39 protein-coding genes, 2 other RNA genes and 2 pseudogenes (1 of these 43 only partly in view) are annotated in these 56,392 nt (G+C 67.2%); 14 read left to right on the forward strand and 29 right to left on the reverse strand.

Going from position 1 to position 56,392, the window contains the following annotated elements; all coding sequences use genetic code 11:
• Window positions 1-3,520, reverse strand: partial view of an exodeoxyribonuclease V subunit beta gene (recB, locus tag ACCQ01_RS22495; RefSeq protein ID WP_228434130.1) — the 5' portion only. It extends 467 nt beyond the left edge of the window; 3,520 of the gene's 3,987 nt are visible here — the first part of the coding sequence; its start codon is at window positions 3,518-3,520; its stop codon lies beyond the left edge, outside the window.
• The gene (gene recC, locus ACCQ01_RS22500; RefSeq protein ID WP_228434131.1) at window positions 3,517-6,915 is read right to left on the reverse strand and encodes an exodeoxyribonuclease V subunit gamma; all 3,399 of its coding nucleotides are present in this window, start codon (window positions 6,913-6,915) and stop codon (window positions 3,517-3,519) included. Before recC ends, recB begins: the two co-directional genes overlap by 4 nt.
• Window positions 6,916-7,108: 193 nt before the next feature.
• On the opposite strand from recC, the gene ACCQ01_RS22505 reads away from it, so the two are divergent.
• The 6 genes from ACCQ01_RS22505 (at window position 7,109) to ACCQ01_RS22530 (ending at window position 11,315) form a co-directional block, all read left to right on the forward strand.
• A complete protein-coding gene (locus tag ACCQ01_RS22505) occupies window positions 7,109-7,903 on the forward strand; it encodes an ABC transporter ATP-binding protein (protein WP_042595386.1) in 795 nt (264 codons plus the stop codon).
• The gene (locus ACCQ01_RS22510) at window positions 7,903-8,652 is read left to right on the forward strand and encodes an MlaE family lipid ABC transporter permease subunit (RefSeq protein WP_012439718.1); all 750 of its coding nucleotides are present in this window, start codon (window positions 7,903-7,905) and stop codon (window positions 8,650-8,652) included. Before ACCQ01_RS22505 ends, ACCQ01_RS22510 begins: the two co-directional genes overlap by 1 nt.
• Window positions 8,653-8,760: 108 nt before the next feature.
• A complete protein-coding gene (mlaD, locus tag ACCQ01_RS22515) occupies window positions 8,761-9,303 on the forward strand; it encodes an outer membrane lipid asymmetry maintenance protein MlaD (RefSeq protein WP_011039270.1) in 543 nt (180 codons plus the stop codon).
• The gene (locus ACCQ01_RS22520; protein ID WP_228434132.1) at window positions 9,300-9,965 is read left to right on the forward strand and encodes an MlaC/ttg2D family ABC transporter substrate-binding protein; all 666 of its coding nucleotides are present in this window, start codon (window positions 9,300-9,302) and stop codon (window positions 9,963-9,965) included. Before mlaD ends, ACCQ01_RS22520 begins: the two co-directional genes overlap by 4 nt.
• Window positions 9,955-10,248, forward strand: a complete 294-nt coding sequence (locus ACCQ01_RS22525; RefSeq protein ID WP_012439719.1) for an STAS domain-containing protein — start codon at window positions 9,955-9,957, stop codon at window positions 10,246-10,248. The genes ACCQ01_RS22520 and ACCQ01_RS22525 overlap by 11 nt, the downstream gene beginning before the upstream one ends.
• Window positions 10,249-10,259: 11 nt before the next feature.
• On the forward strand, window positions 10,260-11,315 hold the full coding sequence (locus tag ACCQ01_RS22530; protein ID WP_228434133.1) for an MlaA family lipoprotein: 1,056 nt from the start codon (window positions 10,260-10,262) through the stop codon (window positions 11,313-11,315).
• A 152-nt stretch (window positions 11,316-11,467) separates the two neighbouring features.
• On the opposite strand, the gene ACCQ01_RS22535 is transcribed toward ACCQ01_RS22530, so the two are convergent.
• The 6 genes from ACCQ01_RS22535 to ACCQ01_RS22560 all read right to left on the reverse strand — a co-directional run bounded on the left by ACCQ01_RS22535 (window position 11,468) and on the right by ACCQ01_RS22560 (window position 16,940).
• On the reverse strand, window positions 11,468-11,821 hold the full coding sequence (locus ACCQ01_RS22535; RefSeq protein ID WP_323370344.1) for a lysozyme inhibitor LprI family protein: 354 nt from the start codon (window positions 11,819-11,821) through the stop codon (window positions 11,468-11,470).
• Between the two features lie 234 nt (window positions 11,822-12,055).
• Window positions 12,056-12,601, reverse strand: a complete 546-nt coding sequence (locus ACCQ01_RS22540) for a glutathione peroxidase (RefSeq protein WP_115529556.1) — start codon at window positions 12,599-12,601, stop codon at window positions 12,056-12,058.
• 83 nt (window positions 12,602-12,684) lie between these two features.
• On the reverse strand, window positions 12,685-13,062 hold the full coding sequence (locus tag ACCQ01_RS22545; RefSeq protein WP_228434135.1) for a hypothetical protein: 378 nt from the start codon (window positions 13,060-13,062) through the stop codon (window positions 12,685-12,687).
• A 655-nt stretch (window positions 13,063-13,717) separates the two neighbouring features.
• Window positions 13,718-15,250, reverse strand: coding sequence for a DNA recombination protein RmuC (locus ACCQ01_RS22550; protein WP_176748167.1), 1,533 nt, complete (start codon window positions 15,248-15,250; stop codon window positions 13,718-13,720).
• Window positions 15,251-15,334: 84 nt separating this feature from the next.
• Window positions 15,335-15,544: a hypothetical protein gene (locus ACCQ01_RS22555; RefSeq protein ID WP_228434136.1), complete on the reverse strand. Its 210-nt coding sequence runs from the start codon at window positions 15,542-15,544 to the stop codon at window positions 15,335-15,337.
• A 388-nt stretch (window positions 15,545-15,932) separates the two neighbouring features.
• Window positions 15,933-16,940: a zinc-binding alcohol dehydrogenase family protein gene (locus tag ACCQ01_RS22560; protein ID WP_228434137.1), complete on the reverse strand. Its 1,008-nt coding sequence runs from the start codon at window positions 16,938-16,940 to the stop codon at window positions 15,933-15,935.
• 95 nt (window positions 16,941-17,035) lie between these two features.
• Here ACCQ01_RS22560 and ACCQ01_RS22565 point away from each other — a divergent pair, with 95 nt between their 5' ends.
• The 4 genes from ACCQ01_RS22565 (at window position 17,036) to ACCQ01_RS22580 (ending at window position 20,830) form a co-directional block, all read left to right on the forward strand.
• On the forward strand, window positions 17,036-17,956 hold the full coding sequence (locus tag ACCQ01_RS22565) for a LysR family transcriptional regulator (protein WP_040942163.1): 921 nt from the start codon (window positions 17,036-17,038) through the stop codon (window positions 17,954-17,956).
• 103 nt (window positions 17,957-18,059) lie between these two features.
• Window positions 18,060-18,290 (forward strand): hypothetical protein, encoded by a 231-nt coding sequence (locus ACCQ01_RS22570; protein ID WP_223648064.1) that lies wholly within the window; start codon window positions 18,060-18,062, stop codon window positions 18,288-18,290.
• Window positions 18,291-18,681: 391 nt separating this feature from the next.
• Window positions 18,682-19,062: a hypothetical protein gene (locus ACCQ01_RS22575; protein ID WP_011039280.1), complete on the forward strand. Its 381-nt coding sequence runs from the start codon at window positions 18,682-18,684 to the stop codon at window positions 19,060-19,062.
• Between the two features lie 352 nt (window positions 19,063-19,414).
• Window positions 19,415-20,830, forward strand: a complete 1,416-nt coding sequence (locus tag ACCQ01_RS22580; RefSeq protein WP_012439724.1) for an amino acid permease — start codon at window positions 19,415-19,417, stop codon at window positions 20,828-20,830.
• Between the two features lie 473 nt (window positions 20,831-21,303).
• On the opposite strand, the gene ACCQ01_RS22585 is transcribed toward ACCQ01_RS22580, so the two are convergent.
• The 9 genes and pseudogenes from ACCQ01_RS22585 to ACCQ01_RS22625 all read right to left on the reverse strand — a co-directional run bounded on the left by ACCQ01_RS22585 (window position 21,304) and on the right by ACCQ01_RS22625 (window position 37,075).
• Window positions 21,304-23,781, reverse strand: a complete 2,478-nt coding sequence (locus ACCQ01_RS22585) for a GH92 family glycosyl hydrolase (RefSeq protein WP_228434138.1) — start codon at window positions 23,779-23,781, stop codon at window positions 21,304-21,306.
• 403 nt (window positions 23,782-24,184) lie between these two features.
• On the reverse strand, window positions 24,185-25,705 hold the full coding sequence (gene xopAH / locus ACCQ01_RS22590; RefSeq protein WP_228434139.1) for a XopAH/AvrB family type III secretion system effector: 1,521 nt from the start codon (window positions 25,703-25,705) through the stop codon (window positions 24,185-24,187).
• Window positions 25,706-26,005: 300 nt separating this feature from the next.
• A pseudogene (locus ACCQ01_RS22595) lies at window positions 26,006-28,631 on the reverse strand (TonB-dependent receptor plug domain-containing protein).
• A 540-nt stretch (window positions 28,632-29,171) separates the two neighbouring features.
• Window positions 29,172-29,561 carry a DUF2628 domain-containing protein gene (locus ACCQ01_RS22600; protein WP_011039284.1) on the reverse strand — a complete coding sequence of 130 codons (390 nt, stop codon included), beginning with the start codon at window positions 29,559-29,561 and terminating at the stop codon, window positions 29,172-29,174.
• Between the two features lie 105 nt (window positions 29,562-29,666).
• The gene (locus ACCQ01_RS22605) at window positions 29,667-31,415 is read right to left on the reverse strand and encodes a sensor domain-containing diguanylate cyclase (protein ID WP_228434140.1); all 1,749 of its coding nucleotides are present in this window, start codon (window positions 31,413-31,415) and stop codon (window positions 29,667-29,669) included.
• A gap of 247 nt (window positions 31,416-31,662) precedes the next feature.
• Window positions 31,663-32,841 (reverse strand): sugar diacid recognition domain-containing protein, encoded by a 1,179-nt coding sequence (locus ACCQ01_RS22610; RefSeq protein WP_228434141.1) that lies wholly within the window; start codon window positions 32,839-32,841, stop codon window positions 31,663-31,665.
• Between the two features lie 50 nt (window positions 32,842-32,891).
• Window positions 32,892-34,067, reverse strand: a complete 1,176-nt coding sequence (locus tag ACCQ01_RS22615) for a glycerate kinase (protein WP_228434142.1) — start codon at window positions 34,065-34,067, stop codon at window positions 32,892-32,894.
• Window positions 34,068-34,101: 34 nt separating this feature from the next.
• Entirely contained in the window at window positions 34,102-35,412 is a 1,311-nt protein-coding gene (locus tag ACCQ01_RS22620) for an MFS transporter (RefSeq protein ID WP_228434143.1), read from the reverse strand.
• 412 nt (window positions 35,413-35,824) lie between these two features.
• Window positions 35,825-37,075: a dipeptidase gene (locus tag ACCQ01_RS22625; protein ID WP_228434144.1), complete on the reverse strand. Its 1,251-nt coding sequence runs from the start codon at window positions 37,073-37,075 to the stop codon at window positions 35,825-35,827.
• 309 nt (window positions 37,076-37,384) lie between these two features.
• Here ACCQ01_RS22625 and ACCQ01_RS22630 point away from each other — a divergent pair, with 309 nt between their 5' ends.
• Window positions 37,385-39,256: an Svx/AvrXca family virulence/avirulence protein gene (locus ACCQ01_RS22630; protein WP_228434145.1), complete on the forward strand. Its 1,872-nt coding sequence runs from the start codon at window positions 37,385-37,387 to the stop codon at window positions 39,254-39,256.
• A 120-nt stretch (window positions 39,257-39,376) separates the two neighbouring features.
• On the opposite strand, the gene ACCQ01_RS22635 is transcribed toward ACCQ01_RS22630, so the two are convergent.
• From ACCQ01_RS22635 to ACCQ01_RS22645, 3 genes are all read right to left on the reverse strand, one after another.
• Window positions 39,377-39,451: non-coding RNA, sX9 sRNA (locus tag ACCQ01_RS22635), on the reverse strand.
• A 172-nt stretch (window positions 39,452-39,623) separates the two neighbouring features.
• On the reverse strand, window positions 39,624-39,941 hold the full coding sequence (locus ACCQ01_RS22640; RefSeq protein ID WP_116891478.1) for a hypothetical protein: 318 nt from the start codon (window positions 39,939-39,941) through the stop codon (window positions 39,624-39,626).
• A gap of 209 nt (window positions 39,942-40,150) precedes the next feature.
• Entirely contained in the window at window positions 40,151-41,320 is a 1,170-nt protein-coding gene (locus tag ACCQ01_RS22645; protein WP_011039292.1) for a class I SAM-dependent rRNA methyltransferase, read from the reverse strand.
• Window positions 41,321-41,580: 260 nt separating this feature from the next.
• On the opposite strand from ACCQ01_RS22645, the gene ACCQ01_RS22650 reads away from it, so the two are divergent.
• Both ACCQ01_RS22650 and ACCQ01_RS22655 read left to right on the forward strand, forming a co-directional pair.
• A complete protein-coding gene (locus ACCQ01_RS22650; RefSeq protein WP_228434146.1) occupies window positions 41,581-42,537 on the forward strand; it encodes a TerC family protein in 957 nt (318 codons plus the stop codon).
• A 641-nt stretch (window positions 42,538-43,178) separates the two neighbouring features.
• Window positions 43,179-43,967, forward strand: coding sequence for a rhomboid family intramembrane serine protease (locus ACCQ01_RS22655; RefSeq protein ID WP_228434147.1), 789 nt, complete (start codon window positions 43,179-43,181; stop codon window positions 43,965-43,967).
• Window positions 43,968-44,343: 376 nt separating this feature from the next.
• Here ACCQ01_RS22655 and ACCQ01_RS22660 read toward each other — a convergent pair.
• From ACCQ01_RS22660 to ACCQ01_RS22675, 4 genes and pseudogenes are all read right to left on the reverse strand, one after another.
• Window positions 44,344-44,451: pseudogene (locus ACCQ01_RS22660) on the reverse strand (glycerophosphodiester phosphodiesterase); the annotation flags it as partial.
• A 91-nt stretch (window positions 44,452-44,542) separates the two neighbouring features.
• Window positions 44,543-45,694, reverse strand: coding sequence for a glycerophosphodiester phosphodiesterase (locus tag ACCQ01_RS22665; RefSeq protein ID WP_372358842.1), 1,152 nt, complete (start codon window positions 45,692-45,694; stop codon window positions 44,543-44,545).
• Window positions 45,695-45,839: 145 nt separating this feature from the next.
• Window positions 45,840-45,914: non-coding RNA, sX9 sRNA (locus ACCQ01_RS22670), on the reverse strand.
• 173 nt (window positions 45,915-46,087) lie between these two features.
• A complete protein-coding gene (locus tag ACCQ01_RS22675; protein WP_228433613.1) occupies window positions 46,088-48,403 on the reverse strand; it encodes a TonB-dependent receptor in 2,316 nt (771 codons plus the stop codon).
• Window positions 48,404-48,597: 194 nt separating this feature from the next.
• Between ACCQ01_RS22675 and ACCQ01_RS22680 the strand changes: the two genes are divergently transcribed.
• Entirely contained in the window at window positions 48,598-49,440 is an 843-nt protein-coding gene (locus ACCQ01_RS22680) for an acid phosphatase (RefSeq protein WP_228433612.1), read from the forward strand.
• A gap of 193 nt (window positions 49,441-49,633) precedes the next feature.
• Here ACCQ01_RS22680 and mnmE read toward each other — a convergent pair whose 3' ends face one another.
• From mnmE to rpmH, 5 genes are all read right to left on the reverse strand, one after another.
• Window positions 49,634-50,974, reverse strand: coding sequence for a tRNA uridine-5-carboxymethylaminomethyl(34) synthesis GTPase MnmE (mnmE, locus tag ACCQ01_RS22685; protein ID WP_228433611.1), 1,341 nt, complete (start codon window positions 50,972-50,974; stop codon window positions 49,634-49,636).
• 22 nt (window positions 50,975-50,996) lie between these two features.
• Window positions 50,997-53,699 (reverse strand): polysaccharide deacetylase family protein, encoded by a 2,703-nt coding sequence (locus ACCQ01_RS22690; RefSeq protein WP_228433610.1) that lies wholly within the window; start codon window positions 53,697-53,699, stop codon window positions 50,997-50,999.
• 88 nt (window positions 53,700-53,787) lie between these two features.
• Window positions 53,788-55,509 (reverse strand): membrane protein insertase YidC, encoded by a 1,722-nt coding sequence (yidC, locus tag ACCQ01_RS22695; RefSeq protein WP_228433609.1) that lies wholly within the window; start codon window positions 55,507-55,509, stop codon window positions 53,788-53,790.
• Window positions 55,510-55,524: 15 nt separating this feature from the next.
• Window positions 55,525-55,971 (reverse strand): ribonuclease P protein component, encoded by a 447-nt coding sequence (gene rnpA, locus ACCQ01_RS22700; RefSeq protein WP_228433622.1) that lies wholly within the window; start codon window positions 55,969-55,971, stop codon window positions 55,525-55,527.
• Window positions 55,972-56,009: 38 nt separating this feature from the next.
• Complete coding sequence (gene rpmH / locus ACCQ01_RS22705) at window positions 56,010-56,150, reverse strand: 50S ribosomal protein L34 (RefSeq protein WP_002805908.1); 141 nt, start codon at window positions 56,148-56,150, stop codon at window positions 56,010-56,012.
• Window positions 56,151-56,392: the final 242 nt, after the last annotated feature.

Raw genomic sequence — 56,392 nt, forward strand, 5'->3', positions numbered from 1 at the left:
CGAAGGCCTGGCGCTCGGTGACCACGCCAAAGCGGTGCAGCAACGCCAGCAGGGAGTCCACGCGGGTGGGCCGCATGGCGAAGTGGAATTCCATCTCGTTGCGGCGCTGCGGCTCGGGCACCGCGGCCAGGCAGGTGCCCTCGGGCAGGGTCACGGTGAGGGTGTGGCCGACCAGGCGGGTGAGCATGGCCAGGCCGTCGTCCAGTTCGTCCTGGCCGTAGCCGCCGCGTTGCAGCGCTTCGAGAATGGCCGCGGCCTGGCCCTCGGGCGCGGGCTGGCCGGGGCGCCAGTTGCGCCAGGCGGCGAAGTCGCAGCGTTCGAACACATCGTGCATGGCCACGCCGAAGCGGTTGCCGGCAAAGCGGGGGTCGAACGCCTCCACTTCGGCGGGCGCGCTCACCGGCTCGCTGGCCGGCGGTTCGTCGCTGCCGCCGCTGCTGGCGAGCGTGGCGCTGGCCATCGGGTCGCTACCGGCGTCGGCATTGGCCAGCTGGGTGAAGCTGTAGACCCACCAGTCCGGCACCACGTGGCGCTGCGCCACGCGCGCGGCGGGCACCTGCACCGCGTCGTCGGCGGGCAGGCGCGGCAGCGTGGCCGGCGGCGCGGTGTCGTCGAGGGCGATCACCCCTGCACCGGCGCTGGCCTGCAGTGCGGCCGGGTCGCGCAGCATCGGCGCCAGCGCGGTGCGCTCGTGCTGGTGGAAGGCACCGGTGGCGATCCACAGCGCGTGCTCGGCGCGGGTCAGGCCGACGTAGAGCAGGCGTGCGTCTTCGGCACGCTGTTCCTGCTTCCACGCCGTCTCGGCGGTGCTCCAGCTGGCGGTGTCGTCGGCGCTCCATTTGGAGGTGTTCCAGTGCAGCTGGCGGCCATGCGGCGGCGCGTGCACCACGCAATGGCGGCCCGGGCTTTTATCGGCACGGCCGATACCGATGTACGGCAGGAACACCAAGGGGTATTCCAGGCCCTTGCTCTTGTGCAGGGTGACGATCTGCACGCGGCGCGCGTCCGATTCCAGCCGCAGCTGCTGGGTTTCGTCGTTGTCGTCGGCATTGGCGATGCGGCGTGCCAGCCAGTCGACCAGGCCGTGCGGGCCGAGCGCGCGGGTGTCGGCTTCCTGCAGCAGCTCGGCCAGTTGCAGGTAGTTGGTGAGGCGGCGTTCGCCATCGACCAGGGCCAGCAGGCGTTGCCCATGCGTGGCCCCCAGATCGCCGACCAGGGCCAACGGGCCGCCGCGCTGCCAGCGTTCGCGCCAGTCCAGCGCCTGCTGCTGCCAGCGGCGATGACGCTCGCCGTCGTGTTCGAGGGCGGCAATGGCGGCGGCGTCTTCGCCGATCAGCACGGTGGCGAGCGCGGCGCGCAGGCGGCTGTCGTCGCCCGGGTCGAGCAGGGCCTGCAGCAAGGCGAGCAGTTCCAGTGCTTCGTCGGTGGCGAACAGGCTCTGCTTGCCGGCGGCCACCGCAGGAATGCCCACAGCGCCCAGCGCTTGCTGGATGCGCGTGGCCTCGCCGTGGCTGCGCACCAGCACCGCGATGTCGCCGGCCTGCACCGGGCGGCCGTTGACGCTGGCGCTGCCGTCGCGGCCACCGGCCAGCCAGCCGCGGATGGCGGCCACGCAGGCGGCGGTGCACAGCTCGCGCGCGCGGCCGGCGCTCCAGGGTTTGGGTTTGCCTTTTGCCGGCGGCGGCGGCGCAGGTGCGCGCCACAGCGTGAGCGCCGGGGCGGCGGTGCCATCGCGCTGCAGATCGGCATCGCTGCGTTTGGTGCCCGGCTGCACTGGATGAAACGCGATGCCCTCGGTGAGGAAGGCCTCGGCATAGCCGGCCTGCGCGTACAGCGCGTCGATGGCCGCCAGCACGCCGGGGCGCGAGCGGAAGTTGTGCTCCAGCGGCGGCGCGCGTTGTGCGGTGGTGGCCGCGGCCAGATAGGTCTGCACGTCGCCACCGCGGAAGCCGTAGATGGCCTGCTTGGGGTCGCCGATCAAGGCGAGCAGGCGCGGCGGCGGGGTGCCGGCAGCGTTGTCGAAATCCGCATCATCGTCCGGCGCGAATGCCTCGCCCGCTGCGGCCTGCTCAGGCCCGAACACGCGCGAGAAGATCTGCAACTGGCGGTCGTCGGTGTCCTGGAATTCGTCCACCAGCGCAATGGCGTATTGCGCGCGCAGCCGCTGCACCAGCGCCTCGGCCTGCGGGCCCTGCAATGCGCGAGCGACGCCATCGACCAGGTCGTCGTAGGTCTGCACGCGGCGCTGGCGCTTGCGCTGCGCCAGCTGCAGCACGGCATCGTCGCGCAGCGCATGCAGCAGGCGGATGCGGCGCTGCCCTTCCCACTGGCGCACCAGTGCATCGGCCTGTTGCCACACGGCGAGCGCGTCGAACAGCGGCGAGCACGGCACGCGGTCGTGCGCGCCGTCCTTGCAGAATTCGCGCAGCCGCTGCGGCAGCAACTTGTCCAGATGGCCGCCGTCGTCCAGCACCCAATGTGCCTCGGCACTGCCCTGCCACAGTTGCTCGAAGGCCTTGTCGAAACTGGGGCGGCGCGCGCGGCGGCCATCGAAGATCTTGTGCTCGAACGCGGCGGCCACTGCGTCGTAGGCGGCATCGCCATGCGCACGCAATGCGGCCACCACGGCCTGTGCGGCGGCCTGGCGCGCGGGCTGCGGGTCCGGCGTTGGCGCGGCGGCAGCGGGCAGCAGTTCGGGCTGCTGCACCAGCGCGCGCAGGTCGCTGGCCAGGGCGGTGGGGCCGGCCGGCCACAGCGCCACCAGATCGTCGGCCATGGCGGCATCGGCAGCGCGCTGCCGCCACAGGTCGGCGGCCACCTCGCCGAGCAGCTCGCGGTCGTTGGCCAGCAGTTGCGGCGCGGCGAAGGCCTGGCCGCTTTCCAGCGCGTGTTCGCGCAGCACGCGCGCGCAGAAGCCGTGGATGGTGAAGATGGCCGCCAGGTCGATTTCTTCCGCCGCCTGCTGCAGGCGGCGGCGTAGCGCGGTGGGAGTTTCGGTGCCGGTGGCCAGGTGTGCGGCGAGGAGGGCGCGGGTGAGGACGGCGTCGGGTGCGTCTTGTGCGTGTGGCTGCGGGGGTGTCTGCGCTGGCGGGTGCGATGGGTGGTCGGCAGGCGCGGGGGCGGTCGCGGGCGGGGCCATGTTGATCGCAGGCGATGGCGCATCGCTCGCCTGGGTCTGGGAAGGTTCGGTCGCGGCCAAGGCCGCTCCTACACCAGCTGATGAGGCGTCGGGCAGCAGCGTTGTCTGCGGTTCGGTTGCGGCCGCGCCTGCGCGGGCGTCGGGGACCAGGGTGGCGGCCAGGGCCAGGCGCTCGCGGATACGGCGGCGCAGCTCCTGGGTGGCGGCTTCAGTAAAGGTCACCGCCAGGATCTGGCCGATGCGCAGCTGCCGCTCCACCACCAGCCGCGTAAACAGCGTGGCCAGAGTGAAGGTCTTGCCGGTGCCGGCGCTGGCCTCGATCAGGCGCACGCCGTGCAGCGGCAGGTGCAGGTACGGGTCGGTCACGGGGCTGTTGCTCATTCGGCGTCGTCCTGCGCGCCACGCCACTGGCGCCAACTCTCGATCACGCGCGCGGGATCCAGCGGTTCCGGCGCGCTGCCGTGTTCGAGCAGCGCGAACAGCTGATGGCTGGTGCGGGCGAAGTCAACGAACTGCTGCGCATCACCGAACGGGTCGCGGCCACGGGTGACCAGGCGCAGCTCCGGGCTGTGCGATTCGCTCCAGCCGAAACTCGATTGCCACTGGCCGTGCGCGTCCTTGATGGCCTTGTCCCATTCGTCGTTGCGGGCGGCCTGGTGGTATTTCCAGCTGCTGTACGGCGCGAACGCCAGCGGCGTCTGCAGGCCGTGCCGGTACAGCTGCAGCAACTCGCCCAGGGCCGCGCGTGCCTGCGTCTGCGATAGCGGCTCGGGGTCGATGGGATGCGGGCCCAGGCTGTCGTCGTGCTCGAAGAAGCGCACGAACGGCACGCGCTCGCCGGCCGCGCGCAGCAGCAGCCATTCCAGGCCGTCGCGAATCGCGCTGCGGCCGCTGAGCGCGCCCACCTGCACGCGCCCTACCCCGTTCGCATACCACCCGGGCACGCGGCCGTGCACGTTGGTACCGTCGATCTCCACCTGCAGCCGCTGCGACTGCGCCGGTGCCTCGCCACGCCATTGCCGAAACACATCGGCATACGGGCGCAGCTGACGCAGGCGCTCATCGAGCTGGCGGCGCCCGAGCGGGCCCGATGGCAGCAGTGCGCGCGCACGCAGGCGCTCGTACAGGCCGTCGGCATCGCCAGCCAAGGCGGCTTCGAACACCTGCTGCTGCAGGCCGTACTGCTCCAGCCCGCGGGTGGGTGCCAGCAGCGGCTCCAGGTCGCTGTCTTCGCCGGCCGGGTCCGGCAGCCGCATGCCCAGGCGATGGCGCAGGAACTGCCCGGCCGGGTCGGCGAACAGGCGGCGCAGGTCGTCGATCGACACACTGGCCGGCAACGTGCTGGCATCGGCCGGCAACGCACCGGCCACCCACGGCGCCAGCGGCTGGCGTTGCCCGGCCAGGCTGTCCACCGCTGGCCGCCATTGCCGCCGGTAGCTGAAACGGCGCGGGTCGGCCCCGTCTTCGCCCACCGCACCAAACGCGGCGGCAGCGAACGGCTGCAACGGGTGGCGCACCACCAGCGCATCGATCGCGCCTGGATCGGCGTGGTACTGCGCGGCGCTGCCCAACAGCTCGCTCACCAGCACCGAGGGTTCGCGCACCGTCCCGTCGCGCGCATCGGCACCGAGATAGCTGAGATAGAACACCTCCTGCGCGGAGGCGAACAACTGCAGGAACAAAAAGCGGTCGTCCTCGCGCGTTGAACGATCGCCATGGCGGCGGCGCTCGGTGCCCAGCTCGGCGGTGAGGCGATTGAGCCCGGCAGCCGGGTCGCGGCGCGGGAAGTCGCCATCGTTCATGCCCAGCAGGCAGATGGCGCGGAACGGCAGCAGGCGCATCGGCACCATGCGACCGAAGCTGATGCCGCCGGTGAGCAGCGGCGCGCGCGTGTCCGACTCGCCCAGCACGGCGGCAAAGTGCGCACGCACCACCTCGGCTGGTACTTTGCCGGCGTACTCGGCACGCACCGCGTCGCGGGCGAACTGGTCGATCAAGGTGCGCAACCGCTCCAGCGCGCGCTGCGCCCGCGGTGCCGAGGGCGCTTTTGGAATCAGCGCCTCCAGCAGGCCGAGCAGGCATTCGCGCCACTGCACCGGCGTCATCGCCTCGGCCAGCGCGGCCTGGTGGCGATCGAGCACGCGCAGCAGCCGCAACAAGGTGTCCAGCGCGGCCAGCGCGCTGCCTTCCAGCTGCGGCCAGGGCGCCACGCCGTCGATGTCGTCCTCGGCACCGCTGGCGTGGCCGAGCAGCAGGCGGTCCAGCGCAAAGCGCCAGGTGTAGGCATCGTCGCCAGGCGCCTGGTGCTGGCGCCGATGCACCGCATCCAGCCCCCAGCGCGCGCCGGCGCCATGCAACCAGCCGCGCAGGCGCTCCAGCCCGGCTTCGTCCAAGCCGGCGGCCTCGGCGATCGGCGCACTGGCCAGCAGGTCCAGGATCTCGTGCAGGCCAAAGCGCGAAATCGGCAGGCCCAGCAAGGTGAGGAACACATCGGCCAACGGCTCGCTGGCCAGCGGGCTGGCGTCGGCCAGTGCGTACGGCAGGCCGTCGTCGCTGCCGTGGCCACCGAACACCGCGTCCAGATACGGCACGTACGGGTCGATGTCCGGCGACAGCACCGCGATCTCGCGCGGCTGCAGCGGCGGGTCGAAGCGCGCATCGTCCAGCAAGGCGCGCAGTTGGTCGTGCAGCACCTGCAGCTCGCGCAATCGCGTGTGGCAGGCGTGCACCTGCAGGCTGGGGTCGTGCAGGTTCACCGCCGGCAACACGGGCGGCATGGCCGGGGCGTGGCGATGGAACAGGTCGCTCTGCATGCGCCGCAGCAGGCTGTCGCCCAGGCCACCCTCGGCCAGCGTGCGGCGGCCGGCGTCCAGCGGGTCGGCGTAGGCGGCGATCTCGGCCAGCGGGTGCACCACTTCGTAATCGCCGACCAATGCCATGAAGTCGCGCCCGGCCGCGCCCCAGGCCTGCAGCAACGGGTTTTCCTGCACCTGCTCGGCGAACAGCGCCACCGCCCCGCCCTCGCGGCGGCGCTGCCACAGCGTCTGCAGATCGCCCCAATAGCCTTGCGTGGGCGTGGGCAGATAGAAATGCAGCGTGCCCACCCGCGCCTGCGTGGCCAGCACGCGCAGCACGTCCGGGGACACATTGAGGATGGCGAAGGCGAACAGCCGCTTCGGCAAGCCCTGCGGCAGCGGGCCGTCCGGGCGCGCGTAACGGTCCAGATACTGGCCGATGCGGCGCGCACGGTATTGCCGCCCGCCAGCGATGCTGCGCCACAGCCGCGCCTGCGGGTCGTCCGCGTCGGCGCCGCTTTCCCAGCGCAGCAACCAGTCGCGCCGCCAGGCCTGGTATTTCTCGAACACGCTGCCCAGCTCGCCGGCCAGCGCCCACGGCTTGAGCGCATCGCCATCGGCCAGATACCCGGCCAGCGGCGCCAATGCCGCGTCGCTGCCCAGCTCGCCTTGCAGGGTCTGGTACAGGCGCCACTGCGTGGTGGCCATATCCAGGTCGTCGTCGGCCGGGCCGAGATTGCGTTCCAGCGCGCGCGCGACGAATTCGCCCGGCGTGAGGAATTCCAGATTCGCCGCCACCCCGTGCTCGGCCGCCAGCGTGGACTGCAACCAGCGCCGCATCGCCACCTGCGGAATCAGCACCACCTCCGGCTGCAACACCGGTTGTTCCGGCACCGGCCGGCGCAGTTCTTCGGCGAGCAAGGCGGCCAGGGTATCCAGCGCATTGGACGGGTACAGACGGAAATCGGGCGCGGACATCATCCCCTCATGATGCCGTAGCGATGCAGCAACGAGCGAGCGCCGGTTGCACTGCGGCATGCAGTGTTGCGCGCACGGCGTGATCTGCTGGGGCGGCGGACAGCTTCGCAATGCGACAATACTGCACGCACCGGTTCGGTTATGTTCAGCCGTGTGACGGTTACTCTATCGCGTTGGAATTCTGTTAAAGGCTGCAATGACGGCGTCCGAATCCCCTGTCGTGCAATTGTCCGGTGTCCGCATCGATCGCGGCGGACGCGCGATCCTGCGCGATGTGTCGCTGGATGTCCCACGCGGCAGCATCACGGCCGTGCTCGGTCCCTCCGGCAGCGGCAAGTCCACCTTGCTGGCGGCACTGACTGGCGAATTGCGCCCGGTAGCCGGCCGCGTGACCTTGTTCGGCCAGGAGATTCCGCGCGGTAGCCGGGCGCTGCTGGAAATGCGCCGCAATGTTGGCGTGCTGCTGCAGGGCAATGGCCTGTTGACCGACCTGAGCGTGGCCGACAACGTCGCGCTGCCGCTGCGCACGCATACCCGCCTGCCGGCGCCGGTGCTGCAGCGCCTGGTGCAGATGAAGCTGCATGCGGTGGGCCTGCTGGCCGCCGCCGATGCCTGGCCGCGCGAATTGTCCGGCGGCATGGCGCGGCGTGTGGCACTGGCGCGCGCGCTGGCGCTGGACCCGCCGCTGATGATTTACGACGAGCCGCTAACCGGGCTAGACCCGATCGCCTCGGGCGTGATCATGAGCCTGATCCAGCGCCTCAACGACAGCCTGGGCCTGACCAGCATCATCGTCAGCCACCACGTGCACGAGACGCTGCCGATCTGCGACCAAGCCGTGGTGATCGCCAATGGCGGCATCGTGTTCGCCGGCACCCCCGAGCAGCTGCAGGACAGCACCGACCCGCTGGTGCAGCAGTTCCTGCATGGCCAACCGGACGGCCCGATCCCGTTCGATGCGGCGCCGCGCCGCGACCGGAGTGCTGCCTGATGGCCATTGCCGAATCGATCCGTGCTTTCGGCCGCGCCGGGCTGTTCTCGCTGACCGTGCTGCGCGGCTCGCTGCCCACGCGCGATTTCATTGCCGAGCTGGTGCGCGAGATCTACAAGGTCGGCGCGCGCTCGCTGCCGATCATCGCCGTGGGTGGCGCCTTCGTCGGCCTGGTGCTGACGCTGCAGGGCTACCGCACGCTCACCACCTATGGCGCCTCCGATGCGCTGTCCACCTTGCTTGGCCTGTCGCTGTACCGCGAGCTGGCGCCGGTGCTCACCGCGTTGTTGTTCATCGGCCGCGCCGGCAGTTCGATCGCCGCCGAGCTCGGCCTGATGCGCGCCACCGACCAGATCAAGGCGCTGGAGCTGATGGCCATCGACCCGGTGGCCAAGGCGGTGGCGCCGCGCTTCTGGGCGGCGGTGCTCACCGTGCCGCTACTGACCGGCGTGTTCTGCTCGCTGGCCATCACCGGCGGCTATTTCGAAGCCGTCCACGTGCTGGGCATCGACAACGGCACCTTCTGGTCGGGGCTGAGCAACAGCGTGGATTTCTGGGACGACTTCGGCGTGGCGATGCTCAAGTCGGCGATCTTCGGCGGTACTGCTGCGCTGGTGGCCGCCTACGTGGGCTTCCATGCCGAGCCCACCATCGAAGGCACCTCGATCGCCACTACGCGCGCGGTGGTCAACGCCTCGCTGCTGGTGCTGATGTTCAATTTCGTGCTGTCGGCCATGTTGTTCCGATGATCTGTCCCTTTTCTCGCACCCGCCCGCAGCCTGCGGTGTGTGGACCCACCGAACCATCCGCTCCGATCCGCATCGGGGCACCTGCACCACCAGGAGTGAGATAACCCCATGGCCATGCGTGGACCACGACTCGAATTTGCCGTCGGCGCGTTTCTGCTGCTGACCCTGGCCTCGCTGCTGGTACTGGCGGTGGCCTCGACCAACCAGCGCTGGGGCTTTGGCTCCAGCCAGTACACCCTGATTGCGCGCTTCAGCCAGATCGGCCAGCTGCGCCCGCAGGCGCCGGTGAAGATCGGCGGCGTCACCATTGGCAAGGTCTCCGACATCAGCCTGGATCCGACCAAGTTCGATTCGGTGGTGACCCTGTCGCTGGACACCAAATACAAGGATCTGCCCGCCGACACCTCGGCCGGCATCTTCACCAGCGGCCTGCTGGGCGAAAGCTATATCGGGCTGCAGCCGGGCGGCGACCCGGAGACGCTCAAGCCGGGCGAAGAAATCGGCTTCACCCAACCGGCGGTGGATCTGCTGCAGCTGGTCGGCAAATACATGTTCAGTGGTGGCGGCGGCAGCAGTAATGCCCCCGCTGCCAACGGCCAGGCGCCCGCGCCTGCGCAGCCCGCCTCCCCCTCTACGGAACCAACCCCATGAAGACCACCCTGCTCTCCGCTGCCCTGGCCTCGACCCTGCTGGTGTGCGCACCGGCCACGGTGCTGGCACAGCCGGCCACCGCCAGCGCGCCTGCTGCCCAGGGCGCGGCCACCAAGACCGTCATCGACAGCAGCACCCGCATCCTGTCCACGCTGGACCAGCGCCGCGCCGAATTCCGTGGCAACCCGGCTGCCCTGCGCCAGTACATCAATGGCGAATTGAACAAGGCCTTCGATCGCGATTACTCGGCCCGCCTGGTGCTGGGCGTGCACGGCCGCGGCGCCTCCGATGCGGACGTCAAGCTGTTTGCCGATGCGCTGGCCGAGAACCTGATGCAGCGCTACGGCACCGCGCTGCTGAACTTCGAAGGCAAGCCGACCTTCCGCGCCAAGTCTGAAAGCGCACTGCCGGGCAACCGCGGCGTCAAGGTTTCCACCGACCTGCTGCGCGCCGGCAACGACCCGACCCCGGTCGACTACCTGATGCGCAACAGCGGCGGCCAGTGGAAGATCTTCGACGTGATGATCGAAGGCATCTCCTACGTGCAGACCTTCAAGACCCAGTTCGACGGCCCGCTGCGCGAAAAGGGCATCGCCAAGGTCGCGGCCGACCTGCGCAGCGGCAACCTGCAGGTGGGTGCGGCACCGGCCAATGGCCAGTAACGACCAACTGCAGCGCAACGGCGACACGCTGGCGGTAAGCGGCGTGCTCGACCGGGCCGCGGTCACGGATCTGTGGCCGCGCGCGCTCGCGCAACTCGCTGGCGCCCGCACGCTGGATCTTTCCGGTGTACAACGCCTGGACAGCGCCGGCGTGGCGATGCTGGCCGAACTGGCCGCGCGCCTGCGCAGCAACGGCAATGGCACGGTGGTGGGCAAGGCGTCCGGTCTGGACGAATTGTGCGCCGCCTACCGTTTGTCGCCCTCTCTCGATTTTCAGGCCTGAGTGCCACCCCCATGAATCAGTTCCGCTCCCTTTCCCTGTTGGCCTGCCTGCTGCTGGGCGCCTGCGCGAGCCAGACGCCCAAGTCTGCCCCGCCCGCCGCCGATGCTGCTGCCAGCGCCTCCGACACCGCGGTGCGCGACGATGCCGGGGTGACCGCGCAGCCGGCCGCGGCCGGTTTCGCCGCACCCGACGCCCTGCCCGCCACTGCGGCGACTGCGCCGGCCGAGCCGGCCAGCAGCGCTGCCGACAGCGGCACGCCCGGCGCGCCGACCGCGGCCGAAGATGATTTCGACGCCTTGTACGGCTCCACCACGCCGCAAGCCGGCGGCGCAGCCGCAGGCCCGGCCCTGCCTGGCGGGGCCCCGGCCTACGACCCGTGGGAGCGCTACAACCGCGGCATGCACCGCTTCAACCTGGCGGTAGATCGCGGCGTGGCCCGGCCGCTGGCGACCGGCTACACCAAGGTGGTGCCGCGCCCGGCGCGCCTGGGCGTGACCAACTTCTTCGACAACCTGGGTTCGCCGCTGACCATGGTCAACCAGCTGCTGCAGGGCCACCCGGTCTACGCGGTGCAGACCCTGGGCCGCTTCGTGATGAACTCCACGCTGGGCGTGGCCGGCCTGTTCGACCCGGCCAGCGCCGCCGGCATCCCGCGCCGCAGCGAAGACTTTGGCCAGACGCTGGGCGTGTGGGGCTGGCGCAACTCGCGCTACTTCGAGCTGCCGCTGTTCGGCCCACGCACGGTGCGCGACACCTTCGGCCTGGGCGGCGACATTCCGCTCTCGCCGCTGCGCCAGCTCGACGACAGCGGCGCACGCTTCGCCCTGCAGGGCCTGCAGCTGGTGGACACCCGCGCGCAGCTGATGTCGCTGGATTCGCTACGCGACCAGGCCCCGGACGAATACGCCCTGACCCGCGATGCCTGGATGCAGCGCCGCAGCTACCAGATCACCCGCGACCTGCGCAGCCAGCGCAAGGAAGACGGCGAGCTGCCGGAATACCTGCGCGAAGACAAGGACAGCACGGTCCCGGTGGACGCCATGCCGATCCCGCAGTGGATTCGCTGATGGGTGGGTGAGTGGTTTGCTGCACAACAAAAAGCCCGGGAGCGATCCCGGGCTTTTTTATTGCGGCGCATGCCGCCCTGCTCCGCGTGATACGTGCAGCGTGTTGGTACCGATGCCTTCTGCGTTAGGCAGGCGTTCGTCCGATGGCACTGTTATTTACCGGACCGCAGCGCCGGTTCGGGCATGACGGAAGGAGTGCGATCAGCGTAGGCGAGGTAGCTCTCCCATAGATCATGGGTGCGCTGATCGTTGAGATCGACGCGACAGCTCGCCGCTTTCGCCAGCGCGACCGATGCGGTGCCCCACAACACACGCACATTGCCGCATTGCCTTTCGCTGTAAGTACGCCAGGCAGCTTGCGCTGCATCGAACGCATCGGCTGACAGACCGAAATCTGTCAGCGCCCTTGTGCGTGCCGCCTGCAGATAGTCGTCGAGGTGTGCCTGCGACTGCGCAACCTCTTTGGTCCAGCAAGCATTGCTCTGCGCAGTTGTCGCCAGGCCCACACATAGATCAGATGCATGTGCTGAAACGCACCAAAGAAGGCTCAGGAGTGGAAGTAGGTGCCTCACGGTGTCTCTTTGGCTTTCGCGCATTGCTCTTCTCTACGTCTGCACGGTCAGTCAACGTGGACTGCAGATGCTGAGACCGCCCGCGTGGCAGCGCCCTGTTCGACCGAAATCGAACAGGTGGCTGACTGGATGACGAGTCGCAATATGTCTTTGTCCAAGCAACGCCGGTTAGTGCGCCAACGCCGCATCCACGGCCTGACGCAGGCGGGCGTCATCGGCGGCGACGTCGGGTGCGAAGCGTTCGATGACCTGGCCATCGCGGCCGATCAGGAATTTTTCGAAGTTCCACAGCACGCCCGGTGCCGGGTTGGCGGCGATGCCGTAGCCGGCCAGCTTTTCGCGCATCGGGCCATCGCCGGTGGCCTGCGGTTGTGCGCTGGTCAGCGCCTGGTACAACGGATGGATCTCGGCGCCGGTGACGGCGATCTTGGAGAACAGCGGGAAGGTGACGTCATAGGTGAGCTGGCAGAACTGGGCGATCTCCGCCTCGCTGCCGGGCTCCTGCCCATTGAAGTCGTTGGCCGGGAAACCCAGCACTTCCAGGCCCTGGGCCTGCTTGTCGCGGTACAGCGCTTCCAGGCCTTCGTACTGGGGAGTCAGCCCGCACTTGGAGGCGACGTTGACCACCAGCAGCACCTTGCCGCGATGCGCGGCCAGGCTGGTGGCGCCACCGTTGATGTCGGTCACGGGAATGTCGTGGATGCTCTGGCTCATCGGTGCGTCCTGTTGGAGGAAGCTCCAGAGCATAACCGCCGGGCGAGCGCGAGCGCTGCACCCGGTGCGCCGAGGTCAGCGGATCAATCGATGCACAGCGCTGCCTGACCCATGCCGCCGACCACTTCCTGGCGGCAGCCGAAGCGATCGCTGTCGCGCTGGCAGGTGCCGCGGGTGGCGGTGCCGGTGGGCACGATGCTGGTGGCCAGGCAGTCACCGCTGCAATCCGAATTGTCGGTGCAGGTCTTGCCGGCATCGGCGTAGGGCACCACACACCGCGGCGTCTGCATGCGGCCTACCGGACGCATCTGCCCGCCTTTGGCGGTGCAGGCGGCAGCGTCTGTGGATGTTGATGGTGCAGGCGTCACACCAGCCGCCTGGGACGGTTGCGTGGTGGGCGTATTGCTGCAGGCGGCCAGCAGCAGTGCGGACAGTGTCGTGTACATCCATCGGCTCGACATGCGGGCTTCTTCTTGAACAAGGTGAGGCAAGCATCGCGGCTGGTGTGTCTGCGTGGCGTGCTCGGGGTGGGCGGTGTCTGCGGCTGCGGCGTTGGGGCGTAGCTGGGCGTGAGGGGGTGTTATCGGGAAAGCTTCATCGCGCCCGAGGGCGCTCCTACGGGAGATCGGTTGCGAGGTGAGAGCTTGCCGATCACAGGCCTGTGCGTCGATTTATAGCGGGGTGGATCACGACTAAACCCGCGACGGCTGTGAGATGGCGTTGGCCGTTTAGGAGCGCCCTTGGGCGCGATGCGGCGTTATCGGGAAGGCCTCATCGCGCCCGAGGGCGCTCCTACGTGAGATCGGTTGCGAGGTGAGAGCTTGTCGATCACGTGGCGTGTGCGTCGATTTGCAGCGGGGTGGATCACTACCAAATGCACGGCGGCTACCAGATGGCTTCGGCCGTGTAGGAGCGCCCTTGGGCGCGATGGGGCGTTACCGGGAAGGCCTCGTCGCGCCCGAGGGCGCTCCTACAGAAGGCGGTTCGATGCGCCGGGTGCGGCTGTGCGGTGAGTGGCTTGCCCGCGCTGGTTACGGTGTGGCCGGCTCACCGTTGGTCGCGCGAACGAACCATCTGCACTGGCCCTCTTCCGCACTGGCACGCTGCACGCCACACTCATTCCTGCTCGTCACCGGCCTCGTCGTCACTGCTGCTGGTGTCGTCGTTGCCGGCGTCGTCGAGCAGCGCCTGCGATTGCTCGCCGGCCAGGGTTTCCACGCCACGCAGGCGGCGCTCGATGGTGCGGGTCTTGCGGCTGGCTTCGCCCAGGCTCTTGCCGACCGTGGTGATCTGCCGCTCGGCCTTTTCGAGAATGCCGGCGAACTTGCCGAACTCGCTCTTCACCGCGCCCAGCACCTGCCAGACCTCGCTGGAGCGCTTTTCGATCGCCAGGGTCCGGAAGCCCATCTGCAGGCTGTTGAGCAGGGCGGTAAAGGTGGTCGGCCCGGCCAGCACCACGCGATGTTCGCGCTGCAGCAGGTCGACCAGCCCGGCACGGCGGATCACTTCGGCGTACAGGCCTTCGGTGGGCAGGAACATCACTGCGAAGTCGGTGGTGTGCGGCGGGCAGACGTACTTGTCGCTGATGGATTTGGCCTGGATGCGGATGGCGCGTTCCAGCTGCGCGGTCGAGCTCTTGATTGCGTCGAGGTCGCCTTTTTCCTGCGCGTCGATCAGGCGTTCGTAGTCCTCGCGCGGGAACTTGGCATCGACCGGCAGCCACACCACCGTGTCGTCGCCGCGCCCTGGTAGGCGGATCGCGAAATCTACTGCTTCTGCGCTGTCGGGCTTGACCCGTACGCTACGCGCGTATTGCTCCATCGTCAGCGTCTGCTCCAGTATGTTCTCCAGCTGCACTTCGCCCCAGCCGCCGCGGTCCTTGACGTTGGTGAGCACGCGCTTGAGGTCGCCCACGCCGGTGGCCAGCTGCTGCATTTCGCCCAGGCCGCGCTGCACCTGCTCCAGCCGCTCGGACACTAGCTTGAAGGAGGCGTCCAGGCGCGTGTTGAGGGTGGTCTGCAGTTTCTCGTCGACGGTGGCGCGCATCAGTTCCAGCTTGCTGGCGTTGTCGCTCTGCAGGCTGGCCAGCTGTTGCTCGAGCGTGGCGCGCATCTCGCCGATGCGCAGTTCGTTGCGCTGGGTCAGCTCGGTCAGGCGTTGGCCCAGCGCTTCGGTGAAGCGCTGCTGCGACTCGCCCGCTTCGGCGCGGCCCTTGCGCGCGTCCTCGGCGAGCGCTTCACGCAGCGCGGCCATGTGGGTGTCGGTGCGTGCGATCAGCTCGGTGAGTTGCTGCCCGAACACGTGGATGCGGGCTTCTTGCTGCTGGCCGAAGCCATCGAGCTGGGTGCGCAATTCAGTCAGGCGCCCGGTGAGCAGCTCGCCGGTGCGCAGCTGCGCCTGGGTACTTTCTTCGCGTGCCTTGCGGGCATCTTCGCCGAGCGCGTCGCGCAGCAGGTCCAGGCGCTGGTCGGTGCGGGTGGAGAGCTCGGTGAGATTGCGCGCAAAGGTCTCCAGGCGGCCATCCTGCTGCCGCGCCAGGCCTTCGAGTTGTTCGCGTAGTTCGCCGCGGCCGTCGCGTTGTTCGGCGCGCAGCGCCTGCTCCAGCCCGGTGGTGGAAGAGCGCCGCAGCAGCATGGCCAGCTGCAGCACGAAGACTGCGCACAGCAGCCCGATGAGGATGAGGGATTCGGATGACATGCGCGCAGTGTAGCGGTGCCGGTCGCAGCAGCTGCGTCAGTGGGTGGCCAGCTGCAGGGTCGGCACGGTGGCTGCCTGATGGTCGGGAGGGCGCACGTGCTGGTTCGGGGTGAATTGCGTGGCGCGCGGCTGGCGGTGCACTGCGACCTGCGCCGCACTGCAACGACCGACTGCGCGGCCGTCGGCCAGGCGCAGTCGCTCCTTAGCGGGATTGATCGCAACACCGCGCACAGACCGATGCGCCATCCAACATCGCGTGCCATTACTCGCGATCCAGGCCTCGTCACCGCAGCGCCGCCGCCGCCGCCGAGCTGGTGCCCGCCCTGCATCCCGCGCGAACGCGAGACGCGCTGTAGCGCCACATCCCGCAGCGGCCACCGCCATCACCACTAACGCTCGCTCAAAATCCCCTCAGAACCGGCTTGCCGCGGTGCGGTGGGATTCCAGCGCGGCGTGCGCAGCGCAGGTTGTCCACGGTGATGCGGCCGTCGTGCTCGCCCAGCGTCGTGCGCAGCACGCCGGACTCCACCAGCCCAGCGACACGGTTGAGCACGTGATACGGGGCGATCGTGTTATCGGTGGCGAACAGCGAGCCGGTGAAACATCAACGCCCCGTGCAGCCACCACCACTCGCTCAGAATCCTTCCAGTACCAGCTTGCCGCGGGTGCGATGCGATTCCAGCGCGGCGTGCGCGCGGCGCAGGTTGTCCACGGTGATGCGGCCGTAGTGCTCGCCCAGCGTGGTGCGCAGTACGCCGGACTCCACCAGCGCGGCGACGCGGTTGAGCAGGTGGTGCTGGGCGATCATGTCATCGGTGGCGAACAGCGAGCGGGTGAACATCAGCTCCCAGTGCAGCGACAGGCTCTTGCGCTTGAGCGGCAGCGCATCGAGCGTGGCGGGGTCGTCGATCAGCGCCAGCTGGCCTTGCGGGGCGAGCACCTCGACCAACTGCGCGAAGTGCTGGTCGGTATGGGTGAGGCTGGCCACATGTTGCACCTGGGCGATGCCGATGCGCTGCAGGCCGGCCGCCAGCGGCTCGGTGTGGTCGATCACATGGTGGGCGCCGAGCGCGTAGACCCAGTCCTGCGTCTGCGGGCGCGAGGCGGTGCCCACCACGGTAAGCTGGGTCAGCGCGCGCGCCAGTTGCACCAGGATCGAGCCGACCCCGCCGGCCGCGCCGACCACCAGCAGGGTCTGGCCTGCGCCGCCGCCTTCGGCAATGCCGAGCCGGTCGAATAGCAGTTCCCAGGCAGTAATGGCAGTCAGCGGTAACGCGGCGGCGGACGCGTCGTCGAGCGTGGTGGGCTTGCGGCCGACCAGGCGCTCGTCCACCAGGTGGTATTCGGCATTGGTGCCGGGGCGGGTCAACGCGCCGGCGTAGTACACCGCATCGCCCGGCTGGAACAGGGTCACCTCGTCACCGACCGCGTCCACCACGCCGCTGGCGTCCCAGCCCAGCACGCGCGGCGCCTCTACCGGCGCCGTGGCGCGCACCTTGGTGTCGACCGGGTTGACCGAAATGGCGTGGATGCGCACGCGCAGATCGCGCGGGCCGGGCGTGGGCAGTGGCAGGTCGAGCGCAACCAGCGCGCGCGGGTCGTCGATGGGCAGGCCGTGCTGCGGGTAGGCGATGGCTTTCATGGCGGTGGCTGTGGGGCAAGGAGCTGCAGCGTGCGCCATCGCCATTTCCGGAAAAACCGGCAAACTGCGCAAGCAGTTTCACTGTTGGAGAGAAGATGGTCCGGTTCGATGATCTGGCGCTGTTCGTGCGCACCGCGGCGCTGGGCAGTTTTTCCAGTGCCGCGCGCGAGGCCGACCTGTTGCCGGGCCAGGCCAGTGCTGCTGTGGCCCGGCTGGAACGGGCGCTGGACCTGCGCCTGTTTGCACGCTCCACCCGCAGCCTGCGGCTCACCGCCGAGGGCGAGCAGTACCTGCCGTACGCGCGCCAGGTGCTGGAGTTGCTGCGCGATGGCCGCGAGCAGGTGCGCGGCGGCGACCAGGCGCTGCACGGGCTGCTGCAGGTGACCGCGCCGTCGGACCTGGGCCGCAACGTGCTGCTGCCATGGCTGACCGCGTTCCGCGCCGCGCATCCACGGCTGACGCTGCGCCTGCACTTGTCCGACCAGGTGGCCGACCTGTACCGCGCGCCGGTGGATGTGGCGTTCCGGCTGGGGCGCATCGACGACGCCGACCACGTGGCACTGCCGCTGGCGCCGGACAACCGCCGCGTGCTGGTGGCCGCACCGGATTATCTGCACCGGCATGGGCGGCCAAGCACGCTGGAGGCACTGCGCGAGCACGCCTGTCTGCTGTACGTGCTGGCCGGGCGCCCGTACGACCGCTGGCAGTTCGAAGGTGATGGCCGCCGCCAGACCGTGCCGGTGCGTGGGGCGATGCTGTGCGACGACGCCGACGTCGTGCGGCGCTGGGCGGTGGCGGGCGAAGGCATCGCCTACAAGTCGTGGCTGGATGTTTGCGCCGATGTGCAGGCCGGGCGCCTGGAAGTGCTGCTGCCGGCCTACGGCGACCGGCTGCCATTGCAGCTGGTGTGCCCGCATCGCAAGCAGTTCTCGCCCGCCATCCGTCAGCTGCATGCAGACTTCGCGCAGCGCTGCCAGGTATTGACCGCGCTGTTGCCAGGTCTGCCGGCGAGCTGAGCCACCACCGCGCGCACAGCGGCGCACGCGGCCGCGTCCGTTGAAGGCATCCTCACCGTGGTCGCCCTAGCCTGTGTGCATGGTCACGCGCCGTACTCCCTCGCTGCAGCGCTACGGCAACCGCGATGGCGACTCCGGCGTGGTGGCCTATGCGATCACCACCGGCGCGATCGCGGTGCAATTTCGCAGTGGCGAAACGTACGTGTACACCGAGGCCAGCGCCGGCCCCGAGGCGATCGCCACCATGCAACGCCTGGCCGCGGACGGACGCGGACTGAGTACCTACATCAGCCAGCATGTGCGCGAGCATTACGCCGGCAAACTCGAGCCGTAACGCGGTTCGACGCGTGTCATGCACATTGCCATCTCGCATCGTTACGCACGTGGCAACATCGCGCGGCAACGCGACAGCAGTGTCACATCGCAACACGTACGACACCGCCGCCATCGCGATGTTTGCGGGTCCATCGCATCGGCAGTACACAACAACCTGCATCCCATTGGGATTGGCCAACGATTTCAATGACGCATCAACCGGCCACCAGCGCGATGGTGCTTGATGACGCAACCGCCTGTTTTTTGGGCACATGCAGCGCCGACTGCATCGCAGTTACACAAGCGGCCCGAAGCAATGCTGCGAAGGCGCAACATGCAGGCGCACGCGCATTGACCTCAACGTGACCTGGGCGCCGGTAGGCTGACGTTCTCACCTGCGAGGCTGCCTGATGACCACCGTCAAGACCCAAACCCGTTTGCTTGCCCTGGGCCTATTCGCCTTTTTGGGGCTGTTTGGGGCGATCATCTGGTACCTGATGCGGCCGTACGGCACGGCGTATTTCTTCCCGGTGCATTTCCTGATCGGTGCGGCGCTGCCGTTCCTGATCTATGCCATCGGCGCGACGCGGCTGTGGTTCTGGCTGGGCATGATCGTCACTGCGATCGTGCTGCTGTGGTTCAACTTCTGGGGCCACGATGCCAATGGCGCGGCGCCACGCGTGCTCGACTGGAGCCACTTTGCCGCCGGCGCGATCGGCCTGGCCAGTGCGTGGGCGGTGCAGTTGCTGTATCGGCGCGCACGTCCGCCGCATCGTCCGTCGATCGATTGAGGGCGACCGACCCTCGCCACTGTTGGCCGGTGTCTTGCAGCGCGCGCATCACCAACCAATCCGGTCGTCACTGTTGATGGCGATCACCCGCGTCGGCAGAGCATGCCGTGGGAACGGCCGCCGCCATCCGTCGCCAGATAGCTCGCACCACCGATGACGCGCCAGCGCTGGTCACGCCGCAACGCCTCACGCGCATCTGCATCGCCACCAGCGGCTGCGTTTCCAGCGCGTCGATCTACCTAACTCCGCGCTGCCACAGCCTGCGCCGGGCGTCGCGTGACCTTGGACCGATAGCTTTGCTGCGCCGCGTTGGGCGACACTCGGGAATTCTTTTGGTTCCTGCGAGGTCCCCATGTCGTCTTGGCTCAGGCGCAAATCCATCGATCAGGTCACCGTGCACGAGGCCGGGCGGCAGCTGGTGCGCAGCCTGAGCTGGCCGCACCTGATCGCACTGGGCATCGGCGCGATCGTCGGCACCGGCATCTACACGCTGATCGGCGTGGGCGCCGACAAGGCCGGCCCGGCGGTGCTGCTCTCGTTTGTGGCCGCCGGCATCGTGTGCGCCTGCGCGGCGCTGGCGTATGCGGAAATGGCCACGATGATGCCGGCCGCCGGCAGTGCCTACACCTACAGCTACACCGCACTGGGCGAGAGCATCGCCTGGGTGGTGGGCTGGAGCCTGGTGCTGGAATATTCGCTGGTGGTGAGCACCGTGGCGGTGGGCTGGTCGGGCTATTTCGTCGGGTTCCTGCAGTGGTTGGGAGTCAATCTGCCGCATGCACTGATTGCCGGGCCGCACGCCGGCGGCATCGTGAACCTGCCGGCGGTGGTGATCACCTTCCTGGTGGCCGGCATGCTGATGGCCGGCACCAAGGAAAGCGCCACGCTCAACGCGGTGCTGGTGGTGCTGAAGATCATTGCGCTGGGCGTGTTCGTGGCGATCGCACTGCCGGCGTTCAACAGCGCCAACCTGCAGCCGTTCATGCCATATGGCTTCTCCAAGGCGATGGGCCCGGATGGCGTGGAGCGCGGCGTGATGGCGGCGGCGGCGATCATCTTCTTCGCGTTCTACGGGTTCGATGCGATCTCCACTGCGGCAGAAGAGACCAAGAACCCGGGGCGCGATCTGTCGATCGGCATCGTCGGTTCGATGATCGGTTGCACGTTGATCTATGTGCTGGTGGCGTTGTCGGCGGTGGGTGCGATGAGCTTCACCGTGTTCGGCAAGAGCCCGGAGCCGTTGGCGTTGATCCTGCGCGAACTGGGCCATGGCAAGGCGGCGCTGGTGATCGGCGCGGTGGCGATCATCGCGCTGCCGACGGTGCTGCTGGCGTTCCTGTACGGGCAGAGCAGGATCTTCTTTGTGATGTCGCGCGACGGGCTGTTGCCGCGCGGCTTGTCCAAGGTCAACGCACGCACCGGCACGCCGGTGGCGATCACCTTGTTCACCGCGGTGCTGGTGGCCGCGTTGGCGGGTGTGGCGCGGCTGGACGAAATTGCCGCGTTGGCCAATGCCGGTACGTTGGCGGCGTTTACGGCGGTGGCGGCGTGTCTGCTGGTGTTGCGCGTGCGCGAACCCACGCGTGCGCGGGCGTTCCGCACGCCGCTGGCCTGGGTCGTGGGGCCAGTGGCGATCCTGGGCTGCCTGTATCTGTTCTGGAGCCTGCCGAGCACCACGCAGGGCTGGTTCCTGGTGTGGAACGCGCTGGGCGTGGTGGTCTACCTGGCCTACGGGCGGCGGAATAGTCGCTTGGGGAAGGTGGGGTAGTTAGAGCGGCTAACAAAACATAGCGAGCAGTCGTTTTGATAGCTGCTCTTACTTCTCCCGCCGGGAGAAGGTCTCCGTAGGGCGGATGAGGGGCGCCTCAGATATCTTTCAGTGCCAACGATGACGAACGCGTCGCCACGCGCCTTCAAGAGTGAATCATCGATGGGAAGGTCTTGGCGGTAGCAGTGCTGTGCTGCGCGGCTGCTATGAGTACTCCGCCGCCAAATGCAGGTGAGCTGTGCCCTTCTCCCACCGGGAGAAGGTGCCCGTAGGGCGGATGAGGGTGCGCCGCAGGTATCCACCGGCGACCAGCGATGAGGAACGCGTCGCCACGCGCCTTCAACCCTGCATCCTCGATGGCGAAGGTTTAGCGGTGGAAGTCTGCTGCGCGCGTGAGTCAGTGGCTTTGCCCCGTACCCTCACCCCTCTCCCGCAGGGAGAGGGGCTTTCATCCGTCAGCCTGATGCTTGCGGTCACTGCGCGGCGGCAGGCGTGGCGCAGAACGAGGTGGGCAATGCGTCCGCTTGGGTGCCCCAGCCCTGAGTGGGCGGCTGCTTGGTCAGCGCAAACGACAGCGTGCCGCCTTGCTGCAGTTGAGCCCAATCCAGGAATACCTGCGGCTGCGGCTTGCCGTTGACGCGGACGCCATCGACGTACTGCAGCGTGCGGCCATCGGCGCCGGGGGCGTCGATGCGCAGGCGCTTGCCGTTACCCAGGTCCAGCGTGACCCGCTTGAAGCGCGGCGCATGCAACAGGAATTCGCCGCTGCCCGGCACCGCCGGATACAGGCCGAAGGCACTGAACAGGTACCACGCCGACATCGTGCCGAGGTCGTCGTTGCCGGTGACGCCGTTGGGTGCGTTGGTGAACAACTGTTGCGCGGCGCGCACCACGGTGGCGGTCTTCCATGGTTGGCCAATCAGCGTGTACATCCACGGGGCGTGCAGGTCCGGTTCGTTGTTGGGGTTGTAGCGGTACTGGTTGTAATAGCTGTACGGGCCGACCACCCAGTGCGTGCGGGCGGCGTTGAGCGGGTCTTTCAGCAAGTCGTCGTAGGCGAAGAAGGCGTCCAGGCGTTTGCCGGCCTGCTCGCTGCCGTGCATGGCCTGCAGCATGCCGGGGATGTCCTGCTGCAACAGCCACTGGTATTGCCAGGCGGTGCCTTCGTGGAAGCCGTGTTGCGAGCGCGGGCTGTAGCGATCGTCCGAGGGTGCGTACCAGCTTCCGTCTTCCAGGCGGGGACGCGGAAACCCGCTGAAGCCGGTGTCGGCATCGCGCACCCCGGCGTCCCAGACGGTGTGCCAGTTGCCGCCGCGTTTGCGTAGTTGCGCGCTGTCCGCACTGTGGCCAAGCGCTTGCGCCATCTGCGCCAGCGCGCAATCGGCCAGTGCGTATTCCAGCGTGGCCGAGCCGCCGTGGTGCGGGTCCACGTCCATGCCCTTGGAGGGGAAGGCGCGGTCGTATTGCACGAAGCCGTTGGCCAGATAGCTGGCGTTGCCGGAGCGGCCGGCGTGGCGCGAGTTGATGGGCGGTTGCTCGAAGGCGTTCTGGCGCAGCGCCGCATAGGCCTCGGTCTCGTTGCCTTGCAACGCGCCGAAGCGCCACAGGTCGACCAGGAACGGGGTGACCGGGTCGCCGGTCATGATGTTGGTGTCGAAGTTGGCGTAGCCCCAGCGCGGTAACCAGCCGCCCTGCTGATGGATGGCCAGCAGCGAGCGGCCGATGTCGCGCGCGCGCTCGGGTTGCAGCAACGCGAGTAACTGGTTTTGCGAGCGGTAGGTATCCCACAGCGAGAAATACTCGTAGTAGGTCCAGCCGTCGGCGCGATGGATGGCATTGTCATAGCCGCGGTAACGGCCATCGGCGTCGCTGCCGGTCAGCGGCTGCAGCAGGGCGTGATACAGCGCGGTGTAGGCCACGGTGCGGTCGTCGACGCTGGCGCCGTCCAGCTGCAGGCTGACCAGTTGCTTGCGCCAGGCCTGTTGCGCGCGTTGGCGCATCTGCTCCAGGCCCAGCAGCTTGCCGCCCTGCCTGCCGTCGGCGCGCAGGTTGTTGCGTGCACCTTCGGCGTCCACGTGCGAGATGGCGCTGACCACGGTCACCGCACGTGCGTCCTTGCCCTTGCCCAGCGGGAAGCTGAGCCAGGCGCCGTTGGGTTTGAGTTCGCCGCCCATGCTGTGGCGCGCATCGGGCACGCCGCCGTCTTCGCCCCAGACCCCGTGGGCGGTAAACGGGCGGTCGAATTCCAGCCGGAACCAGGTGGTGTATTCGTGGCCGCCGCAGAAGCTTTGCGTGGTCAGTTTGCCTTCGACCACGCGGTCACCCACCACCTGCAGCTGACTGCCGATCACCACGTGGCGGTCGTTGGCCTGGCCCAGGTTGACCAGCACATGGCCGGTGTCGGCGCCGGGGGCGAAGCTGTAGCGCTCGGCGGCGGCGCGGGTGAGCGCGGTGGCTTCGGCGTCGATGCCGCCGTAGTCGGTCAGGCGCACCTTGTAGTAGCCGGCCTGGCCGATCTCGCGATCATGCGTGTAGCGGGCGGCGTAGCGGGTCTGGTCGAAGGCCTTTGCATCGCCGGTATCGAAGTCGCCACCGGGGCCGATGCGGCCGGTGACCGGCAGCACCGAGACCTGGCCGCCCTGCTCCCAGCAACCGGCCCCGGACAGAAACGAATGGCCGAAGCCGCGGATGCTGGGGTCGTCGTAGCGCCAGCCGGCGTAGTGCGCGCCGATCGGGCTGACCTGGACCAGGCCAAACGGGGCCGAGGCGCCCGGGTAGGTGTTGCCGTCGTCCTTGCTGCCGATGAAGGTGTTGACCTGCGCCGGGTCCTGCGCGGCCAGCGGGGCGGACAGCGCCATGCCGAGCAGGCACAGGCCGGCGGCGGCGCGGCGCCAGCGCGGCGTTGCTGGGGAACGCAACGAAGAGCGATACGACGCAACGGCAAAGAGCATGCAGACACCTCGGGGGGAGCGCGCGGCCGAGGCCGCAGGTGGGATCGCGCGTACCGGTCGCCGCAAGACGCGGCGATCAGCGCAGTACGAGCGTGCGCGAAGACCGACTCATGCCACAACCCCGGATGGCGTCAGGCGCAGCAATTGCCTTGTCTGGACGCACCGCTCTACGCCGCACTCACTCGGTACAGAACACGCGCCGGGAATGATGATCAGCCCGGTCACGCGCCGATGGCGACGCGGCGGAGGATTGCCACGTCCTAATTGCCCTCGAATTCAGCCAAACAGACGAGGAGTAGCCCAGGCGGCGCGGCGGTATGGCACGAATTGGGCAAGGCATACGATATGACGCCCTGCCCTTCTCTTGGACCGACTTCCACTCCGGCCGACTCCTGGCGGCGCGTCAGTCGCGCGTGGATGCAGGCGTTTGTTGATCCGGCGGTTCGAACAAATTTGCGTAACGCGCATTGAAGCTTTCGCGATCGGTAACGAAGGCTTCCAGGTCTGGCACATTTCCCTGCGCGAATGGGGGCAGTTCGACCCCATGCGCGTTTGCCAAGGCGCGGATGGCCAGTTCGGTCTTTGCGGCGCTTCCTCGCCGGTCAGGCATCGCATGTGCCATCCACCAATGCAGGTTACCGAGCGCCGGCATCAGCTCGGCCGGATCGTGGCGTCGCGCAATCAGCTCGCCGAACAAGTTTTCGACATGATTCATGATCGGCTGCACCAGTTCGAAAGGGGTGTGCTGGATGCAAAACGGAAAAGCGCCGGCTTCAACCGATCCTTGATGTCCTGCCTGCCCCTGTTGGGCGAGCGGATGGTGAAAGTCGTCTGGATTCACAGCCAGCCGTAGCTGGGTGAGCGGAATCTTCTCCCCATTTAATTCGCCCACCATTTCGAAGACGTCATGCGCCATGAACCCGTCGGGCATCGTCTGCCCAGCGTCCGCAGCAAGGCCATTGGCTTGCCGAACCAGCGGAAGCTGGCGCGCTCGTTGTCGCAGATACGTATAGTGCGCTGTGAGGGGTGTGGCGACGTTCGTCTGCCGTGGGTAACCAGCCGCAAATGGCTGAGCATCCCCTTCTTTTGGTTTGCCGGGACCACCTGGCTGAGCTGTTTGCTGGGTGGCCCAGCTATGACGCGCTGCGCCCGAGAAATCCCACAGTTGCCGGAAGGTCTGGATCTGCCCGCTTGCGATGCGTGCGCCGCCTTCCCGGGCCGTGGAACAAAAGCGGCGACCATACTGTTGATTTTCTGGTGTCGACTCTTGGTTGACGCGTGGGTCTGGCCACCGTGCCACGCCGGTCAACGCGATCTGTGTAGGCGAAAGTTTGCTCTCCGCGACAGGTCCTGGCAGTGCATTGCGGATTGGTGGCGATACGCAGGTGAACATGTGGTCCAGGCCCTGCGTACTCGGCGCCAGCGCCGCCGATGCCGCCGCCTTTAGCAACGGTTTGGAGCCGTGCGTGGTGACGGATTGAGTTCCCGGCTCATGGAAGAGACTGCTCTCGATGTGCAGCCTGCGTGCGCCTTGCTCTTCGGCGTAGAGCAGACGCACCTGTACATCCGAACTGATCCGTTGCTCTGGGGTCAGCGCGTGTGAGGGACGGTGGCGCTGCAGGTCCACGGTCACTGTTTCGCCCGGTCTGGACAGTGCCGTTTCGATACCTGCCAAGGTCGCATTTGCCGGCTGCATTGTCACTGCCTGATGACTCGCAGCTTCGGAACCGTTCGTGGTTTCTTTCGCGCCGGAACAAAGCATGCCGGGAAGCGCCTTTCTCACCTTCCTTTTTAGGCCGCTCAGGGGGCCGCCGGCGCCGGCGCCGGCGGTCGGCGGCGCCGGCGGCGCATCTCCGCGTGCCGGCGACTGCGGTGTATCGCACGAGGCAATGCCGCTGTGCGATGGCGCTTTGTTGATCTTCATAAGACCCGGTAGTGCAGGACGACGGTAGCTGTCGTTCTGAACATAGCGCACAACCACTGGCATTCAACCGAGGGCTGGGAAAGTGATGCGCATCAAGCGAAGCTTTCCGCGTGTCCTAGCCAGAAGTGCAGCCGTTCCGGCGCTGTCCCCCGGACCCGAAGCACGGGGATGCGTTTGCGCGCAACTGCGCTGCTCAAAGCGGAACTGCTCTCGCGGCTGTGACGATGACGGCCGAAGGTGTCCATTCCGATCCGAGGTGTCGAGCCGCATTCTGACCACATGCGGCGGGTGATGGTCGGCTCAGAAATCGAATACGTACTCTGCCGCGATCTCGCGGCCGACCGGGCTGAACAGGCGGCTGTTGTAGAACTCGTAATCGAGCTTGTAGGGGTCCTTGTGGTTGTAGCCGGTGCTGTTGAAGACGTTGTTGACGTAGAGATTGAGCTTCATCGCCGGGGTGATGCGGTAGCCCAGATTGACGTTCCAGGTGATAGCCGGGCCGATGCGGCCGTAATACTTGCGGGTGCTCTGGCCGAAGGTGGGGGCTGGCGGGATCGGTGTCGGTGCAGCCGGCGCGGTCGTCGGGCACCCCGCCATCGGCGAACGGCACGCAGCCGCCGGGGTTGTCGAGCCGGTCCTGGCCCCAGTGCGAGCGCACGCCGGGCACCGCGCCGACGCGGTCGCCGTAGACGGTGGCATTCCAGTTGCCGGACAGCCAGCTCACGCTGCCGCGCAACTTGCTGCGGATGTCACGGTCGCGGCGCTCCGGGTTGGGGTCGGTGCGGTAGGTTTGCTCGCGCATCGAGCGCAGGTTGGTGTAATCGAGCCCCATCTGGAAATCGCCGATGGCGGTCTTGAGCTGGTAGCGCGCCCACAGGTCCAGCCCGCTGCCATCGCGCTGCACGCGGGCCAGGATCGAGGCGCAGTAATCGGCGCCGCCGGGGTTGGACCAGGCCTGGCCGGGGGTGATGGTCAGCCCGGTGCGGCAGCCGGCTTCGTCGCGCAGGATGGTGGTCTCGTCGATATCGCCGATCTCATCTTCCAGATGGATGCGCCAGAAGTCGGCGGTGAACGAGACGTTCTCGAACGCATCCCAGACAAACCCCACCGTCCACGAATTGCCCAGCTCCGCATCCAGATCCGGGGTGCCGCGGCGGTTGATGGCGAAGGGATAGGTCACCGCGGTGTTGTCGCCGGTGCAGTTGTTGATCTGGTAGGCGCCGCTGGCGATGCAGCGGTACTGGTCGAGCGTGCGTACCTGCGCCGAGCTGGGTTGGCCAAGCAGATAATGCATGTCCGGGGCGCGGAAGCTGGTGGCGTAGCTGCCGCGCAGCAGCAGGCTGTCGATCTGCACTTCGTAATCGACATTGGCGCGCGGGTCGGGGTTGAGCCGGTAGCCCTGCTGCGCGGCTTCGACCACGGCGGCGAATTCGATCGACCCGGCCCAGCCCTGCGCCAGGGTGCCGCTTAGGCTGAGCGCACCCTGGTTGACCCAGGAGGCGGCGCGGTTGACCGAGTACGCGCCAATCTGCGCGTACTGCCCCGGCGTCAGCGGAGTCCACCAGCGCGCACGGTCCAGCGCATACGCCCGCAGGCCGTCGACGCTGCCCTGTTGCGGGCCCAGGAACAGGAAATAGTCGTTGGCGCGCTGCCAGTTCACCGTGGAGATGCGCTCCTGCACCCGGTAATACGAGCGGCCCAGCGAGGCGTCCCAATCGAAACGGCCGTTGGCCAGGGTGCCGCGCAGGCCGGCACTGATGTCCCAGGAGCGCTCGCGGTTGCGGTTGCGCAGCCCGGTCTGGCTGCCGACTTCGGCGGCGGTGAACTGGCGCACGCCGATCAGTTGCTGGCCGCTGGTGACATCGTAGAACGCGGGGAAATCGAGTCCGGCCGGCAGTTGCACCGCGGGCGGCGAGGTGCCCCATTACACCTCCGAATCGAACACCGCCAGGTTGGTCCAGGCCTGCACACCGTTGCCGAATTCCCAGGTGCCGTAGAGATACCCGGACAGGTCCTTGCTGCCGCTGCGCAGCAGCCAGTTGCCGTAGTCGGCGGTGAGCCCGCACAGCTGGCCGGTATTGCTGGTCACCCCGGTATTGCGGTTGTAGAGCAGGCGGTCGGCCAGGTAGTACTCGCCGCCGAACTGCTCGCAGGCGCCGGGCGGCGGGGCCTGGCGGGTGCGGGTGCCGGTGGCGTTGTCGATCAGGGCGATGCCGCTGCTGGGGCGAAAGCCCACCCGGCGCTGCTCGGCGGTCCAGGCGCTGTAGGACGCATCGCTGGCGTCGTCCATCTGCGGGCGGTCGCGGCCGAACAGCGGGTCGCGGCTGGTGTGCTGCAGCGCGTAGGTCATGCTCCAGTTGGCGCCGGTGCGCCCGCCGGCCCAGGACACATCGGCAGTATCGCGGCCACCTTCGGTGGCGGTGCCGCCGCGCATGCGGAACTGGTCGCCGCTGTAGTTCTGCTTGAGGATCACGTTGACCACGCCGGCGATCGCGTCCGAGCCGTAGATGGCCGAAGCACCACCGGTGAGCACTTCCACCCGGTCCACCGCCGCAGCGGGGATGTTGCTGTAGTTGGAGACGTTGCTCTGCCCGTTGTACGGCAGCGGGTAATCGGCCACGCGGCGGCCGTTGACCAGCAGCAGGCTGCGGTTGGGGCCGAGGTTGCGCAGGTTGAGCGGGCTGGCGTTGGGCGTGTGCGAGCCCCAGCTGACATCCGCTTCCACCGTGCCGATCGCCTGGTTCAACGTGCCGAGCATGTCGTAGACGGTGGTGAAGCCCTGGGCGCGGATCTCCTCCGAGCCGATGATCTGCACCGGCGCCGGCCCTTCGGCCTGGACACGCTTGATGCGCGAGCCGGTCACGGTGACGGCATCGAGTTGTTGCGGATCGGCCTGCTGCGCCAGCGCCGGCAGCGGTGACAGCATGGCGAGCAAGAGGGCCTGGGAGAGCACACGCGGGCGGTGACAACGGGAATCGGTCATTCAGGCGTCTCGTCGGGGGGTGGTGGTACGACGGAAAGACTTCGTCTTTTCAAACACTTGCGGGGAACAGTGTGCTTTGGATCGATCCAAATCTGGCGCGACGTGTGTCACGGTGTGGCAAAGATTAAGCAAGGCTAAACCGTGGCGCCATACTGCGGCGCAGCAGACCGTACGGACTCAAGCGGAAGGCTGCGCCCGGATCTGTAGGGAATTCAGGCAGTTGCCGTGGGCTCAGTACGGGAGTTGACGGCGTGCAAGCGCCGCTAACGGTTTTGCCCGCTTGTAGCCCCACTAAAAGCGGTCAAATGGCTTGATCGTCCGTCATTAGCGGTTTAAAGCCTGCTTATTCTGCGTACGAGCGAGTGTCGGCTCATGGACTCGCTGCGCAGGCTCAGCCAGCCACAGGCATAAAAAAGCCCGGTCGAGACCGGGCTTGGCAACGCTGCGCAGCGGCGGGAGGGGCCGGCGCAGCCATGCCGTGACTTACCAGCGCATGCCTTCGAACGGGTTGAAGCTGGTGCTGCCCTTCACCTTGTCCAGGTAGTAGGCGTAGTTGGCGCTCATGCCGGCCAGCAGGGCCAGCGGGATGCTCAGGGCGTTGCCCAGCGACCCGGGCAGGAACGAGGCAATGATGCCAACTACCAGCCCGATGCCGATCAGGCCCAGCGCCTTGCGCCACAGGCCCAGGATGAAGAAGTAGATGAAGCCGAAGAACAGCGCGTAGAAGTTCATGCCGACCTTGAGCTTCTCGCCGAACGGCAGCGTCTTCAGCGTTTCCTTGTAGGCAGGATCCTTCGGGCCGCCATGACGGTCGAAGAAATCGAAGCGGAACTGCCACTTGGGGCTGAGCTGGGTGCGATCGAAGGTGTCCATTCCGTACCAATATGATTGAAAACGTTTACATGATAGGCGATCGCGTATTCATGAGCACGCTTTTTCGGCAGGCGGACATCACCAGGAACGAGGGGCGCTGCGCAGTCAGCGCTGGTCGGTAGGGCTACTGCCGCGGCGGGAGCGCCGCAGCGCATACAACGACTTGTCGGCACGGTCGACCACCGCCGCCAGCGCCTCGCTGTCCTGGCGCAGCGCGCTGCCCAGGGTGAAGCGGATCGGCGCATCGTCCGCCGCGTCCAGATAGTCACGCGCCAGCGCGCTCAGCTGCGCAGGTGTGGGCTGATGCAGCAGCACCAAAAACTCGTCACCGCCCAGCCGTACCAGGCGGTCCTGGGTGCGCAGCGGCTGGTTGAGGAACCAGGCCATCTGCACCAGCACTTCGTCGCCGCGCTGGTGGCCGTGGGTGTCGTTGACCAGCTTGAACTTATCCAGGTCCACCACGATGCAGCCCCAGCGCACGCTGGGGTCGCGCTTGTCCAGCTCGTCCAGATAGCGGCGGTTGAAGCAGTTGGTCAACGGGTCGGTGAAGGACCATTCCAGCAGCTGCTTTTCCTGCTTGTACTGGTTGGTCACGTCCTGCGCGTGCGCCAGCACCACGGTGCCATCGGCTTCCACGTCGAGCACGTTGTGGTACTGCCAGTGGCGCAGGCTGCCATCGCCGGCGACCAGCTCGATCACGCCCGAATCCTGGCCATCGAGCACCATCCGTGACAGATATCCGTGCAAGGCGGCGTGCCGTTCTGGGCGCACCAATTCCACCAGCGCGCGGCCTTCCATGTCCTCGACGCTACGCCCGAGCGAGCGCGCGGCGGCCGGGTTCACGCTGATCAGGCGGCCGTCCATGTCGTGGGTGCAGATCAGCCCCAGGCTGTACTGGAACATCTTGCGGAACTTGCGCTCGCTGGCGGCCAGGGCGTCCACCGCGCGGTGGCGGTCGGTCACGTCCTGGATGGCACCGATCAGGCGCAGGCGCCCGGCAGTGGTGTCCATTGCGCCAGTGCTCTGCACCCATAAGTGGCGGCCGGTGCTGCTGATCAGCGGCAGCTCCAGGTCCCATGGCGTGCCGTCGCGCACGCAGGCTTCCACCGCTTCGGTGATCACCGCGCGCGCATCCAGCGGATAGAACGCGATCGCCTCGCCCAGGCTGGGCCGGTAGCCTGGCGGCAGGTCGTGCAGGCGGCAGGTCTGGTCGGACCAGATCAAGGTGCCGCTGGCCACATCCACCTCCCAGCCGCCGACGCCGGCCACCTGCCCGGTGCGCTCCAGGAATGCTTCGCTCTCGCGCAGGCGCTGCTGCAGCTGGGCGTTGGCATCGGCGCGCTCCAGCATCAGGCGGCGCTGTTCCAGGCCTTCGGCCGCCACCTGCGCCAGGTGCCGCAGGGCCTCCAGCTGGGCCGGTTGCAGCTGCCGCGGGCGCTGGTCGATCACGCACACCGTGCCCATGCGCAGGCCATCGGAGAGCACGATCGGGGCACCGGCGTAGTAGCGGATACCGGGTGCGTCGGTGACCAGTTCGTTGCCGCTGAAGCGCGGGTCGTCCGACGCATTGGGCACTTCCATCACCGCGTCATCGAGGATGGCGTGCGCGCAGAACGCCAGCTCGCGCGGGGTCTGCGACACGCCCGGCAGGCCGACGTTGGCCTTCCACCATTGGCGGTGCTCGTCCACCAGCGACACCAGCGCGATCGGCGTGCCGGCAATGGCCTGCGCGGCGGCGGCCAGGGCGTCGAAGAACGGTTCGGCGTCGCTATCGACCACCTGCAGCAACGCCAGCCGCGCCAGGCGGTCGGTCTCGTTGGCCGCAAGCGGCGCTGCTACGTGGCGCTGTTTCAACGTGGTCGCTCGCCCGATGTCATCCGCGCAGTCTAGCGGAGCAGGCAAGCAAGACCGCGTGGCGGTTCCGTGCGCTGCCACGCAGATGTGCCGCTGGTCGAGGACGCAACAGGCATGTGCGGCTGCATCCGGCAGCAGTTCGCCGCGAACGATGCAGCCGCCACCGCTGCAGCAGTGCCGCATGCGCGCGGAACCTGCACGGCGTCGCCCCGCGTCGTGGCACACACAGTGACTGGCCTGCGCAGACCTACTGCGCGCCCTCGGGCTCGGCCGCAGCGCTGTCCTGGCGCATCTGCAGCGCCAGATACAGGCGCATGCAATCGTCGGTGGTACCGAGGTCCACCGCGCACAGGTCCTGGATGCGCTGCATGCGGTAGTCCAGCGTATTGCGATGAATGCCCAGCGCCTTGGCGGTGGGCACCATGCGCATGCCGTTGGCGAACCAGCACGACAAGGTCTGCAGCAACTGGCTGCGGCGGTCCTGCGTCAGCAGCGCCTGCAGCGGCTTACGCAGTTCCTCGGCCTGCCAGGCCTGGCGCAGGTCGTCCACTAGCACCGGCAGGCGGTAGTCGTCGAAGAAGAAGGCATCGGCGCCCGGCGTGCGCGCCTTGCCGATGCGCATGGTGGTGCGCGCGATCTGGTGCGACAGCGCCAGCCCGTTGGGCTGCGGAAAATACTGGCCCAGTGCCAGCCGGATGCGCAGCGGGCTGCTGGCACGCATGCGCTCGAGCAAGGTGTGCGCACGCCGGCGTTGTTCGTCCACATTCCACTGCCCGCGCCGGTCCAGCGCCGGTTTCAGCACCACCAGCTCGTTGAGCGCGGTGGCGGCGATCAGGTTGCCGCGCTCGGGCGTGGACAGCAGCGTATGCAGGCGCTGCAGCTCCACCAGCATGGCCTCCAGATCCAGGGTGCCGCTTTCCACTTCGATGACCGCAGCCACGCGCGGCAGATCCAGCGCGATGCCCAGCCGCTCGGCCCAGCCGGCCAGCGCCGGGGTTGGCCCGTCGGTGCGGATCAGCCCCAGCGTGACCTCCTCGCGCAGGCGCGCGTCGCGGGCCAGCAGGCGCAGCAGCCCGGCCTGTTCGAGCATGGCCTCGGCGGCCATGCGCACCAGTTCGGCCTGTTGCCCGATGCGCTGCGGGTCGCCGGTCAGGCCCACGCAGCCGAGCACGCGGCCATCGACGATCAGCGGCAGGTTGACGCCGGGGCGTACTGCGTCGAGCTGCTGCGCCAGCGCCGCGTCGATCTCCACCCGCCCCTGCCGCGACAGCACCAGCAGCGCGCCTTCATGCAGCTGGCCGATGCGCGCCGGGTCGCCGCTGGCAACGATCACGCCGGTGTGGTCCATCACGTTGACGTTGCCGTCGATGATGGTCATCGAACGGTCGACGATGGACTGCGCCAGAGTGCGGTCGAGCGTAAGCATCGCCCTATGCTAGGGGAAACCCGGCGCCGGCCGGCGTGCGCGGCACACCATCAAGACGCGCGCGCCGGGACCGGCAACCGCGGTTGCGCCAGCGTCATGCCCACCTGCAACGCAGCGGCCACGTTCCGCGCGGCGATGCGCACATTGCTGGCCGCCTCGGCCAGGGCCTGCTCCACCGTGCAGGCGCGGTGCACCACCGCAAACATCGCTGCGATGCCGTGCGCATGCAGCAGGCCGGCGCCATTGCCCAGGCACCCGGCAATGGCAATCACCGGCTTGCCGTGGTGCTGCGCCACCCGCGCCACCCCCACCGGGGTCTTGCCATGCAGGCTCTGGCTGTCGATGCGGCCTTCGCCGGTGAGGACCAGATCCGCCTGCGCAATGGTGGCGTCCAGGCCCAGCGCCTGCGCCACGATCTCCACGCCGGGCCGCAGCTGCGCGCCCAGGAACGCCACCAGCGCAGCGCCCAGCCCGCCGGCCGCGCCGCCACCGGGCAGGCCGTGCAGGCGCAGGCCGAGGTCGCGCTCGAGCAGGTTGGCGTAGTGCTGCAGGTTGGCATCGAGCTGCCGCACCATGGCCGGCGTTGCGCCCTTTTGCGGGCCGAACACCGCCGAGGCACCGGTCGGGCCGATCAGCGGGTTGTCCACATCGCAGGCCACTTCGATGTGGCATTCCTGCAGCCGCACGTCCAGGCCGTCGGTCTCGATGCGGGCCAGCGCCGCCAGCGCACCGCCACCCGCGCCGATCGGCTCATTACGCGCATCCAGCAGACGCGCGCCCAGCGCTTGGGCCATGCCGGCGCCGCCGTCGTTGGTGGCGCTGCCGCCAATCCCGATGATGAAGCGCCGCGCGCCGGCATCCAGCGCGGCCAGGATCAGCTCGCCCACCCCGGCCGTGCTGGCCTGCAGCGGCGCGCGCTGCGCCGGGGGCACCAGCGCCAGGCCGCTGGCGGCCGCCATCTCGATCACCGCGGTGCGGCCATCGCCAGTCAACCCGAAGAACGCCTGCACCGGCGTGCCCAGCGGGCCGCTGACCGTGCAGTCGATCACCCGCCCGCCGGTCGCGGCGACCAGCGCCTCCACCGTGCCCTCGCCGCCGTCGGCCACCGGCACCTTGGTGTAGCTCCAGTCGGGGAACACCTCGCGGAAGCCGGCCTCGATCTGGGTGGCCACCTCTAGCGCGGACAGGCTTTCCTTGTACGAATCGGGCGCGATGACGATCTTCATGACGGAATGGGCTCAACGAAAAGGGGCACGGGCATCACTGGTTCACCGCCCTGGCCGGTACCCGCAGCACCAACGCGGCGCCCAGCACCATGGCCGCGGCCAGCACGTACAGGGCCAGCTCGGTGCTGTGGGTGGTGTCCTTGATCCAGCCCACCAGATAGGGGCTGACGAAGCCGGCAACCTGCCCGGTGGAATTGATCAGCGCCAGCCCACCGGCCGCGGCGGCGGCGGTCAAAAAGCCGTTGGTCAGCGGCCAGAACAGCGGCAGCCCGCTGACCGCGCCCATCGTGGCCAGGGTCATGCCCAGCAAGGCCAGCCACAGGTGGTCGGTGAGCGCGGCGGCCAGGCACAGGCCGGCGGCGCCCATCAGCAGCGGGATCACCAGATGCCAGCGGCGCTCGCGGCGGCGGTCGGCCGAGCGCCCCATCAGCACCATGAACACCGCTGCGGCCAGGTAGGGGATGGCACTCATCAGGCCGATCCGGGTCGGGTCGGTGACGCCGCTGCCCTGGATGATCGACGGCAGCCAGAAGTTGATCGCATACACCCCGCTCTGGATGCAGAAGTACACCGTGCCCAGCATCCACACCGCCGGGTTGCGCAGCACGGCCGCCAGCGAGGTGGACGCTCCGGCTGGCTTGCCCGCTTCATCGGCGTCCAGCGCGCGGGTCAGCGCCTGCTTCTCGACCGGGGTCAGCCAGCGGGCCTGCTGCACGCCATCGCTGAGCAGAAACCACACGCCAACGCCCAGCAGCACGGTGGGCAGGCCCTGCAGCAGGAACATCCACTGCCAGCCGGCCAGCCCGCCCTGCCCGGCCGAAAAATGGCTCAGGATCCAGCCCGACAACGGCCCGCCCAGCACCCCGGAAATGGGAATGGCCGACATGAAGATGGTCATGACCCGGCCATGCTGCGCGCGCGGGAACCAGCGCGTCAGGTACAGCACGATGCCCGGGAAAAAGCCGGCCTCGGCCGCGCCGGTGAGCAGGCGCAGGGTGTAGAACCCGGCCGGGGTGCGCACGAACATCAGGCCGGTGGAGAGCAGGCCCCAGCTGATCATCATGATCGCCACCCAGCGGCGCGCGCCCAGCCGCTGCAGGATCAGGTTGCTGGGCACCCCGCAGGCCAGGTAGCCGATGAAGAAGATGCCCGCACCCAGCCCGTACACGGTCTCGCTCATGCCCAGATCGCCCAGCATCTGCAGCTTGGCGAAGCCGACATTGACCCGGTCCAGATAGTTGAACAGGTAGCAGACGAACAGGAACGGGATCAGCCGCAGCAGGATCTTGCGGTAGGTGGCGGCCATGCCGTCAGGGTGCGGCAGGGGCCGGGAGGCTGGGGTCATCGCACGCTCCAACTCAGGGGTCGTCCAGGCGAACCGGACGCCGCAGCGCCCGCACCGCGGAAGGGGTGAACGCATTCTAATTGGCGCTTTTTCCTGAAATCTTCGGCAGAGCGTTGCCTGTAGTGGCGCTTGCAAACGCCGGTTTTCGTGCAAACACCCAAACGGAGCGCTTCGGCCTTATCAGCCCGGGCAGCCTACCTAGCCGAGCCAGCCACTGCCGCCGCGGGCCCGACCGCTGCCAGACAACCCCCAACATCAGACGCGGCGAGCGCTGCCCGCTACCTCAGCACACGGACGCAGGCACTCCCCAGCCGAATCACGCCGCAGCCATCACCCCATCCACCCACAAGCCATCCAGCCCCACCGCTCTCCCTGCACAACGCCCTGCCCCCACCGCGCACGACCAACCGCTTCAACGATTCCCCACTCCCGATTCCCGATTCCCAGCCGCATAGGCCTGCGCCTGCTCCATCACCCGCAGCAGATTCCCACCCCAGATGCCGGCGATCTGCGGCTCGCTATAGCCCTTGCGCAGCAGCCAGGCGGTGATGCGCGGCAGGTCGGAGACGTCTTCCAGCCCGACCACGCCACCGCCGCCATCCCAGTCCATGCCGATTCCCACATGCGCGGGCCCGGCGATCTTGAGCACATGCTCCAGATGCGCGAAGAAATCCTCTTCGGTCGCGCGCTTGACCGGGTAGCGCGCATCCAGTGCCTTGAGCGCTTCACTCAGGGCGGTGCCGTCGGACATCTTCAGATGCTCCCAGCCGCCGTATTGGTCGGCCAGCGCCTTCTCGGCGGCCTTGCGCTCGGGGCTGGCGCCGCTGTCGATGAGATAGCCGCCATACGAATTCACCTGGATCACCCCGCCATGCGCGGCCAGCACCTTCAGGCGTGCGTCGTCGATGTTGCGCGGGTGGTTGTAGACCGCCCGCGCACCGCTGTGCGAGAGCACGATCGGCACCGGCGACAGCACGATCAACTGGTCGAACACCGCATCGGAGGCATGCGATTGATCGATCACGATGCCCAGTGCCTGCGCCTGCTGTACCAACTGCTTGCCGGCCGGGCTCAGGCCTTTCCACTCGGCCCCTTTCGGGTCGGTGGCCGAATCGGCGAACTCGTTGTTGAGAAAATGCACCGTGCTCATCAGCCGCAGGCCCTGCGCGTAATAGAAGCGCAGCAGCGACGGGTCGGCCACCAGCGGGCTGGCGTTTTCCATGCTGATGTAGACCACGCGCTTGCCGGCGGCCTTGATGCGCGCGGCATCGGCGGGCGTGGTGGCCAGCGCGAAGCGTTGCGGCTGGGCGGCCAGCAGGTCGTGGATCTTCATCAGCCGCTGCAGGCCGGCGTCGCGGTCATCGAGATGCGCGGCCGCACTGCGATTGCCTTGCCCGGTATAGACCGCCCAGAAGCCGCCATCGAGCGCGCCTTCGAGCATGCGCGGGTAGTCCACCTGCGACAGCCGATTGCCGGCATGGCCCTGCATCACATCGAAATCGCCGCGCTCCAGATTGGCCGGCGTGTCCAGGTGCGAATCCAGCGTGAGCAGGCGCTTTTGCAGTGCGCTGGCGCGGGCCAGCTCGGCGGCGGAAAACTCCATCGCGTGTGCCGAGGTGGTGGCGGCCAGCAACAACGACAGACATAGCGTGTGCAGTTTCATGCGGTCTCGCTTGCAGGGGGGGTCACCGGATCATAGCCGCAGGTGTCGCCGCGGCGGGCGCCCGCACTGCGTCATCGGCTGGCCGTCATCGGGCGGGCGCAGCGGCGCAATGTCCACCGGTGCCACAGCACGAACGCCGACCGCGTTGCAGAACCGAATAATCCATCTTCAAATCAATTGCAGACCCGCGCGCGCTGCGCACACTTGCGCCGCCGCCCCTCCAACGGCCTGCCACCGCCCTCGCTTCGCCACACCGCCTCGGCGTGTGTGCAGTGGCGTGCGCGCCTTCACTCATGCCCGAGCGCCCTCATGCCCAACGCATCGCCTGCTTTGCCCCGCCGCCTGCCCGCCCGCCGTCTACTGGCCGCCGCCCTGATCGCCACCGGGCTGCTGGGTGCCGCCTCCACCGCCAGTGCGGCCTGCACGGCAGGTCCCTGGACTGCGCGCGCCAACGAAGCCGGCATGCCACCGGTGCGTTATGAAACCACGCACTTTGCGTTCCGCTGGAATGGCGACGGCGTGTCCAGTGCCGACGTCCGCGCGGCTGGCGAGCACCTGGAGATGGTCTGGGACACCTTCATCAATCGCCTGCAATTCCCCGAGCCGGCCTGCACCAGCACCACCAAGACCAAGGCCAGCATCCACCTGGATCCGGGCTTCGGGCTGAGCGGTGGGGTCACCGGCAGCGGCAACATGGGCATGTGGATGGCACCGGGCGGGCTGCGCGATCACTGGGGCCTGGCACACGAACTCACGCACGCACTGCAGGGGCAGACGCAAAGCCTGCGCGACTCCGACTACACCGGCTGGATCTGGGAATCGCACGCCAACTGGATGACCCACCAGCTGCCGGAATTCCACGCCAGCGACGTGCATTGCTCCAGCATGCTGGTGAACTACCCGCACCTGTATCTGGGCTCCACCCGCGACCGCTACTGCAACTGGCAGTTCCTGGAATACCTCAAGAACCGCTACGGCTACGCCATCGTCAACGACCTGTGGGCCAAGGCGCCCAAGCCGGGCGATCCGGCGCAACGCAGCGCCGACCCGTTTTCGGTACTCCGCACCAACATGGGCTGGACGCAGGCGCAGTTGAACGATGTGTTCGGCGACTGGGCGCTGCGCAACGTCAACTGGGACTACACCAACCCCGATGGCAGCGATCAAGGTGCGCTGTACCGCGCGCGCTACGGCAGCAACCTGGCGTTCGATCCGCAACGCACCCAGGACTGGGACAACCGCGACCGCGCGCTGCGCATGACCGTGCTCGACCCAGTCGCCGGCCAGGCCAACCGCTACCGCGTGCCGTTCGAATGGGCACCGCAGCGCTGGGGCTACAACCTGGTGCAGCTGATCCCCGCTGCCGGCGCCACCAGCATCGGCGTGAGCTTCGAAGGCCAGGTGCAGACTGCGCCCGCGGTCACCGCATTGCCCGGCCTGGTGACCGACCCGGCCAGCATTCCAGCCCCGGATTCGGACTGGCGCTGGGGCGTGGTCAGCATCGACAGCAGCGGCCGCGCGCGCTACAGCGCCCTGCAGCGCGGCGCCAAAGCCAGCGTCACCGTGGCCCTGCGCAGCGGCGACCGCGCGGTGTACCTGATGGTGATGGGCGCGCCCACCACCATGCACAAGATCAAGTGGGACCAGTCCTATTACGCGATCTATCGCTACCCGTGGAGCGTGACCCTGAGCAACGCCGCCGCGGCCGGCAGCCAGCCCGGCGCGCCCACGCCCACGCCGGTGGGCCGCCAGCATGCCAACGGCGGCGGCTGGGTGGCCAACACCGCCAATGTCGCCTCCACCGCCTATGTGGGCCCGTTCGCGCGCGTGCTGGCCGGCAACGTGCTGGGCAATGCGCGCATCGACGGCCACGCCACGGTGATGGGCGGCACCGTGCAGGGCAACGCGGTGCTCGGCGGGCTGACCGTGTGGCACCCCGGCGCGGTGATCGGCAACACCGCGCAGGCCCAGACCGTGTTCATGGGCCCGGGCGCCTTCGGTGCGGTCACCGTGGCCGGCACCACCCAGGTGCGTGGCGACCTGGAACTGCGCGAAGGCACCACACCTAGCCAGGGCGTGTTCTACGGCTATGCCGACACCGAGACGATGCGCAACCCCGAGTTCGGTGCAGACCTGCGCCAGGCGGTGCCGGAGATCACTGCGCGGCCGGCGGGCTGGTAATCAAGCCGTTGCGCTGAGCGTTGTCTGCCCCGCAGACAGCGCGCGTGGGCCAGGGAGGCAGTGCGTGCGGTGTTGGCGCGATCACGGCCGTGGATCGCGCAGCACGCATGTCTTTAGAGGGGCTAACAAAACGTAGCGAGCAGCCGTCAGGTGGGTGCGGACGGCGCGGAGGAACCGGAGTGTACGTGGGTACATGCCGATTCCGAGCACCGGCCGCGCCCGCCTGGCAGCTGCGCAGTCGTTTTGATAGCTGCTCTTAGTTTGCGCGTGCGGTGACACGCGTGAGTAGCCCAGCAACGCGCGCATCTGACACCCATCGCGTGCTGATCAACAGCCTGCGCTCACACTGTAGCGCGCGCCGAACCGCTCAGTCGTCGAGCTCGGCCAGCCGCGCACGCACGCTGTCGGCATCGATGTGGTCGCGCAGGTGCGGCCACTGCCGTGCCCACACCGACAGGAACACGATCCAGGCGCCAAACACGCCCAGGCAGGTCGAACCCAGTGCCAGGATCAGCGGATGCAGCGGCGACTGCACGCCGGTCTTGAACAGATACATGAAGGCCCCGGCGAACAGCAGCCACACACCGAACACCGGCCAATTGCTGGCCAGCAGGCTGGTGTTGGGGCGCTCGATCTGCCGCAACAACCGGCGCAGCGCCTTGCGTTCGTCGTCGTGGATGGTCATCGCCAGGCCTCTGCTGCGGGATGTGGAGAGCGGCAACCCACTGGCTGCCAGGCGCGCGGTGATGGCGCACGTGCAGCGCGGCAGCGTGTAGCCATGAGCCCCTTGCATGGTGCCAGGGCATCGCGCGGGCATCACGCCTCGATCGTACTGCGGCCCGCCTCATCGCCCCCGCCGATACCCACGGCACCGGCAGGGAGCTAAGGACGTTGTCAGTCGACCACGCGGCAGAACACCGCCTTGAGATAACGCGATTCCTGTACGTGCGCCATGAACGGGTGGTCCGGGCCGGCACCGGCGACTTTCAGGATCTGGATGGTGCGCCCGGAGAAATACGAAGCGCGCCGCAGCATGTCCAAAAACTCCTGCTCGGCCACCAGACCGGTGCACGAGAAGGTCGCAAACAGGCCACCCGGCTTGACCACGCCCAGCGCCAGCTTGTTCATGTCCAGATACTTCTTCAGCGCCGGAATCACCTGCTCGCGGTCGCGGGTCATCTTGGCCGGGTCCAGGATCACCACGTCGTATTTCTCGCCGCGGTTGGCCGCATCGCGCAGCCACGGAAAGATGTCGGCCTGCACGAACTTCGGGCGCACGTTGTTGAGCTTGGCGTTGCCCTTGGCAATGGCGATCACGTCTTCGTCGATGTCCACGCCCAGCACCTCGGTGGCGCCGCGCGCGGCCGCATACACCGCAAACCCGCCGGTGTTGCAGCACAGGTCCAGCACGGTCTTGTCCTTGACCTGCTCGCTCAGCCACTGGCGGTTCTCGCGCTGATCGGCAAAGAAACCGGTTTTGTGCGCGCCGGCCGGGTCGGCACGGAACTTGATGCCGTACTCGGTGATCACCGAGGCTTCGGTGGTGGTGTTGCTGTGGAAATCGAAGCTTTCCTGCTTTTGCACATGCTCATCGGCAAAGCTGTGGAAACGGCAGCCGGGGAACTGTTCGCGCAAGGCCTCGTAGATCCACTCGCGGTGGCGGAACATGCCGGCGGCGAAGAATTCCACCACCACCAGGTCGCCATAGCGGTCCACCACCAGGCCGGACAGACCATCGCCTTCGCTATGCACCACGCGCCAGGCATCGGACACGCCATCGAGCTGCAGCCAGTCGCGGCGCAGGCTCACCGCCGCGGCGATCTTGCGCGAGAACCAGCCCGCATCCACCGGTACCGACTGGTCGGTTTCCAGGATGCGCACGGCGATGCGCGAATGGCCGTTGTAGAAGCCGCGGCCGATCCATTCCCCGTCCACGCCGACCACATCGACGATGGTGCCGGGCTTGGGCTTGGCGGCGGGCTTTTCCACCAGCTTCTGGAAGATCCACGGGTGGCTGGAGCGCCACGCATTCTTGAGTCGGACGACGGGGACAGGAGTATTCATTCACCTATTGTATCCGGCTGGATTGACGTGCCCGGCCCCTGCCCGCAGAATCGGCGCCAGAAGGGGAGTAGCTCCCAGCGTTGTCGCCGTCATGACGAGTCCTGCCAGCCAGGCTCCGGTGCAACGGCAACCGGCCAGGCCGGTTGCGAGCGAGACCTTCGCCGCGCAGGCGAAGGTCCGTCACCCGGAATCCACGATTTCCGTGTCACAAGGCCTCAGCCCACCGGCTGTCCAGGTCGTTTCACTTTTCGGGATTCTTTATGCAAACCATTGGCAATGTCTGGTTATGGGGCGGTTTCGGGGTCGTGGTGATCGCCGCGCTGCTGATCGATCTGGTGCTGATGCGCCATGGCGGCGCCCACCAGGTGACCTTCAAGGAGGCCACCTGGTGGAGCATCGGTTGGGTGCTGCTGGCGCTGGCCTTCAATGCCGGGCTGTGGTGGTACCTGCAGGGCACGCTGGGCGATGCGCAGGCCGACCAGATCGGGCTGCAGTTCCTCACCGGCTACCTGGTCGAAAAATCACTGGCGGTCGACAACATCTTCGTGTTCCTGATGGTCATGACCTACTTCGGCGTGCCGGAGGAACAGCGCCAGCGCGTGCTGATCATTGGCGTACTGGGCGCGATTGTCCTGCGCGCGATCATGATCTTCGCCGGCTCGATGCTGCTGGCCAAGTTCCATTGGCTGCTGTACGTGTTCGGCGCGTTCCTGCTGCTGACCGGTATCAAGATGTGGTTCTCCGCCGGCAAGGAGCCGGATCTGGAAACCAACCCCGTGTTGCGCTGGATGCGCAGCCATCTGCGCCTGAGCCCGCAGTATCACGGCAACCTGCTCAGCGTGATCAAGGATGGCAAGCGCTGGTTCACGCCGCTGTTCGTGGTGTTGATCCTGATCGCGGTGATCGATGTGATCTTCGCGGTGGACAGCATCCCGGCGATCTTCGCGATCACCACCGACCCGTTCATCGTGCTGACCTCCAACGTGTTCGCGGTGCTGGGCCTGCGCGCGATGTTCTTCCTGCTGGCCGGCATGGCCGACCGCTTCCACCTGCTGCCGTACGGCCTGGCGGTGATCCTGGTGTTCATCGGCACCAAGATGATGATCATCGATCTCTACAAAATCCCGGTGCTGGTCTCGCTGGCCGTCGTGGTCGCCATCCTGGTCGCCACCATCGTGCTGAGCCTGCTGCGCCCGGCAAAGCCCACAGGGCACTGAGGGGCTGGGATTCGGGATTGGGGATTCGTGAATGGCAGCGCCGCGTGCGCTGCTCGTCTCTGGCGCACCGACCATCTTGAGGGGTCCCTGCCCGCCCACCATCGCGGGCCCTGACGCGGTATGGATGCCGCGTCAGCGCTTACAGGGATGGACTTGCGGCGTGTCCCGCGATGGTGTGCGGGCAAGGGCCCTGCAGCCAAACGACAGATCAACAATCAGAAGCTAGGTAAGTCGAGGGTGCGGTGCCCTCACCGCTCGCGGGACACGCCGTGAACCCGTCCCTGGGGGCTCGGTGGCGGCATCCATGCCGCCACACGGTCCCGCAATCGGCGAGGACACCGCACCAGAAAGTCTGCTGGTTGCTTTGTTGAAAGCCATAAACACCGACCATCTCCGATGGTCCTTGCCCGCCCACCGTCGCGGGACCTTACGCGGCATGGATGCCGCGTAAGCGCTTACAGGGAGGTACTTGCAGCGTGTCCCGCGATAATGGGCGGGCAAGGCCCTGCAGCCAAGCCGCAGATCGTCCGGGCTGATGCGCCAACGATCGGCGCCGGGAGTGGATTGTCCCGTCGCCGGGCCTGCTTATCCCGAGCCGGAGAGGCTTGTAAAAAAACCCGTGCGACGCCATCCGTGAAGGCATGACCTCGCATCCTGTTGCCACCGCCGACGCCACCACGCAAGACCGCCTGGATCGCTCCCGGGTGCTGCGTGCCTTCAACCTCAGCCTGGCTGCCGTGCTGCTGCTGGTGGCCGTGTTCACCGCCCAGGGCATGTTCGACTGGCGTGCGTGGGCGGTGGCGCCCCTGCAGGCCGACGGCCTGATCGGCATCCTCACCGCGCCACTGTTGCACGGCTCGCTCGCGCATCTGGGCGCCAATGCGGCCGCGCTGCTGATCCTGGGCACCCTCGCCGGCAGCGTGTATCCGCGTGCCACCGCGATGGCGTTGCCGCTGCTGTGGCTGGGCTCGGGCCTGGGTGCATGGCTGCTGGGCGACCCCGGCAGCCGCCACCTGGGGGCGAGCGGTGTCACCCACGGGCTGATGTTCCTGGTGTTCGTGCTGGGCCTGCTGCGCCGCGACCGCCCGGCGATCGCCACCAGCATGATCGCGTTCCTGTTCTACGGCGGCATGCTGATGACCATCCTGCCCCACGAAGCCGGCGTGTCCTGGCAATCGCATCTGGGCGGCGCGGTGGCCGGCCTGGTTGCCGCGCTGCTGCTACGCCTGCGCGACCCGCAGCAGGCCAAGCCGCGCTACAGCTGGGATGACGAGGACGAAGACGCCGCCTGGGAGGTCAGCAACGCCGAGCACGCCATGCTGGAACCGCCGCCGCCGCGTCAGGTGCCGGTGCTGTGGCAACGGCAGGACGATGGCTCGGAAAACGTGGTGCTGCATTTCCCGCCACGCGAACGCCCACCGAGCACGTAGTGCGCGTTCTGCAGGCGACTAACCAAGTAATCAGTGCTGTGCCGCGTTTTGTAGGAGCGCGCTTGCGCGCGATGAAGCGTTATCGATAAAGCCCATCGCGCGCAAGCGCGCTCCTACGCACGCGTTGTCTACCGCGGTGTCTGCCCAATCAATGCACGTCGCGCCAGGCCAGGGTCGTCAGCCAAGAGCGCATCGATGTCCGTGTCCAGATAGCGTTTCAATTCCGCCAGTGCACCAGGCACGTAACACCATTCTTTAAGCGAACCACCGACCAATCCACGTCGCCGCCCGCCCCACGTAGGAGCGCGCTTGCGCGCGATGAAGCGTCACCGGTAACGCCCCATCGCGCGCAAGCGCGCTCCTGCGTATGCGTTGCTTACCGCGGTGTTTTCCCGCTCAATGCACGCCGTGCCAGGCCCGGGTCGTCGGCGAAAAACGCATCGATGCCGTTGCAGAGATAGCGCTTCAATTCCGCCAGTGCGCCACGCACGTACAACCATTCTTCAAACAAACCACCGACCAATCGACGTCGCTGCCCCGCCCCACGTATGAGCGCGCTTGCGCGCGATGAAGCGTCACCGGTAACGCCCCATCGCGCGCAAGCGCGCTCCTACGTATGCGTTGCTTACCGCGGTGTTTTTCCCGCTCAACGCATGCCGTGCCAGGCCCGGGTCATCGGCGAAAAACGCATCGATGCCGGTGTCCAGATAGCGCTTCAATTCAGCCAGCGCACCCGCTTCGTTACGTTGGGTCGGCGCACCGCCACTGCGGTTGTCGGCGGCGAGAAAATAGTTTTCGGGACGAAAGGTGTACGGCTGCACCTGCAATCCCGCCGCATGCGCATCGCGCACCAGGCTGGTCGGTTGACCCAGGCGCTGCTGCGCGTCCAGCGGAATGATCGCGCGGATGTCCGGGCCGATCGCGTCGGCGTAGGTGGCAACCTGCGTGAGCCCCGCAGGCGTCATCAGTTGCGCATAGGTGGCTGGCGCAGCGCCCTTGCCCGCATCGGGCAGCGCCATCTGCGCACCACTGAGCAATTGCAGCAGCCGGATGTTGCTCTGCCGCCCGATCTTGCCGCGCAGGTAGCGCAGGTTGGTAGTCTCGAACGACTGGATCACCACCGGTGACGTGCGCGTATACGCGTGCGCTTGCAGGGTGGCCAGCACCTTGTCTTCCATCGCCAGGCCCAGGCTACTGAAATAGCTCGGGTGCTTGATCTCAGGAATCATCCCGATCGTGCGCCCGGTGGCGGCCGACTCCGCCGCAACGAAGTCGATGATCTCGTCCAGCGTCACGATCTGAAAATGGCCATCCCACTGCGTGCCACGCAACTGCGGCAACCGCTCACGCGCGCGCAGGGTCTTCAACTCGGCCAGGGTGAAGTCTTCGGTGAACCAGCCTTCCAGCGCCTGGCCATCGATGGTCTTGCGCGTCTTGCGCGCGGCAAACTCCGGATGGCTGGCCACATCGGTGGTGCCGCCGATCTCGTTCTCATGGCGCGCCACCAGCACGCCATCCTTGGTCGACACCAGATCCGGCTCGACGAAATCAGCGCCATCGACGATAGCCTTGGCGTAGGACGCCAAGGTATGTTCCGGGCGCAATGCGCTGGCGCCGCGGTGCGCGAAGATCTGCACCGTCTTGGCCAGTGGCGCCTCTGCAACGGCGGGACCGCTCATGCCGGCCATCATCGCTCCCAAGACTAGAACACGGTGGAACTGCATCATGCCTTTCTCCAACGAAAAAGCAGCCATCAGAACCAAAGCATGATCGCCAGGCGAACGCGGCCGATGGGCGGTGCGGCATGTACGACACGTACACCCCTTTTTCTCCGCATCGTCCGCACCCGCCTGACAACCACGCGCTAAGAGCGGCTAACAAAACGTAGCGAGCAGTCGTCAGGTGGGTGCGGACGGCGCGGAGGAACCGGAATGTACGTGGGTACATGCCGATTCCGAGCACCGGCCGCGCCCGCCTGACGGCTGCGCAGTAGTTTTGATAGCTGCTCTAAGTCTTGTCGGCCACTCTAAAACTAACAGCGTCCATCAGCATCGGAAATCCGTAAGCAGCAGCAAGACCCGCCGTTACGAATCCCCAATCCCGATTCCCCGATCCCTAACTCAGAACTTGGCATCCAACGTCAAAAACACCTGCCGCGGCGCACTGGCGTGAAACGCCAGCTGACGGCCATTCGGATCGCTGTTGGCGAACGCGGTGAGGTTGGAGGCGTAGCGCTTGTCGGTGAGGTTGGTCACGTTGAGCGAGAGCTTCAGCGACTGCAGCATGCTGACCTGGCCAAACTCATAGCCGGCGCCGGCATCGAACGAGGTGTAGCCGCCAAAGCCCTGATCATTGGTGTAGGTGTAGAAGCGCTCACCGGTGTACTTGCCACGCAGGTTGACGTTCCAGCCAGCGTAGTTGAAGGCGATTTCGCTGGCGAGCATGCGCTTGGGCGTATCCACCGTGATCTTGCCGGCAGTGGCAATGGTCACCCCGTTCTGCACGTAGTTGTCGTCGTAGGTGGAGCGGTTGATCGAGGCCGAGTTGTACCACTGCAGGTAGCTGGTGGGCTTCCAGATCACCGTCAGTTCGCCACCGCGGCTGCTCACCGAGCCCACGTTGAAGAAGCGCGTGGTGCAGGCCGGCGTGGTGCCCTGCTGGATGCTGGCGCAGGGGTTGAGCGAGAGCAGGCGGTTGTCGAAGGTGACGTCATAACCGACCAGCGAGGCTTCGAAGCGGTCACGCACGAAGCGATAGCCGGCTTCCAGCGTGCGCGACTTTTCCGGCTCCAGCGCGCCCACGCTGGCATCGAACGAGGCCTGCGTCACCAGCAGCGGGCCGCCGGCGCCGCCGCCCTGGAATGCGGCGATGTTTTCCGCGTACGAGGCGAACACTTCCTGCCCTTCGGCCAGGCGATACCCCAACCCGATCTGCGGCAGCACCGACTCGCTGGCCTTGATCGAGCCGGTAGCCACCGGCGCTTCCACTGCGATGCCCGGCGTCTCGCGCGCGGTCATTTCGGTACTCGGGCTCTTGATGCCCAGATCCACGCTCAGGCGGTCGTCGAGAAACTTGAAGTTGCCCTGCACGTAGAACTGCCGCGTGGTGATGATGTAGTTCTGCGAGAACAGCCGGCGGTCGGGATCCTGCAGGAACTTGTCATCGCTGACCGGCCCATCGATCCAGTAGAAATTGCGCTCCACATCGTGGTGGTTGCGCTCGTACCACAGCCCGGCTTCCAGATGATGCGGGCCCAGATCCCAACCGAGCGAGGCGATACCGCCGGTGCGATTGATCCAGTAGTTGGTGCTGCGGATCGAGATCGGCAGTGCCTGCGGCGTGCCCGGGTTGGATGCCTGCCCAGGCGACCACCAGTGGCCCTGGCCCTTGTTTTCATGGTGATACACCTGCGTGTGCAGGCTGATCGCATCGTTGGGCTGGAAGTCGCCGGCCACGTAGAACAGGTCGTCGTCGCGCAGCGCGCGGCTCTGGTAATACGCATCGTCCACGTTATCCACGCCGCCGCTGAAGCCGCAGCGCGCCGCATTGCGCGTGGCCGGCGCGCAGTACGCCGCCGCCAGTGCACGGTTCCAGTCCGGCGCATACAAATTCCAGTCCCAGCCCAGGCCACGCGCCATGCCGCTCTTGGACAGGTAGGAATAATCGGCTTGCGAGGTGCGCGAGGTGTCGGCGAAGGCCGTCAGCTTGCCGCCGTCGAACTGATACACGCCCTTGGCATTGAACTGGCGGGTGGTGGTCGGCGACTCGGGGCGCGCCCACATGTCGGCTTCGGCATTGATGCCGGACACATACGCCGAGAACCCGTTGTAGTCGCCGGTATCAATACGCAGGAAGGTGCGGCGGTTGGCATCGGAGCCCACCGTCTGCGACACCTGGCCGCCAAACACGCTGGACGGATCGGCCGAGTAGTACTGGATGGTGCCGCCGAGGTTGCTGGTCGACGCGGTACCGAGCGCACCGATACCCGAAGCCAGCTCCACGCCGCCGAAATTCTCGGCGATCAGCGCGCGGCTGATGTTGAGGCCGTTGTAGTTGCCGTACGCGTTATCGCCCAGCGGCAACCCATCGAGCGTGTAGCCCAGACGCGTGCCGTTGAAGCCGCGCAGGCTGATTGTCTGCGACTCTTCGTTCGCGCCGAAGGCATCGTTGGACTGCACGTTGACGCCCGGCATGCGGTTGAGCAGCTTCTGGATGCTGGTGCCCGGCGGCAGCACCGGAATGTCCTGCTGGGTGATGCGCTGCACCTGACGGGTTTCGCCCTGACCGATCACCGACACCGCATCGAGTTGCTGCACGGTTCCCGTGGCGGCAGACGCGTCGGCACCTGCCTCGGCGGGCGTATCGGCGGCGCGCACGGCCGGTGACAGCACGAGCGCGGTAAGGACGGCGGCACTGAGGAGATGGGTCTTGGGCATGAGCGCGTGGGGGAAGAGTCAAAAGATGGCGGCAAGCGTGCGACAGCTGTCTTGCGCCGATGCGACGGCCACATGACAGTGCGGCGACAGTCGCTGCGTTGCGCGCGCCGTCACTGCGTGGCGCCGGCATGCAGCTGTCATCTGCGCGTCGTAATGTGCGCGTTCTTCCCGTTGTGCCGTTTGAGGAGTGCTCCATGCCGCAGCGCCGTGCTCGCTCGTTCCGTCGGACGCTGACGGGCGCCGCCATTGCCACGTTGCTGATAGGCAGCGGCCTGGCGGGTGCGCGGGAGAAGCCAGCTTCCGCAGGTTCGGTGATTGCTACCGACGCGCGTGGTTATCTTCAGAAAGAGCAATTGCCCGACAGCCTGCAGCTGGTTCCGCCACCGCCGCAGGATGGCAGCGCCGCGCTTGCCAACGACGAGGCAGTGGCCAAGGCGATGCTGCAACTACGCGGCACGCCACGTTGGGACCTGGCCACGCGCGACGCCGCGCTGGGCTTCCCGGCGGCGGCTGGCCACTTCAGCTGCGCATTGGGCGTGCAGATCGACCACGCTACGGCGCTACACCTGCTGCGCCTGCTCGAACGCAGCCTGCGCGATGCCAGCACCAGCACCAGTGCGGCCAAGGCGCGCTACCAACGCCCGCGCCCGTTCATGCGCAACGATCAACCGATGTGCACCCCGGCCGACGACGACAGCCTGCGCAAGAACGGCTCCTACCCGTCCGGTCACACCGCCATCGGCTGGAGCTGGGGCCTGATCCTGGCCGAACTGGCACCGGCCAGGCGCGATGCCCTGCTCGCCCGCGGCCGCGCCTTCGGCGACAGCCGCCTGGTCTGCAACGTGCATTGGCAAAGCGACGTCCTGCAGGGCCGCATCATGGGCGCCGCCACCGTCGCGGCACTGCATGGCAACGCCGATTTCCAGAAAGACCTGGCCGCCGCCCGCCGCGAGATCGCCAAGGCCACGCCGTTGGACTCCACGACATGCGCGGCAGAAGCCGCCGCCCTGCAGACGGTGTTGCCGGGCGTGCTGTAGGCCAGATCGCAGTGATGCGCGCCGGCGCGATGTGCAGGTCGCAGGCATGCCGCGCATAGCGGTGGATAAGTTCGGCAGTTGCTCGGATCTAGATCGCCTAACCCCAGCGCAAATCCGCGGATCGATTGCCTGTTTCACTGAGCGGCGAGGTGCTGCTCGCGTTTGCACCACGCATGGAGCATCGGCCACCGCATTACTTCCCGATACAAAAACTCGAAAAGATCTTGCCGAGTAAATCGTCCGCGCTGAGCTTTCCGGTGATTTCGCCGAGGGCTTCATGCGCCAGACGCAGTTCTTCGGCGGCCAGTTCGAGCTGCTCGTAGCGCAGCTCCAGATCTGCGGCGTCGGCATGTTGTTCGGCGCGGTGCAATGCATCGACATGCCGCGTGCGCGCTGAAAATTCGCTATCCACGCTTTCTATGCCATCGCCCAGCGCCAGTTCGCGCAGGCGGGTGTGCAGGTGCTCCAGCCCCTGCCCGGTCTCCGCAGACACCGCGATCGCATCGGCATCCAATGGCCCAGCCACAGCCAGCAGGTCGCATTTGTTGTGGATCCACAACCGGCGCGGTACCGCATCGATGGCATCGCCGAGGGCGTCGCGCGCGGCCTGCGGGTCACGTGCATCCACCACGATCAGCGCCAGGTCGGCACGCTGCAGTTCGGCGCGCGCGCGGCGCATGCCTTCGCGCTCGATTGCATCCCCGCCCTCGCGCAGGCCTGCGGTATCGACCAGGGTCAGTTCGAATCCGTCCAGCTGGATCGCTTCATGCAAGGTATCGCGCGTGGTACCGGCGACATCGGTCACGATCGCCCGCTCGCTGCCGGCCAAGGCGTTGAGCAAGGAACTCTTGCCGGCGTTGGGCGGGCCGATGAGTACTGCGTGCAAACCATCGCGCAACTTGCGTCCACGTTCGGCATCGCGCAACAGCTGCGCAAGCAATGCGCGCGTGCGGGTGAGTTCCTCGCGCACCTGGGCGCCGCCCAGCGTGTCGAGGGGCTCATCGGCGAAGTCGATCGCCGCTTCCACATGGATACGCAACCGCGTGAGGCTCTCACTCACCGCATCCACGCGTCGCGAGAACACACCGTCGAGCGATCTGCGCGCCGCACGCGCTGCGCGCAGATCGCCAGCGGCGATCAGGTCGGCAATCGCTTCGGCCTGTGCCAAATCGAGTTTGCCTTTGAGAAAGGCCCGCTCGCTGAACTCACCCGCGCGCGCCTGGCGTGCACCCAGCGCGATGCAGCGGGCCACCAGTTGCCGCAGCAGCACCGGGCTGCCGTGGCCCTGCAGCTCCACCACCTCTTCGCCGGTGAAACTATGCGGCGCGGGGAACCACACCGCGATGCCGTCATCGATGACCTCGCCCTGCGCATCGCGAAACCGCGCGTAACGCGCATGCCGCGGTTGCAGCCCCGAGATACCCAGCGCAGCGGCGATCTGTACAGACTGCGGGCCGGACAGCCGCACGATACCGATACCGCCAGTTCCGGCAGCAGTGGCGATGGCAACGATGGTGGAAGGCGAAGCATTCATGCGAAGAGAGAACGAAGAGAAATCACAGAGTCTGCAACTGTGCGCGTGCCTGCTCGGCACCGGCACCTTGCGGCTGCAAGGCAAGATAGGTGGTGTAGGCCTTGCGTGCCTTCTCGCGATCGCCTGCCTTGGCATAGGCATCGCCGAGGTTGAGATAGGCCACCGCGCGCGAGGGATCGATCTTCAAGGTGTTTTCCAGCCAACGTGCGGCTTCGGCATAGCGCTCCTGGCGGTAGTACACAAACCCCAGGTTGTTGGCAGCCAATGCAAAGTCCGGCCGTAGCTTCAGGGCTTCGGCGAACTGCTCGGCGGCATCGGCGTAGCGTTTTTCCTTGTACAGCTGCAGACCACGTTCGTTGGCCAATTGCGCACGCTGACGGTCGCTGCTCTTCACCGCGGTTGGCAGCACCAACGTGGCTTCGCCGCCCTGCAAGGTCTTGACCGTCACCGGCGCCGCATTCGCGGGTACGCCGGCACTCACTGCAGCCGGACGCACTGCATCCACGCGGCCATTGAGCGCGATCGCCGCCGCCGACAACTGCGCGGTGTCGGCGGTGAGGAATTCTTCGCCACTCGGCACCTGAAACACAAACTCACCGCCCTGCGATCCCGGCAGGCTGCCGAATGCCGGCGTCTGTGCCGACACTGCAGACACGGCCGGCGCGACATACGCGGCCAGCTCGGTTCCGGTGATCAAGCCATCGCCATTGAGATCGCCCTTGCCGGCCAGCGCCTGCAACACCACCCAGGTGAACACCGAATGCCCATTCGGTCCACTGTCGGCCACCTGTTGATCGGCGCCGCCCGCGGTGAGCATCTGGCGCGCGATACGGCGGGCGTTCTCACGCAGGTAGGCGCTGGAACTTGGGCCGCCACGGGTCAATCCCAAACCGCTGTAGCAGGCATCCATCACGAACAGCACGTGCTTGGCCTGCAGGCTTTCGGCGATGTTCTGCAGGTCGCTCATCGCGATCGCATCATTGGCCAGATGCTCCGGGTCCGAATCCACCGGGATGATGTAGCCCAGGTCGCGCCCGGAGGCGAGCCGGCGCGTGGCGCCATGCCCGGCGAAGAACACGAACACGCGGTCGTTGGTCTGCGCGCGTCCATCGCCGAGCCGGTCATGGAACGCGGCCAGGATATTGTTGCGGATGGCTTCGGCATTCTTGAGCACGATCACCTGCGACGACGGAAACCCCAACGGGCCGGTCAAGGTGTTGGCAATCGCCTGCGCATCGTTGGCGGCGTATTCGAGCTTGGGCCAGCGCGCGTAGTCGTCGATGCCGATCACGATCGCCCACGACTTGGCATAACCGGTGGTCACCGTTGCGGACGCGGTCGCGCTGGGCGCACGTGCCACCGAGAAATCGCGCCCGTTCCAGCCGGCAAACTGGTAGCCATCGGCAATCAGGCGATCCAGGATCTGCGGCAACGCTTTCACGGCGCGGTCGTGGATATCGTGGAACAGCACGATGCCGCGCTGCTCCTTGTTCACCTGGTCCAGCACGCGCTGCACGATCGATTCCGGCACCGGGTCGGCCCAGTCCATCGAATCGATGTTCCACATGATCGATTTCAGGCCCGCTTCGCCGAGCAACTGCAGCCCTTCGGCATTGCGTGCGCCATACGGAAACCGAAACAGTGGCGCGCGCTTGTCGTCCACCGCACGCAACAGCGTGTCGGTATCCAGCACCTGGCTGCGCAAGGCCGCACCGGTGGTCTTGGATAGCTGTGCATGGGTGAGGCTGTGATTGCCCACCGCATAGCCTTCTTCCATCAGGCTGTGGCTGATCTTGGCCAGCGGCGCCAGGGTCGGCTTGCCTTGCGCATCCAGGTTGCCCAGATTGCGGCCCACTTCGAAGAACACGCCGGGCACGTCGTAGCGTTTGAGGATGGCCACGACCTCTTCGGTATACGCCTTGTGCGGGCCATCGTCGAAGGTCAGCACCACCGTCTTGGGCGGCAGATCGCGGCCGAAGATCTCGCTCTCGCTGTCGCGCGCGGAGAACGGATACGGCTCCACCACGCCGTGGTCGCGCAGGATCTTTTCGCGCGTGTACAGCGTGCGCAGATGCGCCACGTAGTCGTCCCATTTCTCGCGCTTGGGCGTGATGGCGCGGCTGCGATCGAAGCGGGAGAAGATCTGGGTCAGCTCGGTGTTGTAGGTGCGCTCGATTTCATCCAGCGCCTCCAGGTCTTCGCCAATGCGTTGGTGCAGTTTCACCGCCGGCAATGCCGAATCGCGGCCAATACGCGCGTGCAAATCGCACAGCACTTCGCGAAAGGCCAGGCGATCGGCATCGTAGAGATCGGGCGCCGACTCGACGTCGTCCAGCACAGTGGCAAGGATGGCAAAGCGGGTGGACGCATTGGAGGCCAGTACGGTCTCGAATCGTGCAGCAATACGCTCGCGCTGCTCCAGGTTCTCATGGAACAACTGCTGGCCCACGCTGCTGGAGGTGGCACGGTCGCGCGGCGATTGCGCGGCCTCATCGGCCAGCAACACGATGATGCGGCGATGCCGGTCGAGTTGTTCGCGCAACTGCACGATCAGGGCGCGCGCATCTTCGGCAGCGGGATCGTTTTGCGCGGCAGATGTGGCGGATGCGGCTGGCTTGGCAGCCTGCGCATCGTGCCCGGCCTGCGGTTTGCCGCAGCCGGCCAGCAGCAACAGCCCCACATAACTGGCGCACAGCAACAGGCGGTGCAGCGGCGAAGACATCACGAACGCATCCTTGGCATGGTCAGCACGTGCGGTGGTGCACCGCGGGGGCACATGTACAAAGCCCGCCTTGCGGCGGGCCTTGTTCCACTTACTTGGCGTTGGCCTGGATGATCTTGCTCGGCTTCTCGCCGTGCTGGCGGATCATCCACCACTGGATCAGCAGATTCAAACCGCCGTTGACCACCCAGTACAGCACCAGACCAGAAGGCACGAAGGCCATCATGACGCCGAACACCAGAGGCATGAACTGCATCATCTTGGCCTGCATCGGGTCCATGCCCGGGGTCGGGGTCAGCTTTTGCGTGGCCCACATGATGGCAATGTTGAGCACCGGCAGGATGAAGTACGGATCGCGCGCGGTCAGGTCCTGGATCCAGCCCAGCCACGGTGCCTGGCGCAGTTCCACCGATTCCACCAGCACCCAGTAGAGGGCGAAGAAGATCGGCATCTGGATCAGCAGCGGCAGGCAGCCGCCCATCGGGTTGATCTTCTCCTTCTTGTACAGCTCCATCATCGCCTGATTGAATTTGGCGCGATCGTCGCCGTAGCGTTCCTTAAGCTGCTGCAGGCGCGGCTGGAAGCGGCGCATCTTGGCGCCGGACTTGTACTGCGCAGCCGACAGCGGGTACAGCGCCAGGCGCAGCAGCACCACCAGGCCGATGATGGCCCAGCCCCAGTTATGCAGGAAGCTGTGCAGATGGCTCAGCACCCAGAACAGGCCCTGGCCGATGATGGCCATCAGCGAGAATCGGCTGTAGTCGATCACGCGGTCCAGCCCCTTCACATCTTCCTTGGCGATCAGGCTAACCAGCTTCGGACCCACCCACAGGCGCGCCTCGGTGCTGGCGGTCTGACCCGGTGCCACGGTGAAGGCCGGGCCACGCAGTTCGGCCACGTCGCGCGGGCCATCCTGATTCAGCACATACAGTGAGGCCTGGTCCTTCTGCGGAATCCACGCGGTGAAGAAGTGGTGCTGCAACAGCGCCACCCAGCCGCCGGTGATCTGGCGATTCAGGCCACCGTCGTCCATGTAGTCTTTGAACGCGCGGCGCTCGTACCCTTCCTGCGGGCTGTACCAGGTCGCGCCGTTGAAGCTGAAGGAATCCGGGTTGGTCATGCCGCGGCTGAGGATGGTCGGCACCCGGCTCAGCTTGCGGAACACATAGCCGTTCCACGCCGCATCGCTCTTGTTGATCACCTCATCCTTGATCGAGATCGCGTAGCTGCCGCGCTGCAAGGTGAAAGTGCGGCGGATCGATACGCCATTGGGGCCGTTCCACACGAACGGCACCACCAGGGTGTTCTGGCCCTTGGCCAGTTCAAACGTGGTGCCCGGCTGCTCGGCACGGAAACCGCCCACGCCCGGCACCGGCGAGCGCTCGCTGGCCCAGCCGCTGGTGGCGTTGTACGGATGCGCGGCGTCTTCGGTCAGCAACTTGACCGGCTCGGTGCCGTCCTTGGTCTGCGGGAACTGCAACAGCTCGGCGTCGAGCACGCTGCGGCCGTCCAGCTTCAGGCGCAGCACGTCCGAGGTCAGGGTGATTGCCGGCGCGGCACCTGCCGCCACGGGCGTGGCCGTGGTGGTGCTGGTCGCAGGCAGCGCGGCAGGGCTGCCGGCTTGCGGAATTGCCTGTGCCGACGGCACGTTCGTCGCCGGGGCCGCGGCATCCGGATCGCGCGCCGCCGGGACCGCCTGCGAGGCGATCGGCGTCGGCGCATTGGCGGCCGCCTTGTCCTTGCCCCACTCCATCCACAGCAGTGCCGCGACCATCAGCCAGGCAAAAATCAGGAAAACACGGGTCTGGTTCATCGGGCAGCAACTCGCTCAGTCGGAACGGGGGTCCGGCTCTGTCGGGGAAAGGGAGGATGGGCGCGGTGCCCTGGCGGGCGGCATTGTGCCGGGCGCGGCAGGCAGGGGCAATGCGCCGGCACGGCGCAGCAGACGCACGAAGGCGTCGCGGATCTGTGGATTGGTCGCTTTGGCGGCCGCCGAACGGGCCACGATGACGTAGTCACCGCCGGCAAGCTCCGGCAGCAGGTGGCGCATGGCATCGCGCAGCACCCGCTTGATGCGGTTGCGTCCCACCGCACGCGTATCGACCTTGCGCGACACCGCCATGCCCAGACGCGGCGGGGTCTCGCCACTGCACCAGTGCAGGCTCAGCAATGGGTCCGAGGTGCGGCGCGCGGTATCGAAGACGACCGTATATTGCGCACGCGTACGAACCCGCGCAGAGCGAGGAAATCGCCTGCACGGGTTCGATGCGTTCACTGAAGGGATTGCCTCGGCCGCAGGGAGCGGCGCGGCAATCAAGCGCTCAGGCGCTTGCGGCCCTTGGCGCGGCGGCGAGCCAGGATCTTGCGGCCGTCGGCGGTTGCCATACGTGCGCGGAAGCCATGGTCGCGTGCTCGCTTCAGGTTGCTGGGTTGGAAAGTACGCTTGGTGGCCATGGGGCCCTCTGCATGGATGGAGACGAATAGAACCGGAAATTCTATAGGAGCAATTGGGGCCGGGTCAACTCCCTGCTGGCTTTACCGCAAGTGACGGCGTGCATGGCCTGTGGATGGACCTGTGAATAACCCTGGGAAAACCCTGCCCCGGGTGCTAGTCTGGTCCATCCTCTTTTCACGACCGGGCTGCGAGCACGGCGCTTTTCTGCGCGCCGCAGCCAGCAACAGATGATCACACTTTG

The sequence above is a fragment of the Xanthomonas sp. NCPPB 4037 genome, from assembly GCF_041475695.2.
Classification (GTDB): Bacteria; Pseudomonadota; Gammaproteobacteria; order Xanthomonadales; family Xanthomonadaceae; genus Xanthomonas; species Xanthomonas campestris.

Excerpts from the sequence above, each read along its gene's own strand:
- ACCQ01_RS22545 (WP_228434135.1), bottom strand. The coding sequence starts at position 13,062 with ATGTCGAGCCGATGGATGTACACGACACTGTCCGCACTGCTGCTGGCC.
- ACCQ01_RS22665 (WP_372358842.1), bottom strand. The coding sequence starts at position 45,694 with ATGATGCAGTTCCACCGTGTTCTAGTCTTGGGAGCGATGATGGCCGGC.
- ACCQ01_RS22600 (WP_011039284.1), bottom strand. The coding sequence starts at position 29,561 with ATGGACACCTTCGATCGCACCCAGCTCAGCCCCAAGTGGCAGTTCCGC.
- ACCQ01_RS22575 (WP_011039280.1), top strand. The coding sequence starts at position 18,682 with ATGACCACCGTCAAGACCCAAACCCGTTTGCTTGCCCTGGGCCTATTC.
- ACCQ01_RS22650 (WP_228434146.1), top strand. The coding sequence starts at position 41,581 with ATGCAAACCATTGGCAATGTCTGGTTATGGGGCGGTTTCGGGGTCGTG.
- ACCQ01_RS22630 (WP_228434145.1), top strand. The coding sequence starts at position 37,385 with ATGCCCAACGCATCGCCTGCTTTGCCCCGCCGCCTGCCCGCCCGCCGT.
- ACCQ01_RS22675 (WP_228433613.1), bottom strand. The coding sequence starts at position 48,403 with ATGCCCAAGACCCATCTCCTCAGTGCCGCCGTCCTTACCGCGCTCGTG.
- ACCQ01_RS22580 (WP_012439724.1), top strand. The coding sequence starts at position 19,415 with ATGTCGTCTTGGCTCAGGCGCAAATCCATCGATCAGGTCACCGTGCAC.
- ACCQ01_RS22625 (WP_228434144.1), bottom strand. The coding sequence starts at position 37,075 with ATGAAACTGCACACGCTATGTCTGTCGTTGTTGCTGGCCGCCACCACC.
- ACCQ01_RS22510 (WP_012439718.1), top strand. The coding sequence starts at position 7,903 with ATGGCCATTGCCGAATCGATCCGTGCTTTCGGCCGCGCCGGGCTGTTC.
- ACCQ01_RS22560 (WP_228434137.1), bottom strand. The coding sequence starts at position 16,940 with ATGAAAGCCATCGCCTACCCGCAGCACGGCCTGCCCATCGACGACCCG.
- ACCQ01_RS22585 (WP_228434138.1), bottom strand. The coding sequence starts at position 23,781 with ATGCTCTTTGCCGTTGCGTCGTATCGCTCTTCGTTGCGTTCCCCAGCA.
- ACCQ01_RS22610 (WP_228434141.1), bottom strand. The coding sequence starts at position 32,841 with ATGCTTACGCTCGACCGCACTCTGGCGCAGTCCATCGTCGACCGTTCG.
- ACCQ01_RS22565 (WP_040942163.1), top strand. The coding sequence starts at position 17,036 with ATGGTCCGGTTCGATGATCTGGCGCTGTTCGTGCGCACCGCGGCGCTG.
- ACCQ01_RS22505 (WP_042595386.1), top strand. The coding sequence starts at position 7,109 with ATGACGGCGTCCGAATCCCCTGTCGTGCAATTGTCCGGTGTCCGCATC.
- rpmH (WP_002805908.1), bottom strand. The coding sequence starts at position 56,150 with ATGGCCACCAAGCGTACTTTCCAACCCAGCAACCTGAAGCGAGCACGC.
- ACCQ01_RS22525 (WP_012439719.1), top strand. The coding sequence starts at position 9,955 with ATGGCCAGTAACGACCAACTGCAGCGCAACGGCGACACGCTGGCGGTA.
- ACCQ01_RS22640 (WP_116891478.1), bottom strand. The coding sequence starts at position 39,941 with ATGACCATCCACGACGACGAACGCAAGGCGCTGCGCCGGTTGTTGCGG.
- xopAH (WP_228434139.1), bottom strand. The coding sequence starts at position 25,705 with ATGAAGATCAACAAAGCGCCATCGCACAGCGGCATTGCCTCGTGCGAT.
- ACCQ01_RS22520 (WP_228434132.1), top strand. The coding sequence starts at position 9,300 with ATGAAGACCACCCTGCTCTCCGCTGCCCTGGCCTCGACCCTGCTGGTG.
- ACCQ01_RS22615 (WP_228434142.1), bottom strand. The coding sequence starts at position 34,067 with ATGAAGATCGTCATCGCGCCCGATTCGTACAAGGAAAGCCTGTCCGCG.
- ACCQ01_RS22555 (WP_228434136.1), bottom strand. The coding sequence starts at position 15,544 with ATGGCGCATCGGTCTGTGCGCGGTGTTGCGATCAATCCCGCTAAGGAG.
- ACCQ01_RS22645 (WP_011039292.1), bottom strand. The coding sequence starts at position 41,320 with ATGAATACTCCTGTCCCCGTCGTCCGACTCAAGAATGCGTGGCGCTCC.
- ACCQ01_RS22620 (WP_228434143.1), bottom strand. The coding sequence starts at position 35,412 with ATGACCCCAGCCTCCCGGCCCCTGCCGCACCCTGACGGCATGGCCGCC.
- mnmE (WP_228433611.1), bottom strand. The coding sequence starts at position 50,974 with ATGAATGCTTCGCCTTCCACCATCGTTGCCATCGCCACTGCTGCCGGA.
- ACCQ01_RS22655 (WP_228434147.1), top strand. The coding sequence starts at position 43,179 with ATGACCTCGCATCCTGTTGCCACCGCCGACGCCACCACGCAAGACCGC.
- ACCQ01_RS22530 (WP_228434133.1), top strand. The coding sequence starts at position 10,260 with ATGAATCAGTTCCGCTCCCTTTCCCTGTTGGCCTGCCTGCTGCTGGGC.
- recC (WP_228434131.1), bottom strand. The coding sequence starts at position 6,915 with ATGATGTCCGCGCCCGATTTCCGTCTGTACCCGTCCAATGCGCTGGAT.
- ACCQ01_RS22680 (WP_228433612.1), top strand. The coding sequence starts at position 48,598 with ATGCCGCAGCGCCGTGCTCGCTCGTTCCGTCGGACGCTGACGGGCGCC.
- mlaD (WP_011039270.1), top strand. The coding sequence starts at position 8,761 with ATGGCCATGCGTGGACCACGACTCGAATTTGCCGTCGGCGCGTTTCTG.
- yidC (WP_228433609.1), bottom strand. The coding sequence starts at position 55,509 with ATGAACCAGACCCGTGTTTTCCTGATTTTTGCCTGGCTGATGGTCGCG.
- ACCQ01_RS22540 (WP_115529556.1), bottom strand. The coding sequence starts at position 12,601 with ATGAGCCAGAGCATCCACGACATTCCCGTGACCGACATCAACGGTGGC.